The following is a 52,217-nucleotide window of genomic DNA, read 5'->3' as shown; positions in this document are numbered from 1 at the left end:
CCGTCGACTTCCCCCCGAAGGGTTCCGTCGATTTCCTGCGCTCGACTTGCATGTATTAGGCACGCCGCCAGCGTTCGTCCTGAGCCAGGATCAAACTCTCCAAAGAATTTGATATAGCTCTTGAAAATGACGAAGCTTGCGCTTCAATCAAAACTTGTAAAACTTTTTTTGCCTCATCGTTCAGTTTTCAAAGTTCGTCAGTTAAGATGGTGGGCCTAAGTGGACTCGAACCACCGACCTCACGCTTATCAGGCGTGCGCTCTAACCGGCTGAGCTATAGGCCCATAATAAAAATGGTGCACCCTGAGAGATTCGAACTCCCGGCCTTTAGATTCGTAGTCTAACGCTCTATCCAGCTGAGCTAAGGGTGCATGGTGCGGTCGAGAGGACTTGAACCTCCACGGTGTTAACCACCACTAGGCCCTCAACCTAGCGCGTCTACCGATTCCGCCACGACCGCAGCGTAATTAAATGTTACGAGGAATAAAAATGGTGAGCCATGCAGGGCTCGAACCTGCGACCCTCTGATTAAAAGTCAGATGCTCTACCAACTGAGCTAATGGCTCAAATATAAGCTGGGCTGGAAGGGATCGAACCTTCGCATGTTGGAATCAAAATCCAATGCCTTACCACTTGGCTACAGCCCAACGTAAATGGCGGTCTTGACGGGATTTGAACCCGCGATCTCCTGCGTGACAGGCAGGCATGTTAACCCCTACACCACAAGACCAGTATACGCGCTTAAATTTGAAATGGTGGAGGATGACGGGATCGAACCGCCGACCCCCTGCTTGTAAGGCAGGTGCTCTCCCAGCTGAGCTAATCCTCCGAAATGGTGACCCGTACGGGAATCGAACCCGTGTTACCGCCGTGAAAGGGCGGTGTCTTAACCGCTTGACCAACGGGCCATTTGTTTGATTGATGTTTTCTAAAAAGTAAGTGGCGGAGACGGAGGGATTCGAACCCTCGCACCGGTTTCCCAGCCTACTCCCTTAGCAGGGGAGCCCCTTATAGCCGCTTGGGTACGTCTCCAAAATAAAATGGCTCCGCAAGTAGGATTTGAACCTACGACCTACCGGTTAACAGCCGGTTGCTCTACCACTGAGCTATTGCGGAACGTTGCTTGAATTTTTCAAAGTAACGATTTAAATTGTAACCGCAAACCCGAAACGTGTCAATCACTTTTTTAGAAAAGCTTTAATTTTTCATGCCGCGCTCTTGGCGACCTCTATAAGATATCACGGTCAAAAACGACCGTCAACACTTTTTAATAAAAAAGTTGAGCAAAATGAAACCACTTTGCTCAACTCCGACTTTCTTCTTACTAAATATCGATTTATTGTTTTTTAGGCTCTAGCATCGTCAGGCTGATCCGACCCCGGTTGGCATCGACTTGCTCGATCCAGACGGTGACGATGTCCCCGACCGCGACGACGTCGAGCGGATGTTTGACGTAACGGTTCGACAACTTCGAGATGTGGACGAGCCCGTCCTGTTTGACCCCGATGTCGACGAATGCCCCGAAGTCGATGACGTTGCGGACCGTCCCTTGGAACTCCATCCCGACCTGCAAGTCTTCTAAGTTCATGACATCCGTCCGTAAAAGCGGCTTTTGAATATCCTCACGTGGATCACGGCCCGGTTTGGCGAGCGACTTCAAGATGTCTTCGACCGTCGGCAATCCCGCCTCAAGCGTTTCGCTGAGCACTCGGGCATCTACCGACTTCAACCGATCTCGCAACTCGGCCGTGCCGACCGCTGTTTTCGAGACACCGAGTTCCTTCAATATAGATAACGTCAACTTGTAACTCTCTGGGTGGATCTCTGTTTGGTCGAGCACGTCGCTCCCGTTCGTGATGCGAAGGAAGCCAGCTGCCTGCTCATACGCCTTCGCCCCAAGACGCGGCACTTTCTTGATTTCTTTGCGGGTATTGAAGCGCCCGAACTCATCACGATACGCGACGATGTTTTTTGCCGTCGTCTTATTGAGGCCCGATACGTACGTGAGCAACGACTCGGAAGCTCGGTTCACATCGACACCGACCATGTTGACGACGCTCTCGACGACGAACTCGAGTGAGCCTTTCAATTTGTTTTGACTGACATCATGCTGGTACTGTCCGACCCCGACCGATTGCGGGTCGACTTTCACAAGCTCGGCCATCGCATCTTGGATCCGACGGGCGATCGATACAGCCGAACGTTCTTCGACTTTCAACTCCGGGAACTCAGATCGCGCAATCTCGGAAGCCGAGTACACGCTGGCACCGGCTTCATTGACGATCGCGTACGCGATCTCACGCTCGGCCGTCTTCAGCCAGTTCGAGACAAATTGCTCGGTCTCACGCGAAGCGGTCCCGTTGCCAATGACGATGACGGAGATCGGATAGCGTTTCACGAGAGATGAGAGCACTTTTTCTGAACCGGCCACGTCATGCTTCGGCGCCGTCGGATAGAACACGCCGACTTCTTCGACTTTCCCGGTCTCGTTGACGACGGCCCACTTACAGCCGGTCCGGTAGGCCGGGTCGATGCCGAGCACGACAACTTCACGGAGCGGTGGCTGCATATAGAGCTGCTTCAAGTTCTTAGAGAAGACGTCGATCGCTTGTTCTTCAGCCATCTCGGTCAACGAACTACGGATTTCACGTTCGATGGCCGGGAAGACCGATTTCTTGAACGCGTCCTTTATAGCGAGCGTCACGACATCCCGTTTCTCGGTCGGAAGACGATCGAACTTACTGAGTGCTCGTTTCAAGAACAACGTCTCGTCAAAGACGAGCTTCACTTGGAGCACGTCGGTCCGCTCACCCCGGTTCAACGCGAGGATGCGGTGCGGCACGATACCGACCACTTTCTCCTCGTAGTCGTAATACTGGGCGAACACTTCTTTCTCATCTTCTGCCGCCTTTTTCTTTTGGGACCGGAGGAGCGCCTCGTTCCGCACTTTCGTCCGCAGCGTCTGGCGGAGCGCTGCCTCTTCCCCCCACTCTTCCCCGATGATCGCTTGTACGAACGGAAGCGCCTCTTCTAGCGCCAGTTCACCCGTGAGTCCCTCCGCTTGTTGCACCGAATAAGCAGATGCTTCCCGGAACCAGTCGGCGAGCGGCTGTAACCCCTTCTCTCGTCCTTGCTCGGCTTTCGTTCGGCGCTTCGGACGATACGGCAAGTAGATGTCCTCGACTTGTTGGAGACTCGTCGCGACCTCGATGGCCCGTGTCAGTTCCGGCGTCGCCTTCTCGAGTTCTTCGAGTTTTGCGAGGACGTCTGTTTTCCGTTTTTGGAGACTCTCTTCATATTGGAGCGAGTCGAGGATCGCTTTGATTTCGACTTCGTCCAAATTCCCCGTCATCTCTTTTCGATAGCGGGCCATGAACGGGATCGTCGCTCCATCCGACGCAAGTTGTTGTACCGTCTCGATTTGACTCGTATTCAGCTTTAATTCGTTCGCAATCTTCGTAATCACTCGAATCACTTCCTTTTCTCTTCTCTATTGAAGTGTAGCAAACTCTGTAGAAGACGACAAAAAAACGATGACCGTTTAGTCATCGTTTGAGAATACTTCGTTGAGTGGGACTTTGATGGCCTCACGCAATTTCTCGAGCGCGCGTCGTTGTAGACGTGACACGTGCATCTGGGAAATACCGAGGAGTTCGCCCGTCTCTTTTTGACTCATGTTTTTATAGTAAGCACATTCCAAAATCGCTTGTTCCCGCTCGTTCAAGACGCTGAACGCCTTTTCGAGAATGAGGCGTTGGTCGACTGACTCATACCCACGCTCTTGGCTGCCGACGAGGTCGAGCAGTGTGACCGTGCTACCTTCATTGTCCGCTTCAATTGAACTGTCGACCGAGAGCGCTTGATAGCTCTTGCCCATCTCGAGCGTTTCGAGAATTTCTTCATCGGAAACGCCAAGGTAGTCGGCGATCTCATCGATGCGCGGTGACCGTTGCAGTTCTGTCGTCAGCTCTTCGACCGTCTTCTTGATTTTCGGTCCAAGCTCCTTGATCCGACGCGGCACGTGAACGCTCCACGTCTTGTCACGGATGAAACGCTTGATTTCACCGATGATCGTTGGAACAGCGAATGATTCGAAGCTGCGTCCGAACTCCGGGTCGAAACGGCGAAGTGCGGCGAGCAACCCGATCATCCCGACCTGCACGAGGTCATCATGGATGGCCCGGCCACGCGAGAATTTTCGAGCGAGCGCTTCAACAAGGTCTGAGTATCGGTTGATGAGGAGCATCTGGACTTCTTCGTTTTGATCGTCCTGTTGATAGCGCTCAATCCACTCTAATACTTCATCATCACTGTGATGGCGTTGTTGAGATTTTGCTGGCACTCTGATCCACCTCGTCCCTGTTAAGGAGTTTCGTCATCGTCACTTTGACACCGTTGTCCTTGTTGATCGAGACGTTATCCATTAACGCTTCAATGAGGAAAAGACCGAGTCCCCCTTCGTGAAGCGATTCGATTTCCGCCGTCTCCTCGACCGGAGCCGCTTGGCGTTTCACGTCGTCCGCGAACGTCTTGCCCGAGTCTTCGATCGTCATCTCGAGGCGGTCGTCGTGGACGCCGCACGTGAGCTTCACTTCACCCTCTTGGTCTTCATAAGCGTGCTGAACAGCGTTGCCACACGCTTCCGAGACCGCGATTTTAATATCCTCGATCTCGTCGTACGTATATCCCATACGGTTAGCGATTCCTGAGACGACTAAACGGACCACGCCGACATATTCCGGTTTGGCCGGGAACGTCATCACCGTCTGTTCGATGTTACTCATTTCGTGCCACCTCTTACGTTTGTATTGATCGACAGTAACTTGTCTAAGCCTGTCAATTCAAAGAGACGGTTGACGCGATCGGTAACGCCGACGAGCGACAACTCTTTCTCGTTACGTTTGGCAATTTTAAGTGCGCCGACGAAGACGCCGAGACCTGTTGAGTCCATATAGTCGACTTCGTCCAAATGAACGATGACATCTTGTTCCGTAATCGCCGGGTGCAAGACCTCTTTCAATTTTGGTGCCGTATATGTGTCTACCTCTCCAGAAACGTAAAGGTGTAATTGTTCTCCAATGACTTGCTCGCGAATCGCTAAATCCATTGTATATTCCCTCCTAATGTTACGCATAGAAAAATTGAGTACGATTAATCATATTTCCCTTGTTTCAGGATTTGAAACCACTTTTATCGATCTTTTTGAAAAAAAACCGATACCCATGTACCGGTTTAGTTATATGTAAGCTAGAGCGGGATTAATCCCATACTGATCTCTAGCGCTCGGTCAACTTTGTGCATCGTCTCATCATCGAGATGAGTGACTTTATCCGTCAGACGACGCTTATCAATCGTTCGAATCTGTTCAAGCAAAATCACGGAGTCTCGTTCGAGGCCGTGTTTGACTTGATATACTTCCACATGAGTCGGCAGTTTTGCTTTCTGGATCTGAGCCGTAATCGCAGCGACAATGACGGTCGGGCTAAAGCGATTGCCGATATCGTTTTGAATGACGAGAACCGGACGAACTCCACCTTGCTCTGAACCGACTACGGGCGACAGATTCGCATAAAACACGTCACCACGCTTTACGATCACTCCGCTCACACCCCGCTTACTTGACGTAAGAGAGCATGTTCGGCTTCCGTCTCAATCATCAGCATCTCTTCTGCCATATTCAAATTAAACGCGGCCATCTCTTGATAGCCTTTCGCCAATTCTTCACGCAGTGCTTGTTGTCGATCAGCAATTTCCTTAGACAAGTACGTCACTACATCGTTCAATGACAGTGATTCACGATCTTTCATCGAAATCGGACTCACATGCTGCGAGAACCGATCTGGAACGGACACTAGAGCACCCGCAGTTCGCTGTTTCAACATCTTGCACCTCCAGAATCGTTTCGGTGATTGGCGGAATTTTTCCCGCGTTCTTTATCAATATAACACGCAAGAATGGGAAAATATAGAGGATTCGCGAAAGAATTCAGATAATTTCACACGTTTATGATTTACACGTAGCGCCGTGGCAATCGACTCGTCAATTGACAAACGACCTCGTAATTGATGGTCCCGAGGTGTGTCGCGAGTTCATCGATGGCGACCGGCCCGCCGATCAACGTGACGACGGTGCCGACCGGGAACTCGTGCGGGAGGCGGATCATGAAGCGGTCCATGCACACCCGGCCGACGATCGGACAGCGAACGCCTGCGACGTCGACTTCGAAGCCGCTCGCCTTGCGGATCCAGCCGTCGGCATAACCGACCGGTACCGTCCCGATCCATTCATCGGCCGTCGTCGTGTATGTCGCACCGTAGCTGACCGTCTGCCCGGCTTCAAGCGTCTTCACTTGCATGAGTCGGCTCTTCAATGTGAACGCCGGTTTCAAGAACGCATACGACGACGCCATCTCGCTCGATGGGTATAACCCGTACAGCGCGATGCCGACACGGACAAGGTTATAGGGAACATCTTCTCCGGCCATCCGGATCGCCCCGGCCGAGTTCGATGTATGAATGTAGCGGAAGCGCGGGATGAGTCCGTCGATCAACTGACTGAACCGCTTTTGTTGCTCGTAATAGAGCGGACTGTCCGGTTCGTCAGCCGTCGCGAAGTGTGTATAAACCCCTTCGACGTCAAAGTGGTCGTCGGCTGCGTCGAGAAGTGCGTCAAGTTCGGCCCGTGTCCGCAAGCCGAGACGTCCCATCCCTGTGTCGACTTTGACGTGGACGGTGAGCGGACGCTCGGTCACATAAGCTTTCGCCTCACGTAACCAGTCGGCCGAGAACACAGAGAGCGTCACATCATGCTCAGCCGCGACTCCAGCGTATTGCGGGAACTGCGCTTCCATGACAAGGATCGGGGCGGTGATACCGGCGTCTCGAAGCTCGATTGCTTCTTCAAGTAAGGCCACGCCGAGCATCGTCGCTCCGTTCGCGAGCGCGATGTTCGCGACCTCGACGGCCCCGTGCCCGTAGGCGTTCGCTTTCACGACCGCCATGAGCGCTTGTGGGATACGTTTTTTGATTTCGATGATGTTGTGGGCGATCGCCGCCCGGTCGATTTCAATCCAACTTGGACGAAACATGGTGATCCCCCTCTTCAATGATGACTTGTGCGACGGCGTACCGTTCGCTATGGCTGATACTGACATGAATCCGGCCTGGGTGAGGTGCCGTCATATGCGGGCGTCCCGTCTCGTCCGGCAATACTTCGATCTGCTGCCACGACAAACCGCGGGCGATGCCTGTCCCGGCCGCTTTGGCGTAGGCTTCTTTCGCCGCGAACCGACCGGCGACGAACTCGATCCGACGTTCGTCTGAATACTTGAGGGCGAGCCCGCACTCTGCCTCCGTCAGCAACCGGTTCATAAAGCGAGGTTGTTCGATCGAGCGAGCGATTCGTTCTAGCTCGACGATATCGATTCCGATTCCCGCAATCATAGGACACTCGCTCCTTTCCTTTTTCACTCGTTTCCTTATACAATTAAGAAAAGAGGTGATGCTATGTTTAGTCGTACTGAGAATGTTCAAACGTTCGTACGGGCATATCCGCTCGTAACGCTGTTCATTGTAATCCAACTGCTCGTGTTTGTCATCGGTTCTTTGGTGCCCGATCTCCGCATCGTAGCGCTAGGAGGCTCGTTCCATCTCGCGCTCGCCCAAGGCGAATGGTACCGTCTCGTGACAGCAAACTTCATTCATTTAGATCTTGGTCATTTGCTGTTCAACTCGTTCGCGTTGATCATTTTCGGCCCCGCCATGGAACGCATGGTCGGTCATGTGAAGTTCGCCGTGTTTTACATTGTAGCTGGGGCACTCGCCAACTTGTTGACGTTCTTCACGGTGAGCGAACTGTTCTATTTGCAAGCTGGTGCTTCGGGTGCGATTTTAGCGATTCTCGGCTTCTACGTGTTCATCGGCCGTTTCCGTCGTACGCTCATCAACAGTCAAGATGCGCGACTCGTCTTCATCTTCGTTGCGATCAGCGCCGTCTTCACGCTCATCGGGGCGAACGTGTCGCTGTGGGGACATGTCTACGGCTTCTTGGGCGGGTTCTTGCTCGCGATCCCGCTGTCTCGTTTCACGGTGCCTTACTCGCGTCCGCTCCGTTACGGGAAGTACAAGCCGCGGAAGTACGCTCCGCCTGTCGTCCACTCGAGCGATAGCAAATGGATTTTCTACGTCATTATCGGGCTCGCCGTTTTCGGCTTGTTCGCGCAGTTCTTATGAAAAAATGGCCAAGCGCTCAGCGCTTGGCCATTTGAATTAAATCTGATTTTTATGACGTGCGTCTTGGAGCGCGTCGACCAAGTCTTTGACGTCTTCGACGAGGTTTTGAATCGTGTCTTGGTTTTCTTCGTACAACGCCTTCAAGTCCATGACGCGGTCTTTCAAGCTGCTTTTCGATGAGGCTTGGAGCCCGACCGAATGTGATTGCGTCGATGTGTCCGTCGACTTGAGTCGTGACTTCATCCCTTTGAGCTGTCTGATCTGCTGATCGCGTGTCTCTTTGTGGAGTAGCGATGCGCTGGCACCGATAATGGCACCTGCCGCCAAACCCATCCAGAAGTAGTTCTTGTTCATAAAAAAATCCTCCCCTAACGTGACGTTATGTTTATTATAGGTTATCCGGTTCACTGACGACATAGTGTTTTATGATCGGACCGGCCCCTTTTTGTTCGACGGCTTCTTTCAACCGTTCTTGAAACAGTAAGTAGTCGGTCGAATCACGGAACCGATTTCCTTCTTCAGTGAATTGAATGATGACAATCCCGTGGTTGTCGTCCGGGTCAACGCCGAGCCGATACGCGGCAAATCCGTTGTGCCCAGACCCGAGACGGGACTTTTCTTTCAGCAATCGGTGGAACAAGAGCGATCGGGCGTTCGAGTCGACCGGGATGTTCGCATAGATGATATTCCCTGTCGCCGCGAATTGTCCTGCCGCTTCTTCGATCTGGAACGTCTTCCCACTCTGGAACGGGGACTTGTCCCCTTCGGCAAGCAAGATTGTCTCGTTGCCGCTCGCGACGATGACGCCCGGTTCCTTGCGCAACCGATCGGCGACACTGCCTGAGGCGAACGTCATAAACAGTTTAGACAAGTTCCTCACAGCCTTTCGCGAGCATGATGTCCTTCTCTGTGATGCCTCCTTCGTCGTGTGTCGACACGGTGAGCGTGACGTTGCGATACTCGATCAATATGTTCGGATGATGGTTGAGCGTCTCGGCCATATCGGCGACGAGATGAACGAATTGGATCGCCTCCGGAAACGTCTCAAGGCGATACGTTTTTTGTAGCTCCCCTTTGACGACTTCCCAGCCCGGTAATCGTGACAACTGTTCAGACAGTTCGGTCGATGACAAAATCATCAGCTGATTCCCCTTTCGATTGCAGTTCCTCTTACACTTACTACCCGACCAAGCGCGAAAATAATCTTTTTCGCATGCCGCAAAATGATTTAGAATAAGAAAGATAGCCAAATCATTCTTCACAAGAGAGAGGAGACTTCCCATGCGGGCATTGATCGTCATTGATTATACGTTTGATTTTATCGCAGACACGGGTCGTTTGACTTGCGGGAAACCCGGGCAAGACATAGAAGAACGAATCGTCCAGTTGATTGAGGAATTTTCAACAGAGGACTACGTCGTCGTCGCGAACGACGTCCATGACGCCGGCGACACGTATCACCCTGAAACGACGTTGTTCCCACCCCACAACATTCGGGGCACGGAAGGTCGCGAGTTGTACGGCGCCGTCAAAACCGCCGCCGAACGCGCCGATCATTGGATCGACAAGACGCGTTACAGCGCCTTCGCAGGCACAGACCTTGACCTTCGCCTACGTGAGCGCGGCATCCATGAAGTCCATCTCGTCGGTGTATGCACCGACATCTGTGTGCTCCATACGGCCGTCGATGCGTACAACCTTGGATACAAGATCGTCGTCCATGCGGATGCGGTTCAAAGCTTTAACCCGGTCGGACACGACTGGGCGCTCGAACATTTTGTCACGACCCTCGGAGCTACTGTGACCGGGAAGTGACGCCAAACAGAAAGGAAACTACAATGTTACATCGCAACTTAGCGCTTCATACCGACCTTTATCTCCCACGCTGGATGTATATTTATTGGAAACAAGGCCGTCATAACGAAAAAGTCGTCTTCGACCTTTACTACCGCTCGAACCCGTTCAGCGGCGGTTACGTCGTCTTCGCCGGCTTGCAAAATATCGTGCACTATTTAGAGAACGTCTCGTTCACGGAAGCCGATATCGCTTATTTGAAAGAACAGCTCGGGTTCGAGGACGAGTTCGGTGACGTCCTCCGCAACTTCAAGTTCACCGGTTCTCTCTATAGTGTGCGCGAAGGTGAAATCATCTTCCCGCACGAACAAGTCGTCCGGATCGAGTCGACGATCTTCGAGGCGAAGCTGTTCCAAACGGCGCTCCTCAACATCGCTAACCATGAGTCACTCATTGCCTCGAAGTACGCCCGAATCCGTCAAGCCGCGCCGAATGAGACGTTGCTTGAAGGCGGGGCCCGCCGTGCCCAAGGCGTCGACGCCGCCTACTATGGGACGCGCGCCGCTTACATCGCCGGCTTTGACGTGACGAGCCTCGTTTCGGCAGGACGTGATTTCAATGTCCCGACCGGAGGGACGATGGAGCACGCCGACATCCAGTTCCATGATGACGAACTCGAGGCGTTCCGTTCGTTCGCCGAGATGTATCCGGACAACACGAGCCTGTTGATCGACACATACGACACGCTCAAATCGGGGCTCCCGAACGCCATCACGGTCGCAAAAGAGCTCGAGGCGAAAGGATACCGCTTGAAATCGGTCCGTCTCGATTCGGGCGACCTTGCCTACTTGTCAAAACGGGCTCGAAAAGCATTGAACGCGGCCGGTCTCGACTACGTTAAAATTGTCGTCTCAGGTGACCTCGACGAGTACGTCATCCAAGACTTGCGGATGCAAGGCGCTGAAGCCGACACGTTCCTCGTCGGGACGCGCGGGATCACGGCTTACGAACAGCCGGCCCTCGGGATGGTGTACAAGCTCGTCGCCCGTGAAGGGGCCGACGGCGAGTTGAAACCGGTCATCAAAGTGTCGTCCTCGAAAGTGAAGACGACCACCCCGCACAAGAAAGAACTTTACCGGATCATCGATAACGAGACGGGCAAGTTCAAAGGGGATTACATCGCGCTCGCCGACGAACCAGTCGAGACGTATACGGAGATCGACTTGATCGACGTGCGTGACCCGGCGTTCCGGATCAAGACGCGCAACTTCACCGTCAAACGTTTGCTCGAACCGATCTTCCTAGATGGGAAGCGCGTGTACGACTTACCGAGTGCGACAGACATCCGCCAGTATCACCATGAGCAGATGAACGGCCTATGGGAAGAGTACAAGCGACTCCGGTTGCCGGAAGTGTATGCGGTCACGTTCAGCAAGCCACTGTGGGATTTGAAGCTCGAAATGATCCGTCAAACACGGATTCCAAAATAAAGAAAAGGTTACGGGGCGTCCCCGTAACCTTTTCTTTATGCGGTCGTCATTTCGTGCGCATGGAGTTTATCTTCTTTTCTCCGAAAGTAAAGTGCGATCGAAAGGGAAATCAAAATCAAGATGAAATAGATTGTCCGCTGCCAAAACGTCGCCTCCGTGTCCCCTTGGAACAAGGCGATGATATAGTCACTCCCACTCACGAAGAACAGTCCCGCGAGTAAAAGAAAGATGCGATACCCGGCTCGACTCCGTTCTTGCTTTACTTTGAAGAAAAGGACACCGTAATAACCGATTGCTAGGATCGTGATATATCCGATTATGCCAACAATCCAACTCATGGTGATGCCTCCTTATCCTCTGATATTCAAGTCGCTTCCCCGTTATCGTAACACAATCTTCGAATCAGACTATGTTAAGATGAGTTAAAGAAAACGTGGAAGGGATCGATACGATGAAAACGTTCCGTCTGGTCCAAGTCCGCCTCGTCCAAGACGAGTACGGCAACGAGTTAAACCTCCCGATCGAGCTGCTCGACGGGTTGATCATCTCGAAAGAACACGATAATGAATGGCTCCTTGAAATGCTCGTCCCGACCGAATTTGCCGTCATGCTCCACCACTATTTGAATAAACGGATCCTTCTTTTAGCAGAGGCGGTCATCACCTCGGCCAATAACCGTCCCGCGGCCATCGCGATGACGTTCACGAGCGAGCGTTCGCTGTCGAACCATCACACGTTCGTCGCTGAAGGGTTGATGCTCCTGCCAAAACAAGATCCGACGAAACAAGTTCTCGACTCCTTGATCTCAGAAGGGGTGGCCGACGCCAATCTCAAACCATCGTTCTTCGAAAAACAAGTCGAGCAGCAACAGTCGTTCAGCCGCTCCGCCTTCACCCAGCTCGTCAAGACAGGATCGTTCGAATAAGCGAACGGTCTTGTTTTTCTTTCCCCGTTTTTGGAAACGGCTCAACCAAAAAAGGCGAAGAAGTTTCTCCGCCTTTAGATATACATGAAAAACAAGATGACCATCATCGTCATCCCGATGACTTTGAGCACGGTGCTACCAAGGAATGCGAGCACCGTCCCGACGCCGATACTCCACGCCTCGCGCGTCGTTTTCCCGAGCGTGAGCTCCGCTAAAAACGCAAAGATGAACGGGAAGATGAGTACACCGACGAGCGGGAAGATGAACGGTCCGGCGATCAAACCGATGGTCGCACCCCACTTCGCCCGTTCCGAGCCGCCGCGCTTGTCGACTGTCGCCCGTGTGACGATATAGTCGACCGCAAACAAGAAAATCAAGAACAGGATTTGCCAGAGCCAAAACGTCCATGTGAGCGGTTCAAATGAGAATCCGAATCCGTAAATCACATAACCGATGAATAAGAACAGCACGCTCGGGATGACCGGATAGATCAAACCCGCGAACGCGACAACAAATGATGCGATGATGAAAATCCAGAGCAATGTCGTCATGAGCTTCTCCTCACTTCGTGACAATCTCGTTCGTAATATGATCGGCAACGTTCACGGCCTTTACGACGAACTGATCTTCACGATGTTCGATATAGTTCGAGCAGGCGTTCCGCATGGCGTGGCGGAACGTGTACGTGTCATCAATCGCCGATAGGGCAGCTTTGATCGCATGCGAATGGCAGACGACGATGATTCGCTTCCCTTTATGCGCCTCGACGAGATGTTCCATCCCTTCAAGCACCCGGGCCCGCATCTCGTCTTCCGACTCAAGACCCGGAACCTGTTCCTGATCGTCCGCTTGAACGGCCTCGTAAATGCCCGGCACCGGTTTGCCTGACGCATAGCCGAACTCACGCTCGATGAACCGCTCGTCTTGAATAATCTCGCCCGGACCGATGCCGCACGCCTCCGCGATGTAATGGGCCGTGTCAACCGCTCGCGTGAGCGGACTCGAGACGATCACGTCCCAGTTCTCTTGACTTAAAAAAGCCGCGCTCTCTTCGGCTTGGCGATGCCCAAGCGCATTGAGGGGGATATCTTCCCGTCCTTGAATGATTTCTTGAAAATTCCAATCTGTCTGACCATGTCGGACTAAACAAAGTTCCGTCACACTCTTCACTCCTTCGTAATCGTTAAATCTTTTCCAATCGTAACATCTTTCTAAAAAATCGCAACGTCACGTCAAGGCATCGTCGATGAAACGATCGATGCGGGCCATGAGCTGTGTTTCTTTAATCGGATTATCAGATTGGAGAAAACTTGCAAGCGAGTGGGTACCGTTTGGGAACGAGATGAGCTGGACGTTCGCCCCGACCTCACTGGCGTGCTCGACGAAATGGAGCGCTTGCCCGAATGGGACGATCGGGTCTTTTTTACCGTGCAAGATGAGGATCGGCGGCGCGTCGTCATACAGATGTGTGACCGGTGAACATTTCACCATCAATTCACGCCACGCCTCGCGACTGCCCTCGTAAAACTTCAAGTGCGCGAGCCATGTCTGGATGAACTTGAACAAGAGGAAATTCGTCGGCGGATACAGCGCGATGACACCTTTCATCGACGGCACGTCGTCACCGAGTTCACCTGTAAACTGTTTATCCCGGTCGAGCGCCGTCGCGAGGACGAGCGCCGCACCCGCCGAGTCGCCCCAGCCGATCAATTGATCGATGTCGAGATTGAGAAGCCCGCCATGTTGTTTCAAATAACAGAGCGCGTCAGACACGTCGATGATGTTGTCCGGGAAGTAGACCCCGTCCTCGAACAGTCGATAGTCGATGCTGACGATGGCGAACCCTTTCCCCAAGAAATGATCAAGAAGGGGATGGAACAACGTCACCATGCCTCGGCCTCCGCGGACGAACGCGCCACCGTGCGCGTAGACGGCGACCGGGAACGGTCCATCGCCCGGCGGGTAGTATATATCGAATTGGAGCGGTTGGTCGTTGACGACCTTGTACGTGTGGGTTCGTCGTTTGCGTATAGACGGGCGAACCGTCATCTCTGGTTCTTGCCATCTAACGAGCGAACCGTACTGATTCCAAACGCTCGCCCCGGCTGCGGTCGCCGCCGCTAACGCAGCGCCCCCGACAAACCAGGCGGTCTCCTTTCTCATACAAATCCACTCCTCGCTCTTTTTTTAATCATATTCCCTTTTTCTTTAAAAACCATCCATCGGAAGTCGGACTTGACGTGCGCTCGACTGCCCCCTATAATATTAGACGCAGTCACAGAACGTAACCGTTACGGTTTAATAATTGATTTAGAGAATTGAGAGGCGGAATAATACATGAACAAGAAATTAATGAGCGTCGCCGCGGCCGGGACACTTTTACTCGGTGGTTGCGCCAACAACGAAGAGAGCAATGCTACAAATGCTACAGACGAATCGAGCGATCAGTTGACGGTATACGCGTCGACATTCGCCTTAAAATCGATTGCCGAAGAAATCGGGGGCGACCGTGTCCGTGTTGAAATGGTGATCCCACCCGGTGCCGACCCCCACACATACGAGCCGACTTCAAAACAGATGACACAGATCGCGGAAGCTGATCTATTCCTCACGATCGGTCATGACCTTGAGCCGTACGTCGAGTCGATGGAACAGAGTCTCGCGAGCGAGGACGTCACGTTCGTGAAGACCGCGGAAGACATCGCTCTGCTCTCGGCTGACGATACCGTCCACGTTCACGGTGAGGATGAGCACGGCCACGAGGAAGATGGGCATACGGAAGAAGAAGCAGGCCACAGCGAGGACGACGGTCACGATCACGGCCAATACGACCCGCACGTCTGGCTCGATCCGATGAACGCCGTCTCGATGGCAGAAGCGGTTGAGGCGTCGTTCGTCGAGCAAGCGCCTGACTATAAAGACGAATTCGCAGATCGATTGAGCGCATTCAAAGAAGAAGCCGACACGCTCGATGCCGAGCTGCAAGCGGCTGTCGACGCCGGTTCGAAGTCAGAGCTCCTCGTGACGCACGCGGCTTATGGCTACTTGGCGGAACGATACGGTTTCGACCAGCTTCCGATCACTGGTCTCACGCCATCTGAAGAACCGTCACAGCAAGCGCTCAAGCGGGTCATCGAAGAGGCAGAGCTCCATGACTTGAAGTACATCGCGTTCGAGGACACGGTGACACCGAAAGTGGCCGAAGTCGTCAAAAATGAAATCGGTGCCGAAGCAGTGACGATTTACAACCTTGAATCGGTCACGAAAGAACAGATGGACCAAAGCTATTTCGACTTGATGCGCGAGAACGTCAAAGCGCTTGAAATCGCATTGAAATAAGACAGAACAAAAGCTCGGCGCCGCGGCGTCGAGCTTTTTATAATTCCGGTTCTCGGTCGATTTGCCTCAACCTTGCCCAAATGATACTAGTTACGAAAATCGGAACAGCCGTCATCGTCGCTTGCAACAAAGTGTCTGAGATTACGTTTGTCGGATGTAAATCCTCAACGAAAAACACACAAACTCCAATCAACAAAGTTCCGACTGCAAGCAGTTTAAGAAGGGATGCTCGTGGACGCCGAGTCTTCATGAATAGAGCACTATTAATTGCAGCGAAACATAAATTGATATAAAACAAAGCGTAGAAAGCGATCGAAGCCAGACTATTATACGAAGCCCCAGTCAAAAGTACATATCCCCAAAACAGTAAGAATAGCAGCACCGTAACTAGATTGAGACGTCCGATTCGTTCGAGACCCGCTCGATAGGCAAACACCGGACTAAGTATGCAAAAAACAAGTGCCGCACTTGCGAAAAAACCATTCACCAACATACACCGCCTATTTTTTTCAATATTATACCATTCGAACGGTATCATTCATAATAAATCAACACAAGCTCATCCCGCTCGCTCGCCTCGTCACAGAAGCGCTTCAACAGCGTCCATTTGAGCCAAATGTCATCGAGACTGTCACGATTCACTAGCGCCATCTCTCCGACATCTTCTTTTTTGAAGGCGTTCATCGCGTCTTTGACGATATGAAGCAGCTGCGGCGTCAAAATCCCGACGACGACCGCCTGCTTCTCATTGACGACCAACTCTTCCCCGATGACGGCCATCTCCAAGTTATACGTGTCATTCCCGTCGATATATACCTCGATTTGACCGAGTATTTGTTGAAACCGTTCAATATTTGGAAGCGTCAACGTCTCGTACGTGTCACGGTGTTGCTCATGCACGTGAAGCAACCAGTCTAGAATCATCTCCGGGTCTTGACCGAACGAGACCCATACTTCCGGGGAAATGCGTATATAATGTGTCGTCTCCATGAGTGAACGCCCCCCTTTTCTTCACTTTACCCTTCTTTCAGACGCAAAAAAACCGCCTACGTGTATTCGTAGACGGTTTGTTGCTTATGAACGGAATGTACCCGTTTTGACTTCTTCTTCCTCGTTATCCCAAGCCTCTAAATATTCACGACCAGGCAGGTCTTCGATCGAGTCGGCATAAAATACCGGATCGTCTCCTTGACGGCGTTGCTCCAAATAATCGTCGAGCACGAGCCGCGCGACTTTCGCAAGACGGAAAATCGCATACAAGTTGACGAGCGCCATGAGTCCCATGAACACGTCGGCGATCGACCAGACGAGACCGGCCGAACGGATCGCTCCGAAGAGGACCATCCCGACGACACCGATGCGGTAGAGCGTGACATAAATCTTTTTATTCGAGATGAACTGAATGTTCGTCTCACCGTAGTAGTAGTTTCCTAGGATCGAGCTGAACGCGAACAAGAAGATCGCAATCGTCAGGAACGAAGTCGCCATCGGACCAATCTCAGCCGTGAGTGCCGCTTGTGTCAATTCGACACCTGCGAACGCTTCCGAACCAGCCACGCCTGACAACAAGATGATCATCGCTGTCGACGTACAGATGAGAAGTGTATCGACGAAGACGCTGAACGATTGGATCAAGCCTTGTTTGACAGGGTGTGATACTTCAGCAGTCGCCGCCGCGTTCGGAGCCGACCCCATACCTGCTTCGTTCGAGAACAGACCGCGGCGAATCCCTTGAAGGACCATCGCCCCGATTGCCCCGCCGAACAGTTGCTCGAGCCCGAGCACACCTTCAGAGAAGATGAGACCGAACACGCTCGGCAATAGCGAAGCGTTTGAAATCATGATCCATAAAGCTAGCAAGATGTAACCGCCGGCCATAATTGGAACGATGATACTGGAAAGTACGGCGATCGATTGAATTCCACCGAAGATGACGATTGCTGTGACGACTGCCAATACGATACCGACCGTCGTCGTACTAATTCCAAATTGGTTGCTCACAGACAACGAAATCGTGTTCGACTGTACCGAGTTAAAAGCAAAACCGAACGAGAACGTGATGAGGATGGCGAACAAGATGCCGAGCCACCGTTGCCCGAGGGCGCGCTCCATATAGTAGGCCGGCCCCCCGCGCCACGTACGTCCGTCACGGACTTTATACACTTGAGCGAGCGTGCTCTCGACGAACGCCGAGGCGGAACCGACTAAAGCGATGATCCACATCCAGAAGACAGCTCCCGGACCACCGAGCGCGATCGCTGTCGCGACACCGGCGATGTTTCCTGTTCCAACACGCGCTGCCGTCCCGATGGCGAACGCTTGGAACGAAGACACTTGTCCTTTTTCACGCTTCATGCCGTCTTTGAACAAGAGGCGGAACATTTCAGGAAGCATACGGAACTGAACGAACCCCATGCGAATCGTGAAGTAAAGGCCTAACGCGACAAGAACGACGATGAGCACCGACGACCAGAGCAGGTCGTTCGCTTGTCCAACAAACTTTTCGATCATATTCTCCATCTTCAATCCTCCAAAATGTATGTTTAGTTATAAGTAAAAGTTATGTCAACTTTCTTAACATGATTAGAATTATAGAAAAAGTATGTGGAGAATGCAATCTTTTTCAGCAATTTTCAAGTTTCACACCCAAACAATAGAAAAAGCGACCGGCACATGGCCAGTCGCTCTGATTACTTGATTCACTTAGATGAACAGGTTCAAGTTGCCGCCTTCAGCTGCCCCGAGGTATGCTGCCACACCGCCGAGATTGATGCCGTCGATCAACTCTTCTTCTTTGATTCCCATGACATCCATCGACATCGTACAAGCGACCATCTTGACGCCTGCTTCTTGTGCCGATTTAATCATTTGGTCAAGTGAAGGCACGTTCTTGTCGCTCATCACTTTTTTCATCATTTTCTGGCCAACCCCACCGAAGTTCATGTTCGAGAGCGGAAGTTCTCCAGCATGCGAAGGCATCATCATGCCGAACATCTTCTCGAGACCTTGCTTCTTCACGTCAGGTGCGTCTGGTTTACGAATGACGTTCAATCCCCAGAATGTGAAGAACATTGTCACTTCTTTGCCCATTGCCGCTGCGCCTTGAGCGATGATGAACGAGGCGAGGGCACGGTCGAGGTCTCCGCTGAAGACGACCATTGAAGCGCCGTCGCCGGCTGGTGCTCCTGCTTGAGCGGCCACAGGGCCGTTGCCTTTTTGAAGGATCGCTTCGACGCGACCGTTCACGAACTGTTTCGAGACGAGTTTATTGCCCGTCTTTTTCGCCCATGCTTCGATGTCTGCGAAGAAACCAGGATCGCTTGCGAGGACGCGGAGCGTCTCGCCTTCGCCGAGCTCTGCTACTTTTTTATTTACTTCTAAGATTGGGCCCGGGCATTGCAGACCACATGTATCAAGGAAAATCGGTTCTCCGACTGGTTCATTCGTCATTGCGGGTGGTGCCTCCTTCGTTGCTGTCGCAGCAGTTTCATCTGCCGTTTTAACTGTCTCGAGCGCGTCAAAATCACGTCGTACTTGTGACCACGTCTTGTAGCCACCGCTCAAGTTTTTCACTTTGAAGCCATTTTGGCGCAAGATGCGTGAAGCCAGGTAGCCACGAAGGCCGACTTGACACGTCACGTAGATCGTCTCGTCTTTACTATAGCTGTCCAAGTTGTCACGGAGCGAGTTGAGCGGGATGTTGATCGATCCAGGAATTTTCCCGAGCTCATGCTCAGACTCGTCACGGACGTCAAGCAGTGTCGCACCGTTCTCGACCAATGCGTCAATCTCGTCCCAATGCACGACTTCGTTGTCACCGAGGATGACGTTCGAGGCGACGTAACCGATCATGTTGACCGGATCTTTCGCCGAGCTGAACGGCGGTGCGTAGCTAAGTTCGAGGTCTGGCAGGTCGAGGACCGTCAAACCACCTTTGATTGCTGTCGCGATGACGTCGATCCGTTTATCGACACCGTTCATCCCGACACCTTGAGCACCGTAGATTTCACCCGTTGTCGGATGGAACAACAGTTTGAGTGAAACCGGAGTCGATCCTGGGTAGTAGCCTGCGTGTGAACCTGGGTGCACGTGGACGGCTTCAAACTCTTTGCCGGCTGCTTTCAAACGTTTCTCGTTCCATCCTGTCGAAGCGACAGTCATGTCGAACACTTTTGCGATCCCGGTACCCATCGTCCCGTTGTACTTCACGTCGCGGCCGTTAATGATGTCGGCAACGAGGCGTCCTTGACGGTTGGCTGGCCATGCGAGCGGAACGACCGTTGGCTCTTTGAAGATATAGTCGAGCACTTCGACCGCGTCCCCGATCGCATAGATGTTCGGATCCGACGTGAGCATCTTCTCGTTGACACGGATAGCGCCACGTGTTCCTGTCTCAAGACCGGCTTCTCGGGCGATTGTCGATTCAGGAATGACCCCGATCGACATGACAACCATGTCCGTTTCAATGACACGGCCGCTCGTCAAATGAATCTTCTTCCCATGATCAGAGAACGACGACACGCCGTCTGACAATTGGAGGTCCACGCCATGGAGACGCATATGTTCATGGATTGGTGCGACCATCTCACGGTCGAGCGGTGTCATGACTTGATCCGCCATTTCGACGAGCGTCACGTCAACGCCGCGTTCACGTAAGTTTTCAGCCATCTCGATTCCGATGAAGCCGCCTCCGATGACCGTCGCGTGTTTCGGTGCCTTGTCATCGACGTAGCTACGGATTTTATCTGTATCTGGAATATTTCGGAGCGTGAAGATATCTTCCGCTTCTTCGATCCCAGGAATGTTCGGACGAATCGGTTTCGCTCCAGGCGACAAGACGAGGACGTCGTATGACTCATCGTACGTTTCACCCGTTTGGACGTGTTTCACCGTCACTGTCTTCTCGGCGCGGTTGATTTTTGTCACTTCTGTCAAATTGCGGATATCGAGTTGGAACCGTTGATGCATGCCCTCGACTGTTTGGACGAGCAGTTTTTGACGGTCTTGAATCACGTCACCGATGTAGTATGGGAGACCACAGTTGGCAAATGAGATATATTCGCCACGGTCGAACATGACGATTTGATTTTCTTCATTTAAACGACGGAGACGTGCGGCTGCCGAAGCACCACCTGCTACCCCACCGACAATTACGATTTTTTTACTCATTGCTCGTTTCCTCCTTTGACGACTTCACCAGGCCAGCTCATCAAGCCGTCTTCTATATTGACCACTTTATAACCTTTTGCTTCCATTTGCCAAGTAGCTTGCGTGCTGCGAGCGCCCGAACGACAGAGCACGATGTACTCTTGGTCTGTGTCGAGCGTATCAATCCACTCCGTTATTTCAGAGAGCGGGTAATTCGCCGCCCCCGCGATGTGTGCTTCTTGAAACTCGTCGCGTTCGCGCACGTCGACGATGTTTACAGGGACTTCAAAGTCCATTTGACGTTTTAAAGCCGATGCTTTCATCTTTGTTTACCCATCCTTTTTATCTATAGTCATTTCACGTATTCATGATCAGTTTGGTAGCGGGCGTCCGATAAACTTTGTGATTCATTGAACAATTCGCTTCCACGTCATTAATATACCCCCTATGGTATGTGATTGCAAGGGAAAAGTTTGACGAATCGGCAAACAGTCGATTTTTTCCGGCTTAAACGTTGTTGCTCGACACATACTCCCCCACGTATTAAGATGAGACTACACAATACTAGTTGGGTTACTGAACGATTTGAATATAGAGGTGAAACTTATGGAACAGTATCAATACGACACGAAAGTGTTGAACCGGATGAAACGGGTCGAAGGCCAGATCCGGGCCATCATCCGCATGATGGAAGAAGGCAAGGAGTGTCGCGACGTCGTGACACAACTGAGCGCGGCTCGATCGGCACTTGACCGCGCCTCGACGATCATCGTCGCCAAGAACTTGGAGCAGTGCATTATCACGGCGCAACAAGATGGCGAAGATACGTCAGAAACGGTCGAAGAAGCCATCAAAATGTTGATGAAACGCTAGTTCTCCTTGCTTTCCCCTCTCAAATGGGAGAAAGTTAGAGTAACGACTTTTAAGGGGGATTTCTTTGTGAACTTTGAAGAAAAAGTAGAATCATTCAAAGCGCTCGTCGCAGAACGCAACATGACGTTCAAAGAGAGCGAGACTGAAACGCACGTCACGTTTTTAACGCGTGAAACGACTAAATCTGGGGCCCAGCCCGTTATGATTATCGCCTTCAACAAAAAGACGACTGACGCCGAGCTATACGCCGCGACAGTGACGCACGTGCCGGACTACGTCGAAGACCTACCGATCCTCAACGCATTGAACGAGTTCAACCAAGAGTTCAAGTACTTCCGTTGCGTGCTCGACAGCGACCGTGACGTCACGCTCGCTTCAACGCTCGACCTCGATCTCGGCTTCTCACCGGAAATCATCTTGCAACATTCGTTCATGATGTTCCAAGCAGCCGACGAAGTGAACGAGTACATGCAAAAACTGTACACGCAAGTTCAATAATTGTAGACCGCCAGACAGAAAAGACGATCATCCCGTACGCATCGGGACGATCGTCTTTTCTTGTGTACTCATACGTTATCTCTCGTAGCTAGGGCACGGGGAGAAGTTGCAATATACCACTGGTAACAAAGAATGATGATTAATAGAAGATCAACCAAATCCCCACCGTAATACATCCACATGGCTCCTGCCTCTGCCTCTCCTGTTGGCACCCCATTTGGTGGGCTCACATAAATTATTTTTGCCAATATCTTATGTCCGGCCAATGCTGCAATCAATACAAGTGATCGGTATATGTAGCTGTATCGGTGTGACGTGACGTCCACATAAATCAAAGAAATGGTAAACAAATACCCTGCTAAAAATACATGCAGATGAATTAACACATATAAAAGAATTGATTGATGCATCAGTGAATACAAATCCGTCATGTAGAGCAGATATAGTCCTCCAATGTTGAGAACGGAAGCCGTGACCGGATTCGTGAAGAATTGGAGCGGCCGACTTTTTAATACGCGTGTCACTCTTCTCGCGACGTGTACATCAAGCGTCCGTAACAGTAAAGTCATCGGGGCGGACAAGGCGAGACACAACGGCGCCAACATACCTAGAAACAGATGACTAATCATATGCCCGACAAAATTGGTGTGGGCAAAAGTCGCTAACGGTCCAACCAAAGTAAGGCCTACACAAACAATACCTATCATCCATAACCCGTAGCGATATAGCGGCCACGGTTTATAAGCGCGACTCGTAAAAATTCCGGCGAACGAATAAGCAAGGAGAGCCATAAACAACAAAATCACGACCGCCGCCTCATAACCGCCACTTATGGTCTGGACATGGGAATGCATCCTCATTTATCCTCCTTCTTTCACAAGTAGCTTCCGTTTCTGCGTTTGGTTAAAGAGCACTAAACCACCTATGAGGATGACAAGGGCCGTAACATTCCAAACGAGGTCATATGGAAGAATCTCAACGCCATAACGAATCTGATGAATTTTCAGTAGCTTGTGATGAATAATCCCATCGTAGAGTTGAAAAAAACCAACGCCGATCAGGACGCCACTGATCCATCGCTTCATCCAAAATGACTTTCTTCTCCGTAGGTCTGCCAGGAGGAACAAGGAAGCTACGGTCGCAAACCAACTGAACGCATGAAACAACCCGTCTGAGAATAAGCCGACGGCAGACGTCGATTTATCGTAGAAATGATGCCACGCCAACAATTGATGAAATACCGTCTCATCCACAAATGCAATCAGGCCCAATCCGAACAGAAATCCCGAACCAAGGTTTCGGAACGCGTATGCATACGGATTACCTTCCATGTTTCGGCACCTCCAAATTAATAACAAAGTTTTCGGACATATTTCGATTCCCTTTTGTTTACTAATTAAACGCCGTCCTAATTTAAGAACAGAAACGATATCACTTTTATGAAACGTTTAGCCCGATTTTTCCGTACGAATAGAAAAAGGAGGAAATGCTAATGATGACGCGTTATATTCGTTACCTAGATTCGCTCGAAGCCATCAAAACGGCGACCAAGTGGGCACTCACTGACGACTTCCGGCGTTTGATGGCCGTCAACTACGCCATCCATGACACCCCGTTCGACCCAAATCGGTTTGAACAGGCGCAGGCGGCCGTCAAACAGAAGACCGGTTTGTTCTCCAAATTTCGCGGTAGCAACAACCTCGTCTGGTTATCGTTTCTCGACGCCAAGTATGAAGACGTCGGCCCCGCGATTGACGAAGCACTTAGTCTCGACACGCTGCTCGACCGAAAACATTTCCGTTTCAGTGCGCTGCGGCCATTCCTCGCGAGCCAGTTGATTAACGTCGACGAGCCGGAACGCAGGCTCGATGAGGCAAGCGCCCTCTATCAAGCATTTAAACGCCAGCATCCGTGGCTCACGAGTGAAGAGGATCTGCTGTCGGCACTCGTCCTCGTGCAAGCGTTCGACGACCACACTGAACTGAACGAGCGCATCGAATCGTATTACGAGGCGTTAAAAGTCCACTTACCACGCTCGAACGAACTGCAACTCGTATCGCATTTGCTCATGTTCAGCAAGTTGGACCGAGATGACGCCGTCGCTCGCTTCTTAGACTGGCGCACCCGCCTTGAAAACCAACAGCTTGCCGTCAAGAGTGAGCAGCTGCCATCGCTCGCCTTGCTCTCAATCGTCTCGGCACCAAACGACCAAGACGAACAAGCGATCCTCGACATCACGAACGCTGAAAAAGAGCAGCAGCGCTGGTTCAACACGCACGGACTAAACGTCGCCATCCAACTCGTCGCCGCGGAACATATAACCGAAGATGCGAGCGACCTGCTACTGAACGGGACGTTCGCTCATTTGCTGGCGATGCAACAAGCGGCCTCGGCGGCAGCAAGCGTCGCCATCATCGCGAGCACCTCGTCAAGCGACTAAAAAAAGAAGGGTTGCCCCTTCTACGTGTAAAGATATACGCTCAAACAGATTAAAACGAACACCGAGTTCATAATCTCAAAGATCCCGATTTTCATAATTGGGATCTTTTTGCCGTAGAAAACGATCGCCCGGACGAGGCTCGGCGCGTATGCGAGCGCCAAGACCGGATAGCCGAACGCGATGAACAATACGACGAGCATGAGGTGATACCCCCACGAGATGTTCCGGTACAACGCGCTCTTCTTCTCCCGAATCATCGTCTTGACGTAAAAGATACTGCCGAGGAAATACAAGTACGGCAAGATGAACAGCCAGACGATCGTCGCGCCCAACGTCTGCGCACCCAAGTAATAGCTCGCCATCCCACCGATACAAAATGACGTGACGGCACTGACGTCGTTCCAGACGTTGCGCTCGTCTTTGATTTTGGCGAAATAGGCGTTGACGAGACCGAAAGGGATCATCGCGAGGACGAACCAGACGAGACGCCACTCGGTGATGAACACAGGAATGGCAGCGACTGTCGCAATCACAAGATACGTCACGACCGTCCGCAACAGCTCAGCCGACTTCTTCCGTAGCTTCACGTATTGGAACAAGAAAAACGTGCCCATGTAGACGAACAACCAGGCGATAGCGAACGGGACATGAACGAGCGTCCATCCTCCGACGATGCCGCCGAGTAAGAACGGTAAAATAAGCATCGACCAGGCGCCGTGCTGTTTTGGAATCATCCATTTCATGTGACTCACTCCTTCTATAATCAGTTTAGAAGAACGGCGTGGGGAAAACTGTGACAAATTTTACAAAACAAAAAACGATCTCAGGCGAGATCGTTTTTTGGTGTTAGTTTGGTCACACTTGGTATGGCTACTTCGACAGCGTCTTCCGTCAACATCTTCGTGACGACACGACCAGCGATCGAGACCGCGATGAGCGTGTAGAGCGCGTTCGAGAGCGGCAAGTAGATGAGCGAGATCGCAAGAACAACCACATCGAAGGCGATGAGAATCGTTCCGACCGATACGCCGGACCACTTTGACAGACCGAGTGCGAATAAATCGTCACCTCCGGTCGCTCCACCTGACTTCAAGACGAGACCGAGACCGTAGCCGGTCACAATCCCGCTCGCAATCGCAGCGAACAGTGTCGCCGGCCAGACCTGGATGTCAAACGTCAACAGGTCGAGTCGATCCCACATCGCATAGCTGAGCGAAAGTGACGCCGCGGCAAGCACGGCTTGTCCGACGAAGCGCCAGCCTTTCCACCAAAGAGCGATTAAAAAGAAGGGGATGTCGAGTACGATCATCGAGAACGCCGGATCGATATCAAATAAATAGCGGCCGAGTAATGCTAACCCGACAAAGCCCCCTTCTGCCAAACCAAACTGTTCATTCAAATAATAATAACCGAACGCCATGATCAGCGTTCCGAGCACTATGGTAGCAACTCGTTTCATTCCGATTGTCCTCCCCGTTTTCAACGGAGAGGAGGATCCTCAGTCGTAGCCGCGGTTCCATCTGTTCCATCTGTTCCATCTCCGATCTTCCGTTTGTTGATTTTTTACATCGATGTTCGTCTGTAAAAACTCAACGCTAGAAGTCCGGCAATTGAAACAGAGGCCATGTCCTCTCGGTGTCCATAAAGACCTTCCTTTCACAAATTGCGCGTAATCATGAGACTATTTTAACATACTCTCGCGACTATTTCATTAAATGTACATTTAGTGTAGATTACGTTTCGGTAAATCCTTCTTCCCGAACCACCACCAGTTCCAGTCGCCGAACAGTTTCATCAAGGACGGGACGAGCAACATCCGGATGATCGTCGCATCGATGAAGATTGCGAGCGCGATACCGACCCCGAGCTGTTTGATCGGGCTGACACCGGTGAAAGCGAACGCGCCCGTGACGACGATCATGATAACCGCGGCCGACGTGATAATCTTGCTCGTCTTCGCAAGCCCCATCTCGGTCGCATAGTCGTTATCCCCGGTCTCGCGGTAATACTCCTCGATCCGTGAGACGAGGAACACCTCGTAGTCCATCGACAAACCGAATACGAGCGAGAAGATGAACACCGGCGTCAAAATACTGATCGTCTCGGCGTCGTAGACGTAGCCCGACTCAAAGATGATGACCAACAACCCAAACGTCGCCCCGAGTCCGAGCACGTTCATGATGATCGCCTTGATTGGAATCAAGATCGAGCGGAACGCCCACATGAGGATGACCATCGTCGCTAAAATCACGGTCACGACCGCATAGGGGATGCTGTCGTAAATCTCTTCATAGATTTCTTCGTTGAAGGCGGCCGGCCCGCCGACGTCGAAACCTTGGTCGCGCCAATCGCGGACGAACGCCTGCGCCGCTTTATCGCTCGGCGGCACGTCGAAGCTGACGTTGACGAGCGCGAGGTCGGTATTCCCTTCGAGCGTGACGAGACGTTCAAACGCCTCGAGCTGTTCCGGGGCGACTTGAACGAGCTGTTGGAATTCCGCAGCTGTCAGATTTGATGCGGTCAAGAACGTCGTGACGTTGTCGACGATCGGGTCTTCATTCAACTCGTCTGTGAGGGTTGTCAACTCGTCAAGAATCATCGAGTCGGTCAAATCGTTCGTCTCAAACAACAGCACCGCATCGGTCGACGTCTCGCCGAACACATCGTCCCACCGCTCGAGGGCGGCCCGTGATTCGTACGACGTCGGGAGCGCATCGGCGTCCGGGATGTTCAGTTCTAAGTCGCGGACGAACCAAAGGCTCGGCAACAAAAGGAGCAACGCGACGAGCGTCATCACGACCGGACGCTTCATGACGAACCGGGCCAACTTTTGCCAGCGCACTTCAGAGCGCGTCTCGTTCGTTCTGATGAGACGTCCTTTATTGATGGCATCGCCGACGATATAGAGCGCCGACGGCAAGAGCGTGAGCGCCGACAAGACGGCACCCGCGACTGCAATCAAGGCACCGAGCGCGATCGCTTGAAACACATCGACTTGAATGAACAACAGTCCGGCGAGCCCGACGAAGACGCACAGTCCTGAGAACAGGATCGAGCGACCAGCCGTCGCGACCGTCCGGACGATGGCCGCTTCTCGTGACAGTCCTTTGGCGAGCTCTTCACGGTAACGGTTGACGAGCAGGAGCGAGAAGTCGATTCCGAGCGCAATCGCAATCATCGCGACGGCGTTCAATACGAAAATCGATAGCTCCATCGTCTGCGTGAAGAAGAAGAGCGATCCCGCCGCGACGATGAACGTGATCAGTCCAACGAATAAGGGCATGAAAGCGGCAAGCGGTGTCCCGAAGACGAGCAGGAGGACGACGAGCGCGACCGGGATCCCGATCAATTCGGCCCGGATCAAGTCATTTTTCGATGCCTCGTTCAAATCTTGGGCAAAGACCGGCTCCCCGGTCAAACGGACTTCCGTGTCCGTATCTCGAATCAATTCAGCGCGAACGTCGGCGATTGCCGACTCGGCCGCTTCCTGGTCCTCGAACTCGAGCACGAAGTACGCGGCGTCACCCGAGCGCGCGTCCGGGTTCTCTGCTGGCGTGATGACGCCGTCGACGCCCGTCACAGATTCGAGTCGTGTTTTTTGTTCGGCCATGACCGTCTCTAAGTCACCGCCTTCAAGCAAGACGATCATCGAAGCGCCGGCCCGGTCGAACCGATCGTTCAACGTGTCCTCCACTTGCGCGAAGCGGCCATCTTGAACCGCAAACCCGTTTCCTCGCAATTCCCCAGGCAACTGCAATCCGAAGTAAATCGAGACCGCTAATAACACAGTCCACACGGCGACCACCCAAAAGCGCCACCGCACCAAATTTTTACCTAACCGTTCCATCCAAGTCCACCCCTCTCCATCTAAGAAGACTGTTCCCGTTTCGCACGAGTTTCATCAAGTCTTCGCAAAAAAATCCTGAACCGTGAGTCCGGTCCAGGAACGTCAACGCTCGAACACTTGTAGCCAACTATGGCAAAATCGTTGAGGCGTCGATAATACGACGAGGCGGTCTCCCGACTCATCAAGCAACATCACTTTCAATAATTCACTTTCGGCACATACTTCAGAAGCAAACAGTTGACGGTCACGCTTGAACAGTTGGAACGACGTCGTCGACGTGATTGCTGTCGTCGCACCGATCTGGTCGACGATGACCGTATCACGGTCGCCGCCGTAAGGAATCGTCCATCGTTCACCCGCTTCGACCTGCTCGACCATGAATTGCTGATTCAATTCATCGTAAAGCGTGACGAGGCCTGGGGCCGTGAACCGCTCAAAATCATAAATCGGATGATAGGCTAACTCGATGATGGCGCCAAACTCCGGCGTCTCCTCATAGCGGCTATAGCGGAACGTGTGGTCGGTCATGTTTAACGCCACGATGTCAGATTCCGCCGAGTAGAGAAATAAATCGTCTCCTCGCCAATGACATAAATTGCTGAACCAATCGTCATGAAACGTTTTTGGGATTGGGTGACACTCCATCATGCCTTGCTTTAAATCAATGACTCCATACGTTTGCATGTCTCGGAACAGCGCGACGGCTTTTTTTCCATGTGGTTCAATATATAGTGCGCACGGTGCCCATTTCCACTCGAGTTCCCATCTGATTTGGAACGTTTCGTCGAAAAAGACAAATCCAGTTTGCGCCAAATACAACATCCATCCTCCACCGACGCGCTCTAACCATTCAACCGTCTGATGAAACTGATAGTCTGCTACTTGTTTGTACATTTGATCACTTCCTAGTTTCAGCTTAGCAACGACCGAACGGTTTATCGATTTTGAATGTGTTCACACGACACATTCTCGCTCGGTCCGTTTTTGCTGTATACTGGCTGTAGCAAACCTGAATTTAGAAAGGAGAAACCACATGCGCCCACTACAACTGTCTCCCGAGACGGCGGTCGAGCTTGCCAAAAAGTTGAACGTACCGCTTGAAGAACTCATGCATATGCCAAAACATATCCTCGTTCGGAAGATGATGGAGCTTGAAGCATCCAAGACCGAACCGAATGAAGAAAAGGAGACGGAATGACGTCTCCTTTTTTTGTTACCCTTGTTTATTCTTCCGCTTTTTCGCGACGTACCAAAGTCCAAGGATGGCAAGCGCAGCTCCACCGGCGACGGCGTACTTGCTGTAATCCGGACGGCGTTCTGTCACGACGAGCGTCGACAGCGGCGCGACGGTGAGGTGCCGGTCTTCGACGAGGCGTGGCGCCGTCAAGTTGACGGTATGGTCCTCGACATGAACTTCGAACTTGCCTGCTGGCAGCTTCACGTCGACCGGTACTTCGAGTCCGTTATGGTAGACGAGATGACGCTCGACATAACCTTCGACGTGACGATGAAGTTCGTAGGCGATTATCCCTTCTTCTTCGTCAAAGAAACGTAAGTGCTTTCGAATCTGTTCGGTGTTCTCGAGACGGAACAACGGATACTGTTTGCGTAAGTTGATCAAGCCTTTCACATATTCGACGCTCGGCGTCTCTTGCTCGGCCCGGGTCCAGTCCAATCGGTTGATGACCTCGCCCGATTTGAAACTGTTCTCATCCCCGTCTTTCGTGCGGAAAAACTCTTGCCCGCTATGAAGGAACGGAATGCCTTGGCTGAGCAGGACGATCGTCGTCGCAAGACGATGACGGCGGCGGCGCGTCGTCTCATCGTCGTCAGGACTAGCGGCGGCAAGTTTGTCCCAAAGCGTCAAGTTGTCATGGCATTCGACGTAGTTGACGACTTGGTTCGGCTCATCGGCGAAACTTTGACTCGTGACCGCACCGGCGATCCCGCGCTTCACGTCAGCCGTCAGCTCGGCGTTGCCGCTGATCCAGCCCGGCAAGTCTTCGATGAATACGTCACCACGGATTCCGTCCCGGATCGCATCGTTGAACTGAGCGATACGTGGCATTTTACGGGCGTTGTGTTGGTTTGCCTTCTTACGAACTGCCAGTGGTGTATCGAGATCCCAGCCTTCTCCGGTGATGAGGATCGATGGATCAATCCGATCGAGTGCTTTGCGGACCTGGTTCATCGTCTTGACGTCATGCAGCCCCATCAAATCAAAGCGGAAGCCGTCGATCATGAACTCTTTGGCCCAATACGAGACACATTCGACGATCAGTTTGCGCATCATCAACCGCTCCGACGCTGTATCGTTGCCGCACGCCGAGCCGTCGGCAAGCGTCCCGTCCTCGTTCAATCGATAATAGTAGTCCGGCACAAACTGGCCGAGCGGTGTCGTCAAGGCGTCATACGTATGGTTGAACACGACGTCCATGATGACGCGGATGCCGCGGTCATGGAGCGCTTGGATCATCGCCTTCAACTCGAGGATCCGGGCGGCCGGGTCATCCGCTGTCGAGGCGTACGAACCTTCGACCGCGAAATAATGGACCGGGTCATAGCCCCAGTTATAGTTCGACTCGCTTTCCCGCGACTCGTTGACCGAACCGTAGTCAAAGAACGGCATGAGTTGAAGGTGGGTCACGCCGAGCGCTGTGATGTAGTCGAGCGCTGTCGGGTATCCGTTTTTCGTCTTCGTGCCGGCCTCGGTCATCCCGAGGAATTTACCTCGGTGCATGACACCGCTGTCCGGATGGCTCGTCAAATCTCTCACATGTGCTTCATAAATGACCGCTTCTTGCGAAGAGTGGAAGAGCGGACGTTCTTTGACCCAATGGTCCGGGTTGATTGAAGACGGGTCGAGCAGGCAGCCCCGCTTCCCGTTGACGCCGACGACTTTCGCATACGGATCGAGGGATTCGATGCGCTTACCATCAACGATTGCCTCGAACACATAAAACTGACCTTCGAATTGCGCCCGGTCAAGCTCGACCATCCATGTCCCTTTTTCAGCCCGTTCGAGCTCGATGCGGTCAAATTTACGCGCCCGCGCCGTACGATAAAGCTTCACTGTCATTTGCTCGGCTACCGGCGACCACACCCGCAGACGGATGAGTTCACTTTTAAACGTCACCCCAAGGTCTTTTCCATGATACGCAACGTGATCCAAGTCTACATTTGTCTGTCTATCGATTGTATGTTCCATCGTTTCACTCCTTCACTGCTTCAAATCTGCTATCATTATAACAAAACCCATACAAAGGATGGATGAAACATGGCAAAAGACAATTCTTTTGATATCGTGTCAGAAATGAATCTAGAAGAAGTGAAAAACGCGATCCAAATCGCCGAAAAAGAAATTTTGAACCGTTACGACTTTAAAGGGTCGAAGAGTGAGATGTCACTCGATAACGGTGACCTCGTCCTCATCTCAGATGACGATTACAAACTCGAACAGTTAAAAGACGTCATGATCTCGAAGTTGATCAAGCGCGGCGTGCCGACGAAAAACCTCGACCACCAAAAAATCGAACGCGCACTCGGCGGTACCGTCCGTCAACGTGTCAAGTTGAAGAGCGGAATCGATAAAGACGATGCCAAGAAAATCAACAACGCCATCAAAGAGTCGAAGTTGAAAGTGAAATCACAAATTCAAGACGACCAAATTCGTGTGACGGCCAAGTCACGGGATGACCTACAAGCGGTCATGCAACTCGTCCGTGAGCTCGAGTTATCGGTCGATGCCCAGTTCACGAACTACCGATGAAACTCGCCATCATCAGTGACCCGCACGGTTCGTTTGATGATTTGAAAGCCGTTCTCAAGGCGGTCAGGCGCGAGACCGAGCACATCCTCTGCCTCGGCGACTTGTACGAGTGCCATATCGGCAAAAAACGGCGCAACGAACGGTTTCATGACGTCTCCGACGTCATGACGTTTGACGAGCAGTATGAGGCGCTCTTGACGTTCCCGAGCCTGCGCGGCAATCAAGAAGAACGGATTGACGAAGTGCTCATCGTGTCGCACCCTGTCAAGACCCGCATCTCATTATTGCCTGAACAGACGACGCTCGATGAGGCGCTGTTCTTACATGGTCACCAAATCGATTGGAGCGCCGACTGGGAGCCGATCGTCGAGAAAGGCAAGTATCCGCTCGTCTTCATCGGGCATAGTCATATTCCCGGTATTTACCGGAAAGGACGCTCGATCCCATGGGAAATCGGGACACCGTTCAAGTTGAAGAAGAAGCGCTACGTCATCAACGTCGGCGCCGTCATCTTCGACCGGGAATGGTGTCTGTATGATACGAAGACGCGAACAGTCACGCGGATGAAGGCATAAAAACACTCCGAACGCATGCGAACTGCACCTTCGATTGTTAGACACATCTAACAATCGAAGGTGCAGTTCATTTTAAGGATGATTTATTTTACTTGTACATTTTCCCAACCCTCTTGAGTATGTGCTCGGATAATCTTACCTTCATTAGAAATAAAAGTTACATTCTTTCCATCAATTTCATATGTCGTTTTAGGATATGTTATTTTTAATTTGTCATACTCAGGGTGATCGTACATAAAATCGTAGCCAAACTCTATAAGTGGTGCTACGTCTTTTATTTCATCGTACAACCACTCATGATTTTCTTCATATTGATTTGCTAGTTCTCTCTGTTGACGTTCCAATTTGTATATTTCATCTTTGGTCATCGTCATAGATTCAGTTGACACTTGTTTTGTATGTTGAATTTTCATTTCACTATACTCATTGATCAGGGTCGGAACGATTGCAACTACAAGTACAATAAATATCAATAAACCTGTGTATGTCGCCTCCTTACTCTTTTTTTGAAGTGTTTTTTTCATATGGTTCTCTCCTTGTACGTGCACTTACGAACGAAGTATTTCGTTTCGGGGAAAAGCACTCGGCCAATCGTCAACCGAACCGAACATCGCAATACGAATAGACCCGAAAATGCGTTCCAACTACGTCTTAATATCTTCTCAAGCATTCTTCTATTCCTCTCCTCAATCGAGTTAACTTATCAGTGAATAAATCACGTTAAGAACTGAATCAAAGTAAACCGATACACTAACTTTCGACATTTGGAAAGGATTACCTTTAGAAGAAGTCGTTTATTAACGATGTCGTGCGCCAACTTAGAATGGCACAATATATGCCACTTTTGATGACATCATGAAAACGCTAGGCTTTATCTGGTCTATCATAGAAAGTGATAGCAATTTCACCTTATACTCTTTGAACCTTTATCTCTTCCATACTATTAAAAACAAGATCAAGATGCTTGAAGAAAATCCCATCTCAAAAATAATATGATAACATTTCACACGAAGGATAAAATGGTATTTTTCTACAGGAGGAAATTGATTTGAACATTGAGAAGGAACTTTACGACGCTACTGTAGCATTTATTAAACAACGATACCCTGTCGGTTGGGGCGGTGCTGCAGCTATGTATACGGATCAAGATGATGTGCTAATAAGCGTATCGCCAGAAGTGATTAACGCTTCAACCGAATTATGTATGGAGACTGGGGCAATCCTAGAAGCTCATAAGCTAAACTCTAAAGTGACTCATTCGATATGCGTCGTTCGTGATGATGAAAACGCTAACTTCAAAGTGCTCACACCATGCGGCGTCTGCCAAGAAAGACTTTATTACTGGGGTTCACAAGTAAAGGCGGCAATAACTTCAGACAAGAACGAATTAATCTACAAAAAATTAGAAGAAATCCAGCCTTTCCATTGGACAAAAGCATACCCTGAGATTGGAATGGAAATCGAAAAATGATTATGAAAAAGGGATGAATTCATCCCTTTTCACGTTTATATAGATGATTACAATAATGCAAGATGAATCAAGGCAAAATTAAAACTGAGCCCGGTGTAGTACCGGACCCAGTTCGTTCACGCAGCCTAAATGAAATAACCGTGTCTAACTTTCAGAGGTCACTTCAGCGTTCGGAATATTTTTATTTACATTTCTTCTGGAGCTTGGACACCGATCAAACGGAGTCCTTCCGTCAAGACGATCGTCACGGCTTTGACGAGCGCGAGACGCGATTGTTTGCCCGCATCTTCTTCAAGCACACGGACGTGGCCGTAATACTTGTTGAACGATTGCGCCAAGTCGAGGACGTAACGGCTGATGATCGACGGCTCACGGCGCTCATGGGCACGCGTGATGACGTGTGGGAACGCGTTGAGCATCGTCACGACGCCCCACGTGTGGTCATCGTCCGCACCTGCGAACGTCGAACCGTCGTAGTTGCCTTTACGGAGGAGCGAGTTCGCCCGTGCGTTCGTGTACTGCACGTAAGGTCCCGTCTCCCCTTCGAACTTGAGCATGCTGTCGAGGTCGAACTCGATGTTGTTGATGCGCTCATTCTTCAAATCGTGGAAGATGACGGCGCCGACGCCGACCATACGAGCCACGTTCTCTGCGTTTGGAAGCTCAGGGTTCTTCTGTTCGATGTTAGCTTGCGCTTTCTCGATCGCTTCTTTCAATACTTCTTCAAGCAGGACGATGCGGCCTTTACGTGTCGACATCTTCTTCCCTTCTTGCAAGATCAAGCCGAACGGTACGTGGTGCATGCCGTCGACGAAGTCGTAACCGAGCTTGCGTAGTACCGAGAACAACTGTTTGAAGTGGAGCGCCTGCTCGCCACCGACGACGTAGTTCGCTTGGACGAAGTTGTACGTCTCATGACGATAGACGGCCGCAGCCAAGTCACGTGTCGCGTAAAGCGTCGCGCCGTCTTTCTTTTTGATCAGGCAAGGTGGCAAGTTCTCGTCTTCAAGCGAGACGACCATCGCCCCTTCACTCTCGACGAGCAGGTTCTTCTCTTCGAGCATGGCGACGATCCGGTCCATCTTGTCGTTGTAGAACGCTTCACCGTGGAAGCTGTCGAACTCGACACCGAGGAGATCGTATACTTTTTGGAACTCTTTGAGCGACTCGTCACGGAACCATGTCCACAGTTCGGTCGCTTCAACGTTACCGTCCTCGAGCTTTTTGAACCAAGCACGGCCCTCGTCTTCAAGCTCAGGTTGGGTTTTCGCTTCTTCATGGAAGTGAACGTATAGCTTTAAGAGCTCAGCGATCGGATTTGCCCGGACCGCTTCCTCATCGCCCCACTTCTTATAAGCGACCATGAGTTTCCCGAATTGTGTACCCCAGTCGCCGAGGTGGTTGACACCGACGACGTTATAGCCGTTTTTGCGGGCGATCTGGTTGATGGCGTTACCGATGACCGTCGAGCGCAAGTGCCCCATCGAGAACGGTTTGGCGATGTTCGGTGATGAGAAGTCCGTGACAATCGTCTCGTTGCGTGTTGCATGCGTTGCGTAATCCGCTTGCTCGTCGAGAACCACGTTAATGATTTCCTGCGAGACGACGCCACGGCTCAAGAAGACGTTCACGTATGGACCGGCCGCTTCAACTTTTGTGAACAGTTCGTCGTTCAATTCACCGGCGATGTCAGTCGCAATCATGACCGGCGCTTTCCGGTACGCCTTGGCGAGTTGGAAGCATGGGAACGCGAGATCCCCGTGCGCCTCATGTTTTGGTTTTTCAATCAATGCCTCAATCTGGTCGAGCGTGAGTTCGTCACCGATGACACGTGACAGAGCCTCCGCATACTTGCGTTCATAACTCATGTAAATTTCCTCCTTCAAATCTAGTCATAAAAAAAACGCCCTTTGCACAGATGCAAAGAGACGGGTTGGCCCGCGGTACCACTCTTCTTGCCTGTTTTACACAGACCACTTTAACGGTGATAACGGGGGGCCCCCGGCTACGCCTACTCGCTTCGGATAGCATCTCAAAAGTGCGTTTCGCGATGTTTGTCAGCCTAGGCTCTCACCAATCCCTAGGTCGCTTTGTTGACTAAACGATCGTTACTCTCTTTTTCATCGACTTTCGTCTATGTGGTTGAAAAGCAACTTCATTATAGAGGATATTTGATGTAGACTCAATGCTAGAATTCAGCCATTATGATGAATAGGCAGGACTCGGGCGCAACCGTGCCGAATCTCCTACCATACATATGAGAAGACTTTTCCCACACAGGAGGGAACTATGAATCATTTTCGCAAGATGTCCGTCCTCGGTTGGAGCATTTGGAGTTTGATCGTTTTACTGACCATCACTTTGTTTACAACCGGTGTCCTTGATGTTCCGGCGATCGAGCCGCTTCCGTTCATCTTGATCGCGCTGCTCGTCATCATTTTCCAAATGGACTCGATTGAACGGAAAGGCGTCTATTTCACGTTTTCAGAAAGCATCGTCCTCATCATCTTTTTATTCTTTGATTTTGAGACGGCGCTCCTCGTCAACCAAATTGGACTCCTCGTCTTTCAGTTCGCCAACTTAAAACCGCGCGTCGCGCTCCGCCGCTTCCGGTTCACTTATCCTTGGAACGCGATCACGTCATTTTTAGAAATCGCCATCCCGGCAAGTGTTTACTTGGCACTCGGCGGTGAGACCGGTCTTGGCTTCTATTCGCAGGATTCGTTTGTCCCGCTCCTTGGTCTGATCAGCGCCATCATCTTGAACACGATTGTCCAAAAATATCAAGTCGGCTGGTGGTTCCGCGTTGATATTCCGGTCCGAGATTTTCTGAACATCGCTTTTTACACATATATCGTCAGTTTCGTCTTCATCTTTGCCGCGTCGTTTTTCCGTGAGACAAACTTGCTCGTCGTCAGCAGCATTGCGGCCGCCCTCACGTTCTTTATTAAGCGGTTGATGATTCAAAAAGGGCGCCAAGACGCGTTCAAGTCATTGATCGAACAGTACGATGAAGCGAAAGAGGCCGTCTCCCTATCTCAAAGCGAGGCCCAGGCGATTGAAGTGTTCTTGAGTCAATGTGAACGCCTCAACCAATATGATAAAGGGTTTGTCGAGTTCGTCCTGTTCGACCGAACGCTCTATTTCGATTTGTTGACGCGACAGCCGATCGACCGTCCGCTCGTCTTCGACTTGATGGATGCGCGCCATCCACACGCCAAGTCTGTCGATTATGAGATGCGCTTCGAATGGGACGCAGCGTTGTCAGATGCGTTTCATGACGATTACCACAGCTTCATCTCGGTCCAGTCAGAAGAGATTGACGGGATTCGGACACGTATCGTCATGATCGGTGAACACGTCTATGGCTATCCGCCCATCATTCAAAACGAGATGGTAAAACTGTTGAAATCGTTCAACCGAACGATCAGCCGATGCCACGAACGCGACCGCCTATACACGGAAAGCCGCACCGATAGCTTGACGCTGCTCGCCAACGCGCGCGCGTTCTACGAGTATGGGATTCAACAAATCTCGGACGGCTCGATGTACCCGATCTCGGTCGCGATGCTCGACATCGACTTCTTTAAAAAAATCAATGACACGCACGGTCACCAAGTCGGAGACAACGTGCTCCAAGAGTTCGGGCGGCGAATCCGGCAAGTGCTCCGGACCGATGACTTTGCGGCCCGTTACGGGGGCGAGGAGTTCATCTTGCTGCTCAATCATTGCGACGTCGACCAAGCCGTCGATATCGCCGAACGGATTCGGCAGAAGATTGAAGATAAGCCGTTCCGTGTCGATGGGGTCGATATTCCCGTGACCGCCTCGATCGGTGTCGATACGATTCAAGCGTTCGGCGACAAACGGCTTGACGATACGATCCGTAACGCTGACCGGGCTCTTTACGTCGGCGGCAAGTACGCCGGTCGTAACCGCGTCGCCCATTACAACTTTTTGACGACATGACTTCCCCCCGCGTCCACTGGCGCAGGGGGATTTCTGTTGACAACCCGATTTGAAACAGGTACGTTAGGAAACGTGTCTAACAACTACATCATGACGACTTTTTATCAAGAGAGACGGAGGGACTGGCCCTTAGATGTCTCGGCAGCGGGTAACCTGTGCCAAATCCAGCGAGCGTTCTGCTCGAAAGATGAAAAGGGTGTCTCTTACAGAGAGAGCCTTTTTCGGAAGGCTCTTTTTTTCTATTCTTTGAAATGAGGTGAATCGATTGGAACAACCAACAGCTAACAAATGGGCGCTCTTGCCCTTGCTCGTCTTCCTCGTCTTCTTCATCGGGGCGGGTATTTATTATGGCGACTTTTACAAGTTCCCGGTGCTGATCGCGGCGTTGATCGCTTTAATTGTCGCTGCGATGATGACGAAAGGAAGCGTCACTCAGACCGTTGAGCGCATCGCCCAAGGTGCCGGCAATCCAGGCATCTTGATCATGATATTCATCTTCCTGCTCGCCGGCGCGTTCTCGAGCGTCGCCGGTGCAATCGGTGCGATTGACGCGACGGTCAACGCGGCCTTGACGTTCCTGCCGCCGTCACTCTTACTGAGCGGACTGTTCGTCATCGCTGCTTTCATCTCGATGGCGATGGGCACATCGACCGGTACGATTGCCGCGCTCGCCCCGATCGCGCTCGGCATCCATCAAGAGAGCGGGGTCAATATCGCAATCGCGGCCGCGGCCGTTGTCGGCGGGGCCATGTTCGGAGACAACTTGTCGTTCATCTCGGATACGACAATCGCTGCCGTAAGGACACAACGGACGAACATGCGCGACAAGTTCCGGACCAACTTTTGGATCGTGCTCCCGGCCGCAATCATCACGACCGTCCTGTTAGCCGTTCTCTCAAGCGGAGAATCGACGATTGAAGTGGCCGCGTTCGAATGGTACAAATTGATTCCGTATCTCGCCGTCATCGTCCTCGCCTTGACCGGACTGAACGTCATCCTCGTTTTGCTCGGGGGCATCGCGCTCGCTGGCATCATCGGGCTGATTGACGGAAGCTTGGCCGTCACGTCTTACGTCACGGCGATGGCCGACGGCATGATGGGCATGGCCGAGATCTCGCTCTTGACGTTATTCATGGGCGGACTCGTCGGACTCATCTCGCATAACGGTGGACTCACATATTTACGAGACGCACTCACGTCACGGATTAAACGCCGGGCTGGTGCGGAATGGAGCATCGCCGGGCTCGTCAGTGCGACGAACGTCGCGACGGCGAATAATACAATCTCGATTCTCGTAGCAGGCCCGCTTGCCGCGAATATCGCCGATACGTATGACATCGAACGGAAAAAGTCAGCGAGCGTACTCGACATCTTCTCGTGCGGGGTACAAGGACTTCTGCCTTACGGGGCGCAGCTCCTCATCGCCGCCGAGTTGACGAACACGGCGTCCCCCGCCCTCGTCCCGTATATGTTCTATCCGTTCCTCCTGTTCATTTGCGGAGGCTTGGCGATCGTTTTCAACTTCCCACGTTTCAAAAAAACCAACTAAGCAAAAATCCTCGAAGGCGGTCGCCTTCGAGGATTTTTATGTTCTCGCTTCACGTTTACGTTTGAGCTCTTCGTTCCGTTTTTTGAAGGCGCGCCGTTTGAGAAGTTCTTCGAGCCCCCGGCTGATCGCCCACAACACGAGCAAGAGCAAGCCGAGCATCGACAAGCGGAACGGGCTTTGGATGAACTCTTGCCACTGATCACCGATGACTGAGAAGATGACGACGACGAGCAGTTTCCCGAATCCGGCCGCTAATACGAACGTCCGGAGCGGCATTTGAATCAAGGCGAGTAAGTACGTGATCAAACTGACCGGGATGAACGGCAACGAATATAAGAATCCGAGCGAGATTGGACTCATATGGTTGATGCGATCGAGCCAATAGACACCCTGTTTATGTTTTTCGAGCCAACGCGTCATCGGTTTGCGGAACACGTATCGGACGGCGGCGAACACGAGGAGTGTCCCTGCCAAGCTGCCGATCCACGATAAGAGCACACCGAGCCAGAAGCCATACGTGGCCGCGTTCGCCGAGATGATCAAGACGAGCGGGAGGAACGGGAAAATCGCTTCTAGGAACGGGGCCCCGAGTCCAGCCCAAGGACCTCCCGGCAATCCTTGGAGCCATTCGATGATGTTCAATATATATTGTTGGAGTGATGTGAGCATTTCAGTTTCCACCTTCGGCTTTCGTTACTACCTTTTACCCGAATTCGTTCAAGAGGACTCATCCCCCTGCTCTCCTCAAAAAAAAATAAAAAGTATTTGCGAAATTTCACTGTGATATCTATCATATAATAATGGACTTGTGGTTGCAGGCAAGTTCATTCGTCGAACGACACAACCCAACGTTCGTTTTCCTGCAAAAAACTGAACACAGGGGAGCAATAACATGGAAACAAAACCAATGCGGGTCTTACTGTACTATAAGTACGTCAACATCGAGGACCCAGAAACACTGACACAACAACACCTCAAGTATTGTAAGGATCTCGGGATCAAAGGACGTATCTTGATTTCTTCGGAAGGAATCAACGGGACGTGCTCGGGCACTTGGGAACAAACCGAACAGTACATGAACGACTTGAAAGCTAATCCATACTTCAGTGACATCGAGTTCAAAATCGATGAAGTCGAAGAGCATGCTTTCAAGAAAATCTTTGTCCGTCACAAACAAGAGCTCGTGACGTGGCGCTTTGATGGCGAGTTCGACGTGCCTAAACAACATGGTGCGTATCTCGAACCGGAAGAATGGAAAGAGATGATGAATCGCGATGATGTCGTCATCCTCGACGTTCGTAACAACTACGAGTACGATCTTGGTCACTTCAAAAATGCGATCAAAATCGACGTAGAGGCTTCTCGTTACATGCCAGATTGGCTTGAGGAGAACAAAGACCTCTACGAAGGGAAAACACTTCTCACGTACTGTACCGGAGGCGTCCGTTGCGAGAAATTTACCGCATATATGCGTGACCAAGGTCACGACAACATCTTCCACTTAAAAGGCGGCGTCGCCATGTACGGCAAGGACGAAGCAACACAAGGGGAAAACTGGGACGGCGAGCTTTACGTCTTTGACGAGCGCATCAACGTCCCGGTCAACACGGTCAATCCGTCAGTCGTTTCAACGTGCATGCACTGTGGAACGAAGACGGTCCGTTACGTTAATTGTGCCAACCCGGAGTGCAATGCCCAACACTTCTGCTGTGAAGAGTGTGAGCCGAAACAGATGCGTTCATGCTCGAAAGAGTGTCAGGAGCATCCACGCAACCGCTTTATCATCGAGAACATCGCGGAAAAACTTCAAGAGACTGAAGGCGTCGTCGGGTAACAAAAATCGACCGAATAGCGTCGCGGGCATTTGCCCGCGACGCTATTTTTGACAGAAACTTTACGTCTAGCGCGGCATGGAATCGGGTATAGTGTAGATACTATTGTCAGACAGGAAGTGACTGAATTGCTCTTTAACGAACCGTTACTCGCCGCAATACTGGCCTGGTTTATCGCCCAGGCGGCCAAACTTGTGACCGAACTCATTCGAACACGTGACTTTGAACTTGAAATTATGTTCGCCTCAGGCGGAATGCCAAGCTCCCATACCTCGACCGTCGTCGCGCTCGCGACCGCGATCGGCCGGGCTGAAGGCCTCGACTCAAGCATGTTCGCCCTCGCGCTCACGTTCGCGACGATCGTCATGTACGACGCGACCGGCGTCCGTCAAGCCGTTGGTTTCCAAGCCCGTCTATTGAACGACTATTTTAAAGGGATCAAGCACGACACGCCGATTTTGAACGAACTCGTCGGCCATACACCGTACCAAGTCATCGTCGGCGCATTGCTCGGCCTCGTCGTCGGACTATTTTTCCCAATGTAAACGATACACATGTACAGGCATGTCGGTCCCCTCTCAAAAACTGTCCATCTTTTTGTGAACTTTCACAACAGAGACGGTATAGTGATAGAGAGGAGGAATCGACATGCCTTTTTTACAGAAATCATATGAATCACTCGACACGCTTGCTGAAGCGATCGGGCAAGCGATTCGCGCACCGATCACGATCGAAAATCGCCACCATCAGCTACTCGCCTATAGCACGCATCCCGACTCGACCGACCCGGCTAGGATCGCGACCATCATCGGCCGTCGCGTCCCGGAAGCCGTCATCGAAGATTTGTGGGAAAGCGGTATCCTGCAAGAGCTGATCGACCGAGACGAGCCTGTCGTTATCCCGGCCCGGATGGCCATCGGTCTAGGCGAGCGCGCCGCCGTCGTCATCAAGCAGCAAGAAGACGTGCTCGGCTACATTTGGAGCCTGGCCCGGACGACCCCTTTCTCCGAGCAGGAGCTCACCGTCTTGAAGGAAGGGGCAAGTATCGCCAAGAAACTGCTCATGACGATCGCCATGCACGAACGTCGCATCGATGCCGAACTCGAGCGTTTCTTTTTAGAAGTGCTCGCTTCGCCATACCTCGCTTCCGCACATCGGGAGCGCTTGAACGAACTTGCCCCAATCGCCGTTGCGAGTCGCCTGACAATTATCGACTGCTTGCAGCCGATCACTCCGCAATTCGCTGAGCGGTTATTTTATGCGCTTGCGACACAAGAAGCGATCGAGGTCGTCCTCCACGCTATCGACGGCCAACAACTGCTCGTCTGGCATTATATGAAGTCCGAGCTGTCTGAAGAAGAGGCCGCCCTCCTCCAGTGGGCCGATCGCTTTGAGATCCAACTTCAAGACAAGTTCACTGACGCCGAACCTCGCCTCGGGATTAGCGGGCGTTTCTTCGAAAGCGATACGCTCTATGCCGCGACCGAGGAAGCAAGACGGGTCACATCGCTACGCCGGAAGTTCCCGTTCGAGCTCGCTAGTGCCCGGGCGTTCGAGCAAATTGGCATCTATCAACTCGTCCCCGATTTGTCCCGACGAATCGGCCTGCGCCTCGAGACGCACCCGACGATCGAACGGTTGCAGGCGTATGACCAAGTCCACCGCACCGAACTCGTGACGACGCTTGAATGGTATTTCTATTTTGACGGGAACGTCAAACGAGTCGCCGCCCACCTCCATATCCATCCAAACACGGTCTTGTATCGGATTCGACGGATTGAAGAACTGACGAGCATCACCCAAGTCTCGCTCCCGGAACGGGCCGCTATTTATTTAGCGATCAAGGCCGGACAATATCGTCAAGACGACTGACCCCCACTTTGTGAAAAATCACAAAGTGGGGGTTGTCGCTTTTAGAATCCATGCTAAAGACAGCGATTTCACTTGGGTCTATACTAGAGGTGTGAACAAATTGTGTCAGCAGATAGAAAGGGGAACTACACATGAAAATCGGGGTATTGAAAGAGATTAAAAATAACGAAAACCGCGTCGCGTTGACGCCGATGGGTGCATCAGTCTTGACGGAACTCGGACACGAGGTGCTCGTCGAGACGGGAGCCGGCATCGGGAGCGGCTTCACGAATATGGAGTACATCGACGCTGGGGCAAGCATCGTCGATTCAGCACAGGACGTTTGGGGAGACGTTGAACTCGCCTTGAAAGTAAAAGAGCCACAGCCGTCAGAGTATCAATATTTCCGTTCAGACCTTACGCTCTTCACGTATTTACATTTAGCGGCCGAACCTGAACTCACGAAAGCGCTCGTCGATTCAGGCATGACCGCCATCGCCTACGAGACGGTCGAAGTCGACCGCACGCTTCCGCTGCTCACACCGATGAGCGAAGTCGCAGGTCGGATGGCTGCTCAAATCGGGGCGCAAATTTTAGAAAAACCGCATGGCGGCAAAGGGATCCTCTTATCAGGTCTTCCTGGAGTGCCTCGTGCGAACGTCACCGTCATCGGGGGCGGTGTCGTCGGGATGAACGCGGCTCGCATCGCGATTGGTCTCGGAGCCAACGTGACAATCATGGACATCAGCCCGGCTCGTCTCCGCCAAATCGACGACCAGTTCGGGAACACGATCAACACGCTCATCTCGAACCGCTATAATATCGCGAAGCAAGTCGCCGAAAGCGACCTCGTCATCGGTGCCGTCCTCATCCCGGGCGCGAAAGCACCTAAACTCGTCACGAAAGAGATGGTGCAACAAATGTCACCGGGGTCCGTCATCGTTGATGTCGCCATCGACCAAGGCGGGATCTGTGAGACGATCGATCATATTACGACGCATGACGCACCGACGTACGAACGCTACGGTGTGCAGCACTATGCCGTCGCCAACATGCCAGGGGCGGTCCCGCGCACGTCGACGCTCGGTTTGACGAACGCGACGATGCCTTATATCGTCGAGTGCGCTCAAAAAGGAATCTTCCCGGCGCTTCGCGAAAATGCAGCGCTCCTCAAAGGGTTGAACGTCATCGACGGTACGGTCACATACGAAGCCGTCGCCCGCGACCTCGGCTATACGTTCGTGCCGGCTTCTGAAGCGGTCACGAAGCAGCTCCACGCGTAATCGGACACATCCGAAATATGCGGACAGAAAGACGCCCGAACGGAAAATCCCGTTCGGGCGTCTTTCGTATGTTTATGCGTTTTCAACGGCGATGTCCTCACCGATGATTTTCACTTCAGGTTCAAGTTCGATCTCAAACTTCTGTTTGACTGTCGTTTGGACGTGGCGAATGAGCGAGATGTACTCAGTCGCTGTTGCCTGATTGATATTGACGATGAAACCCGCGTGCTTGAGTGATACTTCCGCCCCGCCGATGCGCTTGCCTTGCAGTCCGCAATCTTGAATCAGTTTGCCGGCAAAGTAACCAGGCGGGCGCTTGAACACACTGCCGCATGACGGATATTCAAGTGGCTGTTTCGATTCACGCTTATGCGTCAAATCGTCCATCACGTCTTTGATCGCTTCATAACCGAGCGGATCGAGTTCGAACGTCGCCTCTAAGACGATCAATCCTTCTTTCGAAACTCGGCTCGTTCGATAATCGAGGTCAAGCTCATCTTTCGAGAGCGTGAGTAGTTCGCCGTCTGGCGTCAAAACGACCGCACTCGCAATCACATCTTTCGTCTCGCCGCCGTAGGCACCCGCGTTCATATAGACAGCGCCTCCGACCGTTCCTGGAATACCGCATGCGAACTCCAGTCCAGACAGCTCTTCAGTGAGCGCCTGGCGCGACACGTCGATGATGGCCGCTCCTGCTTGGGCGATGATTCGATTGCCGTCACGGCGAATCGTGTTCAACTCGTTCAAGTTCAAGACGATGCCACGCAGGCCGCCGTCTCGAACAATCAAGTTGGAACCGAAACCGAGAATCATGAATGGTACGTTTTCGCGATGGGCGAGCTCAAGGACGGCTTGAACTTCTTCATACGTGTGTGGGGCCACGAAATAATCCGCTTTCCCGCCCAGTTTTGTATATGTGTGTGCTGACAGCGGCTCGTCTTGCTTGAAGCGCTCGGCCGGGATGATTGTGAGTAGTTGGTCTAAAAAGCTCATGCGTTGCCTCAATCCTTTACGGTCTATTTTATTAGTGCCGCAAGCGAAAAAGTTCGCCTCGGACACGTTGCTGAATGGTTTCAGTACGAAACACAGTATACAAATGTTTACCGAGAGTGACAAGCAACGTTTTCTTTACAATCTAGCGAATAGTTTACAACAATAATGATGTCGCGACGGCGACGACAATCGGGATTGTGAAATTATCCCAATCTCGATACGAAATCGCTTCTGTTAGCGTCGCTATGATGGAAATGATAAACCCATAAGTTACCACTTGCCACATCGGAATATCTTTCCACAAAAACAATAAAAAGAGTACCGCATACGAACTTAAGAACATGGCCATGCTGCCTTGGAACGATCGCTTTTGCCCATACAGGTCATAGATCACCGTCCCGTATTTGCGTCCAATGAGGGCTGCTAAGCCGTCTCCCCATGCCAATACGAGCGAGCCCGCTAAAAAGGCGAGCGGTTCCGTCTCGAAAAAGAAGAACAAGATGACGAGGAGTGCGATCGGGTAATAGACGGTCCCGAGCGACTTCCGCTCGGTCTGATGGACCGGAGACGGGCTCTTATATAGAAGCCACGCGTTTGCGAACGTAAAGAAAACGAGCGGTATGGCGGCGATGTACCATGTGTCCATCAACCAGACGGCGAGCAATGACCAATGCCCGACCGCAATATGTACGCTCTTTCGAATTGTCTCATCCGTCCAGCCGAGGCGCTTGCCAATCTGTTCGAGACCGACGAGAAACACCAGGACAATGACGATGGACAGAATAGAACTGACCCATTCATTCATCCTTGGACCACCTTTATGTGCGATTTTTATACGTATTCATTATACCTTAATCAGGCCAGAACCTAGCTTCCTTTTCAAACATTTGGTAGAATGAGGTCAAATGACTGTATAGCCCGCGAACGAAGTCGGCTATAGAAAGGATGCCTGTATGCGCGACGCAATTTCGATTCAAACGTTGGCTGATTGCCTTCACTATATGCGGGTTGGTGACGTCGATCGGGCCATCTCACTTTTTCCTGAAGAGGTGCGTGAGCATTTCCCAAAAGAGCTTCGTAAAATCCATTTGTTTCATATTGAAAAGAACGGATTGTCGATTAATCAAATCGTGGCCCTGGCCAACACACTGACCGGAGAACACTTGTCCGCGACGACGATTCAAAACTGGACGAAACGCGAAGTTCGCAAAATCATCGGTGTCCCTCGGGTCGGTAAAAAATATTCGCTACAACAGGCTGCGATCATTTATTTGCTCGACGACTTGAAGCATCTGTTTTCGCTCGAAGAGACGAGCTCGCTACTCGCACTCATCTTCAACAATCCCGACCGCGACGAAGACGATCTCATCTCCCCGATCGACTTCTACCGCTTGTACGCGGAGTATGCCAAGTCGACGAGCCCGATCGAGATGTTAGATACTCGTGCGAAGCGTTCGATCGAGAAGATGGGACACACCCATCCGAACATCATGCACGTTCTGAAGCTATGCTTGTATGCGCACCGCGTGACGACACTCGAGATCGAGGCCAAACACTATTTAAGCCGCTTCATTTGAGCCAATCAAATGAAGCTTTTTTTGTGGAACGCAAAAAAACACCAGTCCCAGTGACTGATGTTCGTCATATTGGTTAGACTGACATGGCGACCGGCATCCGTGATTTGACCGTCAACGTCTTCAAAACTGACAACAACTCGAACATCGAGAGCTGATCCGCCTCTTTCGTCAAACAGAAAGAATCGTCATCTTGTTTGCGAAGTTCCGCCACAAGTTTTCCAGCTTTATCGCGAACACTGAACTTGTAGCGTTCGACGTCGTATTGAATCGTGTAGAGACCGCGTTCATAGACGTTGTATTCACACTTTTTCCCGAATAACGAGAACTTGTCTTTTAATTGACCAATCGCTTGCCCGTCATGGTTCATGACGACCCACTTTTGACAGTTCGGGATGTACTTCCCGTGAGCGATTTGTCGACCGGACAAGTTGTGCACTTGGACATTGCCCTCCGCGTTGCGGTGAACAGATCCGATCGCATCATTTGTTTCGTCATAAATGGTCGCCTCGCCTTGCGTAAAGACACAACCTTTTACATAAATTAATTTGCGCACCGCTTTTTCCTCCTACTACGTTCCAACCTCGATTTTTGTGTTTGTTCGGTTGGTCATTCTGTGAAACCCCAATTTAATTTCTAGTAGTCGTGTTTCTCTGTTCAACTACTACATATTTCATATGACGAAGATGATTATTGCACCGTTTGAGGAAAAAGACAACCCCTTTTTCTTCGACACAATCCGCCAGTCTGTCAAAGCTGTGAACAGGCGCCATTCTAGCGCTTGAATCCTGCCTGTTTGAGCAGCTGTTCGAGCTCTGTTCTTGCAATCAGACGAACTTGATTTGGTTCGGCGAGTTCGTAGGCACTATCCGTATAGGACGAGTTCGTGACGACCCATCCTTCGTTCGCCCCGTAGTATGGAACGGACGCGGCTACTTGCTGGACCGCTTCGAGTCCGACAACTTTTTCATAGCGTTTTGCTTGGACCGCGATCGACCAGCCGTCCGACGTTTCAAGGAGCAAATCCGCCCCGAAATCACGTGACGCCGGCGTGACCGTCACGGTGTACCCGAGCGCTGTGAATACTTCTTCTAAAAACAGCTCAAACTCACGGCCGTCCATTCGATCAATCCGATCGATCGTCGACAGGCGCATCCGCCAGATGAGCCAAGCAATCCCGAGAGCGAGCACCGTGACGACGCTCCACATCGGTGCTTCAAACCACCATAATCCGATGGCGATCAATAGGCTAAGCGCCATTCCTTTCACGTCAATCGTCCTCCCTACCGTTTCTTTTATTTACTTTACCGAATCAATGCAGGAAAACAAAGGGTCTTCTGTCGAATGTATTCCAAATGTACCCGTTTGATATAAAGAAGGAGGGATCAAACGTTAATGGAGAAAAGGATGTATCTCCAAAACGAACTGCTGCACGCTTTACCTTACGGCGTCGCGCTGATTACGAAGGACGGTACGATCGTTCAGGCGAATCGTCCGTTCATGGAGCAGTTTCCTGAAGACTTACAGACGAAAACGAATATTTTCCACATGGTCAACCAGTCACCTCTCACCATGGAATTGTCGCGCCGGATGGAGCAAGGACTTCCTTGGATATACGAGATGCCGACGATTCGCGTCCATGCGATCCCATATGAACATATATATATTCTCTCCATCGAGCCGCTCCCGCTCGACACGCGGGTCACGGTCCAACATAACGCATTTGAGGCGATGATGCATACCGAGCTCGACATGGCGATGATCATGACAGATGCCAATCTGCTCATCAATCGCTTCAATAAAGGAGCGACCGAGCTGTTCGGCTATCAACCTCACGAAGTGCTCTATGAAATGACACCGTTCGCCTTGTTCGAGTCGCGAGAACTGAGTGAGAAGCGGACGCATTATCAGGACGAGACGGAGCGCTTGTTGTCGTTCGAACAGATGCTGCGCGTCGCACTCGATCGTGGAGACCGAGAATGGAAGTTTCAGCGCAAAGACCGCACCCATTTTGTCGGTAAACTGTTCATGCAGCCGGTCTATGAACACAATCAAATCATCGGCTTCTTTTTCTTCGTCTTTGATGTCAGCCCTGAAATCGCGCTCAAAGGCGAACTGCTCCATAAAGAGCAGCGTTACCGCATGTTTGCTGAGTCCGTGATTGAAGCTGTCCTGTTTCATGAAGGTGGAACGATTCTTGACGCGAACAAGGCAGCCGAAACGATCTTCCGTATCCCGGCCGAGGACATGGTCGGACGCCAAACGATCGAATTTATCGCGGAAGGCTACCGGGCCGATGTCCTCAGACGAGTCCGTAATCACATTCAAACCCCGTACGAAGTCATCGGACGGCGCGAGGACGGTACCTTTTTAGAGATGGAAGTCTATCCGAAAGAAGTGACGTTCCAAGGCCAGACGCTCCGCGTCGCCGTCATGCGCGATATTAGTGACCGTAAAAAAGTCGAGCGCATGCTTGAACGAGAGAAAAATGCGATTGCTCGTCAGCGCGACATCATCCAATCGATTCTGCAAGCATCGAACGAGGCGTTCGTCTTGACCGAATCGAACGGTAGTGTCCTGTTCATGAACGTACATGCCCGGCGCTTACTCGACCTGCCTGGCATCGCTCCGAACAAGATGCAGGAACGCATCCCGCTCCTAACGACATTCCGGGGCCGTGATCGCACTGAAATGTTAAAAAAAATCGACCTCTTGCTCGACGGGTCGGCTCGTGAAGTGTCGCTCCGTTTTTCGATTCCGCAACCGAACGATCGCGACGAACAGTATTATGAGATGTACGGAACAGGAATGGACACAAAGCGGCAGATTGGGATGGATAGTGGCTTTTTATTCGTCTTCCGCAACCGGACCGAAGAAGAGCGGATGGACCAAATCAAAAACGAGTTGGTCAGCACCGTCTCACACGAGTTGAGAACACCATTATCTTCTCTATCGGGATACATCGAATTGATGCTGACACGTGACTTGTCGAAGGACAAGCGCGAGCGCTATTTAAAGACGATGGCGAAAGAAGCGAAGCGGTTGACGGACTTGTTGAACGACTTCCTTGATATTCAGCGCATGGAAGATGGCAATCAAGAGTATAAGCAAGACCGCTTCGTCCTGAACGAGCTCGTGCGTGAAGTCGTCGAACGCTTCCGCGAGACGACTGACCACTCGATTCATTTCGATGATGCCGACGAGTTGCTCGTTCTCATCGCCGACAAAGACCGGATCGAGCAAGTCATCATCAACTTGCTTTCAAACGCCATCAAGTACTCACCTCACAGTCATGAGATTGAAGTTCGCGTCCGGAAAGAGCACAAGCAAGCCCACGTGTCCGTCCAAGATTTTGGAATCGGGATTCCCGAGCACGCGTTCGAAGAACTGTTCAAAAAATTCTACCGTGTCGACAATTCAGATACGCGTCAAATCGGAGGCACCGGCCTCGGGTTGTCAATCTGTAAGGAGATCATCGAGTCGCACGGTGGCAGCATCGAAGTCGAGTCGAGCGTAGGCGTTGGCTCGACGTTCACGTTCACGTTAGATGTAGCGGAGGAGACGTCATGAATCAATATGCCTTTACCGGTTTCCCAGGATTTTTAGCAGGAAAGCTGATTACCCATCTCGCAACATTGCCGGATCAGATTGGAACGATCTATGCGCTCCATTTACCGGCACAACGACCAGAAGCTCTCGCTTTGAAACAAGAACTGTTGGCCACGACTTCGCTTCAAGACGAGCAGTTAGTGCTTGTTGAAGCCGATATCACACTCCCGGAAGTCATTCTCGACCCAATCATGCGGTCGGTCATCGAACGGGAAGTGAATTATATCTTCCACTTAGCGGCCGCTTATGACTTGAGCATCCCGTATGACGTCGGCTACCGAGTCAACTTGCTCGGGACGAAGCATATGACGGCGTTCGCCAAACGGGCAAAACAGTTAAAACGATACGTCTACTTTAGTACCGCCTACGTCTCCGGACGCCGCCAAGGGACCGTCTATGAGAACGAGCTATGGCATCGGGTCCAGTTTAAAAACCATTACGAGGCTACGAAGTATGAAGCGGAAGCCATCGTCTCCCGTGAACTCGGTTCGATACCCGCGACGATCATCCGTCCCGGTATCGTCATCGGCCATAGCAAAACCGGAGAGACGAAAAAATTCGATGGCGTCTACTTCGTGTTGAAGTTGATGGACCAGTTGCGTCAAGCGGCGCCGCTCCCGTATATCGGACGGCAAAACATCGAAGTGAACCTCGTGCCGTATGACTACGTGGTCGAAGCGACTGCTTATCTCGCCCACGCCCCAGTCGGTCTAAAGCGCACGTTCCATTTGACCGATCCGTTCCCGCATGGGGCTCGGGAAGTGTACCGCATGATTCATGAAGCGATGTTTGGTCGCTCGCCTCGCGGAACGATTCCCCATTTCGCCGCAGAAACCGGATTTTCCGCTTTGCAGCTATCGGAACGATATGGGGTTCCAAAAGAACTGCTCGCCTATTTTAAGCATCAAGTCCATTTCGACACGACGCAGACGCTCCGGGCGTTAAACGGGACCGGCATCGTTTGCCCGGACTTACAAGACTACTTGCCTGACATCGTCGCCTATTACAACACACACAAAAAGCCCTGACCTGAACTGAACCAAAAAAGTTAGACACTAAATAATTTGTCAGGCGACTTCGAGAACCTGGGTCCGGTATTCCACCGGGCTCAGGTTTTTTAGTCGTTTCTTGATGCGACGATGATTGTAGTACTCGAT

The 52,217-nt window shown here is 51.6% G+C and carries 55 protein-coding genes, 10 tRNA genes, 1 rRNA gene, 1 riboswitch and 1 other annotated feature; of the genes, 21 read left to right on the top strand and 45 right to left on the bottom strand.

Features of this window, described 5'->3' with window-relative positions; translation table 11 throughout:
- The 19 genes from EVJ24_RS13965 to acpS all read right to left on the bottom strand — a co-directional run.
- A 16S ribosomal RNA gene (locus EVJ24_RS13965) occupies positions 1-106 on the bottom strand; the annotation flags it as partial.
- A 101-nt stretch (positions 107-207) separates the two neighbouring features.
- A tRNA-Ile gene (locus EVJ24_RS13960) sits at positions 208-284 on the bottom strand.
- Positions 285-294: 10 nt separating this feature from the next.
- A tRNA-Arg gene (locus EVJ24_RS13955) sits at positions 295-371 on the bottom strand.
- Position 372: 1 nt separating this feature from the next.
- A tRNA-Leu gene (locus EVJ24_RS13950) sits at positions 373-460 on the bottom strand.
- Positions 461-490: 30 nt separating this feature from the next.
- Positions 491-566 (bottom strand) — tRNA-Lys (locus tag EVJ24_RS13945).
- 9 nt (positions 567-575) lie between these two features.
- Positions 576-647 (bottom strand) — tRNA-Gln (locus EVJ24_RS13940).
- Between the two features lie 7 nt (positions 648-654).
- Positions 655-730 (bottom strand) — tRNA-Asp (locus EVJ24_RS13935).
- A gap of 23 nt (positions 731-753) precedes the next feature.
- Positions 754-829 (bottom strand) — tRNA-Val (locus tag EVJ24_RS13930).
- A 4-nt stretch (positions 830-833) separates the two neighbouring features.
- Positions 834-908 (bottom strand) — tRNA-Glu (locus EVJ24_RS13925).
- 32 nt (positions 909-940) lie between these two features.
- Positions 941-1,032: transfer RNA gene (locus EVJ24_RS13920), tRNA-Ser, on the bottom strand.
- A gap of 9 nt (positions 1,033-1,041) precedes the next feature.
- Positions 1,042-1,116: transfer RNA gene (locus EVJ24_RS13915), tRNA-Asn, on the bottom strand.
- A gap of 220 nt (positions 1,117-1,336) precedes the next feature.
- A complete protein-coding gene (locus EVJ24_RS13910; protein WP_131441668.1) occupies positions 1,337-3,466 on the bottom strand; it encodes a Tex family protein in 2,130 nt (709 codons plus the stop codon).
- Positions 3,467-3,541: 75 nt separating this feature from the next.
- On the bottom strand, positions 3,542-4,342 hold the full coding sequence (gene sigB, locus EVJ24_RS13905) for an RNA polymerase sigma factor SigB (RefSeq protein ID WP_016510526.1): 801 nt from the start codon (positions 4,340-4,342) through the stop codon (positions 3,542-3,544).
- The gene (gene rsbW / locus EVJ24_RS13900; protein ID WP_070329224.1) at positions 4,308-4,784 is read right to left on the bottom strand and encodes an anti-sigma B factor RsbW; all 477 of its coding nucleotides are present in this window, start codon (positions 4,782-4,784) and stop codon (positions 4,308-4,310) included. The genes sigB and rsbW overlap by 35 nt, the downstream gene beginning before the upstream one ends.
- Positions 4,781-5,107 (bottom strand): STAS domain-containing protein, encoded by a 327-nt coding sequence (locus EVJ24_RS13895; protein WP_016510528.1) that lies wholly within the window; start codon positions 5,105-5,107, stop codon positions 4,781-4,783. The genes rsbW and EVJ24_RS13895 overlap by 4 nt, the downstream gene beginning before the upstream one ends.
- A 140-nt stretch (positions 5,108-5,247) precedes the next feature.
- Positions 5,248-5,598, bottom strand: coding sequence for a type II toxin-antitoxin system PemK/MazF family toxin (locus EVJ24_RS13890; protein WP_016510516.1), 351 nt, complete (start codon positions 5,596-5,598; stop codon positions 5,248-5,250).
- 5 nt (positions 5,599-5,603) lie between these two features.
- Complete coding sequence (locus EVJ24_RS13885) at positions 5,604-5,882, bottom strand: hypothetical protein (RefSeq protein ID WP_070329223.1); 279 nt, start codon at positions 5,880-5,882, stop codon at positions 5,604-5,606.
- Positions 5,883-6,010: 128 nt separating this feature from the next.
- Positions 6,011-7,087, bottom strand: a complete 1,077-nt coding sequence (gene alr, locus EVJ24_RS13880) for an alanine racemase (protein WP_131441667.1) — start codon at positions 7,085-7,087, stop codon at positions 6,011-6,013.
- On the bottom strand, positions 7,065-7,442 hold the full coding sequence (gene acpS, locus EVJ24_RS13875; protein WP_131441666.1) for a holo-ACP synthase: 378 nt from the start codon (positions 7,440-7,442) through the stop codon (positions 7,065-7,067). The genes alr and acpS overlap by 23 nt, the downstream gene beginning before the upstream one ends.
- A 63-nt stretch (positions 7,443-7,505) precedes the next feature.
- Between acpS and EVJ24_RS13870 the strand changes: the two genes are divergently transcribed.
- Positions 7,506-8,231, top strand: coding sequence for a rhomboid family intramembrane serine protease (locus EVJ24_RS13870; protein WP_131441665.1), 726 nt, complete (start codon positions 7,506-7,508; stop codon positions 8,229-8,231).
- A gap of 36 nt (positions 8,232-8,267) precedes the next feature.
- On the opposite strand, the gene EVJ24_RS13865 is transcribed toward EVJ24_RS13870, so the two are convergent.
- The 3 genes from EVJ24_RS13865 to EVJ24_RS13855 are packed head-to-tail and all read right to left on the bottom strand — an operon-like array spanning position 8,268 to position 9,370.
- Positions 8,268-8,585 (bottom strand): hypothetical protein, encoded by a 318-nt coding sequence (locus EVJ24_RS13865; protein WP_070329219.1) that lies wholly within the window; start codon positions 8,583-8,585, stop codon positions 8,268-8,270.
- A gap of 34 nt (positions 8,586-8,619) precedes the next feature.
- Complete coding sequence (locus EVJ24_RS13860; RefSeq protein WP_236637671.1) at positions 8,620-9,102, bottom strand: hypothetical protein; 483 nt, start codon at positions 9,100-9,102, stop codon at positions 8,620-8,622.
- Complete coding sequence (locus EVJ24_RS13855; RefSeq protein WP_131441664.1) at positions 9,095-9,370, bottom strand: 4a-hydroxytetrahydrobiopterin dehydratase; 276 nt, start codon at positions 9,368-9,370, stop codon at positions 9,095-9,097. Before EVJ24_RS13855 ends, EVJ24_RS13860 begins: the two co-directional genes overlap by 8 nt.
- Before the next feature lie 142 nt (positions 9,371-9,512).
- Here EVJ24_RS13855 and EVJ24_RS13850 point away from each other — a divergent pair, with 142 nt between their 5' ends.
- A complete protein-coding gene (locus EVJ24_RS13850) occupies positions 9,513-10,046 on the top strand; it encodes a cysteine hydrolase family protein (protein WP_071398908.1) in 534 nt (177 codons plus the stop codon).
- Positions 10,047-10,069: 23 nt separating this feature from the next.
- On the top strand, positions 10,070-11,515 hold the full coding sequence (locus tag EVJ24_RS13845) for a nicotinate phosphoribosyltransferase (protein WP_070329215.1): 1,446 nt from the start codon (positions 10,070-10,072) through the stop codon (positions 11,513-11,515).
- 35 nt (positions 11,516-11,550) lie between these two features.
- Here the strand turns inward: EVJ24_RS13845 and EVJ24_RS13840 are convergent, their stop codons facing one another.
- Positions 11,551-11,853: a hypothetical protein gene (locus EVJ24_RS13840; RefSeq protein WP_071398906.1), complete on the bottom strand. Its 303-nt coding sequence runs from the start codon at positions 11,851-11,853 to the stop codon at positions 11,551-11,553.
- A 95-nt stretch (positions 11,854-11,948) separates the two neighbouring features.
- On the opposite strand from EVJ24_RS13840, the gene EVJ24_RS13835 reads away from it, so the two are divergent.
- A complete protein-coding gene (locus tag EVJ24_RS13835; RefSeq protein WP_236633760.1) occupies positions 11,949-12,440 on the top strand; it encodes a YwpF-like family protein in 492 nt (163 codons plus the stop codon).
- Positions 12,441-12,514: 74 nt separating this feature from the next.
- On the opposite strand, the gene EVJ24_RS13830 is transcribed toward EVJ24_RS13835, so the two are convergent.
- From EVJ24_RS13830 to EVJ24_RS13820, 3 genes are all read right to left on the bottom strand, one after another.
- Positions 12,515-12,991, bottom strand: coding sequence for a DUF456 domain-containing protein (locus EVJ24_RS13830; protein WP_070329213.1), 477 nt, complete (start codon positions 12,989-12,991; stop codon positions 12,515-12,517).
- Positions 12,992-13,001: 10 nt separating this feature from the next.
- Positions 13,002-13,601 (bottom strand): histidine phosphatase family protein, encoded by a 600-nt coding sequence (locus EVJ24_RS13825; protein WP_071398905.1) that lies wholly within the window; start codon positions 13,599-13,601, stop codon positions 13,002-13,004.
- Between the two features lie 66 nt (positions 13,602-13,667).
- Positions 13,668-14,603, bottom strand: a complete 936-nt coding sequence (locus EVJ24_RS13820; protein ID WP_071398904.1) for an alpha/beta hydrolase — start codon at positions 14,601-14,603, stop codon at positions 13,668-13,670.
- 174 nt (positions 14,604-14,777) lie between these two features.
- On the opposite strand from EVJ24_RS13820, the gene EVJ24_RS13815 reads away from it, so the two are divergent.
- Positions 14,778-15,779 (top strand): metal ABC transporter solute-binding protein, Zn/Mn family, encoded by a 1,002-nt coding sequence (locus tag EVJ24_RS13815; protein WP_071398903.1) that lies wholly within the window; start codon positions 14,778-14,780, stop codon positions 15,777-15,779.
- 534 nt (positions 15,780-16,313) lie between these two features.
- Here the strand turns inward: EVJ24_RS13815 and EVJ24_RS13810 are convergent.
- The 4 genes from EVJ24_RS13810 to EVJ24_RS13795 form a co-directional block, all read right to left on the bottom strand.
- The gene (locus EVJ24_RS13810) at positions 16,314-16,769 is read right to left on the bottom strand and encodes a hypothetical protein (protein ID WP_070329208.1); all 456 of its coding nucleotides are present in this window, start codon (positions 16,767-16,769) and stop codon (positions 16,314-16,316) included.
- An 84-nt stretch (positions 16,770-16,853) separates the two neighbouring features.
- Complete coding sequence (locus tag EVJ24_RS13805; RefSeq protein WP_131441663.1) at positions 16,854-18,299, bottom strand: alanine/glycine:cation symporter family protein; 1,446 nt, start codon at positions 18,297-18,299, stop codon at positions 16,854-16,856.
- A gap of 183 nt (positions 18,300-18,482) precedes the next feature.
- Positions 18,483-20,948: a CoA-disulfide reductase gene (locus EVJ24_RS13800; protein ID WP_131441662.1), complete on the bottom strand. Its 2,466-nt coding sequence runs from the start codon at positions 20,946-20,948 to the stop codon at positions 18,483-18,485.
- On the bottom strand, positions 20,945-21,250 hold the full coding sequence (locus EVJ24_RS13795; protein ID WP_016509667.1) for a rhodanese-like domain-containing protein: 306 nt from the start codon (positions 21,248-21,250) through the stop codon (positions 20,945-20,947). The genes EVJ24_RS13800 and EVJ24_RS13795 overlap by 4 nt, the downstream gene beginning before the upstream one ends.
- A 283-nt stretch (positions 21,251-21,533) precedes the next feature.
- Here EVJ24_RS13795 and EVJ24_RS13790 point away from each other — a divergent pair, with 283 nt between their 5' ends.
- Entirely contained in the window at positions 21,534-21,800 is a 267-nt protein-coding gene (locus EVJ24_RS13790) for a metal-sensitive transcriptional regulator (protein ID WP_016509666.1), read from the top strand.
- Positions 21,801-21,866: 66 nt separating this feature from the next.
- Positions 21,867-22,298: a YbjN domain-containing protein gene (locus tag EVJ24_RS13785; protein ID WP_016509669.1), complete on the top strand. Its 432-nt coding sequence runs from the start codon at positions 21,867-21,869 to the stop codon at positions 22,296-22,298.
- Between the two features lie 68 nt (positions 22,299-22,366).
- Here EVJ24_RS13785 and EVJ24_RS13780 read toward each other — a convergent pair whose 3' ends face one another.
- Complete coding sequence (locus tag EVJ24_RS13780) at positions 22,367-23,152, bottom strand: cytochrome c oxidase assembly protein (RefSeq protein WP_131441661.1); 786 nt, start codon at positions 23,150-23,152, stop codon at positions 22,367-22,369.
- Between the two features lie 6 nt (positions 23,153-23,158).
- Entirely contained in the window at positions 23,159-23,629 is a 471-nt protein-coding gene (locus EVJ24_RS13775; protein WP_131441660.1) for a DUF2243 domain-containing protein, read from the bottom strand.
- A 161-nt stretch (positions 23,630-23,790) separates the two neighbouring features.
- On the opposite strand from EVJ24_RS13775, the gene EVJ24_RS13770 reads away from it, so the two are divergent.
- On the top strand, positions 23,791-24,738 hold the full coding sequence (locus tag EVJ24_RS13770) for a DUF4003 family protein (protein ID WP_236637670.1): 948 nt from the start codon (positions 23,791-23,793) through the stop codon (positions 24,736-24,738).
- Between the two features lie 20 nt (positions 24,739-24,758).
- Here EVJ24_RS13770 and EVJ24_RS13765 read toward each other — a convergent pair whose 3' ends face one another.
- From EVJ24_RS13765 to EVJ24_RS13750, 4 genes are all read right to left on the bottom strand, one after another.
- Positions 24,759-25,481: a YwiC-like family protein gene (locus EVJ24_RS13765; RefSeq protein ID WP_131441659.1), complete on the bottom strand. Its 723-nt coding sequence runs from the start codon at positions 25,479-25,481 to the stop codon at positions 24,759-24,761.
- A gap of 80 nt (positions 25,482-25,561) precedes the next feature.
- Positions 25,562-26,197, bottom strand: coding sequence for a YitT family protein (locus EVJ24_RS13760; protein WP_131441658.1), 636 nt, complete (start codon positions 26,195-26,197; stop codon positions 25,562-25,564).
- 264 nt (positions 26,198-26,461) lie between these two features.
- The gene (locus EVJ24_RS13755) at positions 26,462-28,585 is read right to left on the bottom strand and encodes an MMPL family transporter (protein WP_071398893.1); all 2,124 of its coding nucleotides are present in this window, start codon (positions 28,583-28,585) and stop codon (positions 26,462-26,464) included.
- A gap of 102 nt (positions 28,586-28,687) precedes the next feature.
- The gene (locus EVJ24_RS13750) at positions 28,688-29,479 is read right to left on the bottom strand and encodes a hypothetical protein (RefSeq protein ID WP_131441657.1); all 792 of its coding nucleotides are present in this window, start codon (positions 29,477-29,479) and stop codon (positions 28,688-28,690) included.
- 139 nt (positions 29,480-29,618) lie between these two features.
- Between EVJ24_RS13750 and EVJ24_RS13745 the strand changes: the two genes are divergently transcribed.
- Positions 29,619-29,783: a YycC family protein gene (locus EVJ24_RS13745; RefSeq protein ID WP_016509685.1), complete on the top strand. Its 165-nt coding sequence runs from the start codon at positions 29,619-29,621 to the stop codon at positions 29,781-29,783.
- A gap of 15 nt (positions 29,784-29,798) precedes the next feature.
- Here the strand turns inward: EVJ24_RS13745 and pulA are convergent, their stop codons facing one another.
- Positions 29,799-31,793, bottom strand: a complete 1,995-nt coding sequence (gene pulA, locus EVJ24_RS13740; protein ID WP_071398891.1) for a type I pullulanase — start codon at positions 31,791-31,793, stop codon at positions 29,799-29,801.
- A 69-nt stretch (positions 31,794-31,862) separates the two neighbouring features.
- Here pulA and EVJ24_RS13735 point away from each other — a divergent pair, with 69 nt between their 5' ends.
- Together EVJ24_RS13735 and EVJ24_RS13730 are read left to right on the top strand one after the other, a co-directional pair.
- Positions 31,863-32,354 carry a YajQ family cyclic di-GMP-binding protein gene (locus tag EVJ24_RS13735; protein ID WP_131441656.1) on the top strand — a complete coding sequence of 164 codons (492 nt, stop codon included), beginning with the start codon at positions 31,863-31,865 and terminating at the stop codon, positions 32,352-32,354.
- A complete protein-coding gene (locus tag EVJ24_RS13730) occupies positions 32,351-32,929 on the top strand; it encodes a metallophosphoesterase family protein (protein ID WP_131441655.1) in 579 nt (192 codons plus the stop codon). The genes EVJ24_RS13735 and EVJ24_RS13730 overlap by 4 nt, the downstream gene beginning before the upstream one ends.
- 83 nt (positions 32,930-33,012) lie before the next feature.
- On the opposite strand, the gene EVJ24_RS13725 is transcribed toward EVJ24_RS13730, so the two are convergent.
- Entirely contained in the window at positions 33,013-33,453 is a 441-nt protein-coding gene (locus tag EVJ24_RS13725; protein WP_131441654.1) for a hypothetical protein, read from the bottom strand.
- Positions 33,454-33,977: 524 nt separating this feature from the next.
- Here EVJ24_RS13725 and EVJ24_RS13720 point away from each other — a divergent pair.
- The gene (locus EVJ24_RS13720) at positions 33,978-34,400 is read left to right on the top strand and encodes a cytidine deaminase (protein ID WP_131441653.1); all 423 of its coding nucleotides are present in this window, start codon (positions 33,978-33,980) and stop codon (positions 34,398-34,400) included.
- A gap of 185 nt (positions 34,401-34,585) precedes the next feature.
- Here the strand turns inward: EVJ24_RS13720 and argS are convergent, their stop codons facing one another.
- Positions 34,586-36,268 carry an arginine--tRNA ligase gene (gene argS / locus EVJ24_RS13715; RefSeq protein WP_131441652.1) on the bottom strand — a complete coding sequence of 561 codons (1,683 nt, stop codon included), beginning with the start codon at positions 36,266-36,268 and terminating at the stop codon, positions 34,586-34,588.
- Positions 36,269-36,321: 53 nt separating this feature from the next.
- Positions 36,322-36,533 (bottom strand) — a binding site (T-box leader).
- A gap of 156 nt (positions 36,534-36,689) precedes the next feature.
- On the opposite strand from argS, the gene EVJ24_RS13710 reads away from it, so the two are divergent.
- Positions 36,690-38,369 carry a GGDEF domain-containing protein gene (locus tag EVJ24_RS13710; protein WP_236637669.1) on the top strand — a complete coding sequence of 560 codons (1,680 nt, stop codon included), beginning with the start codon at positions 36,690-36,692 and terminating at the stop codon, positions 38,367-38,369.
- A 98-nt stretch (positions 38,370-38,467) separates the two neighbouring features.
- A riboswitch (SAM riboswitch) is annotated at positions 38,468-38,563 on the top strand.
- A gap of 71 nt (positions 38,564-38,634) precedes the next feature.
- A complete protein-coding gene (locus tag EVJ24_RS13705; protein ID WP_131441651.1) occupies positions 38,635-39,918 on the top strand; it encodes a Na+/H+ antiporter NhaC family protein in 1,284 nt (427 codons plus the stop codon).
- Between the two features lie 36 nt (positions 39,919-39,954).
- Here the strand turns inward: EVJ24_RS13705 and EVJ24_RS13700 are convergent, their stop codons facing one another.
- Positions 39,955-40,587 (bottom strand): TVP38/TMEM64 family protein, encoded by a 633-nt coding sequence (locus EVJ24_RS13700; RefSeq protein WP_131441650.1) that lies wholly within the window; start codon positions 40,585-40,587, stop codon positions 39,955-39,957.
- Positions 40,588-40,810: 223 nt separating this feature from the next.
- Here EVJ24_RS13700 and trhO point away from each other — a divergent pair, with 223 nt between their 5' ends.
- The 4 genes from trhO to ald all read left to right on the top strand — a co-directional run bounded on the left by trhO (position 40,811) and on the right by ald (position 44,884).
- A complete protein-coding gene (gene trhO, locus EVJ24_RS13695; RefSeq protein WP_131441649.1) occupies positions 40,811-41,752 on the top strand; it encodes an oxygen-dependent tRNA uridine(34) hydroxylase TrhO in 942 nt (313 codons plus the stop codon).
- A 117-nt stretch (positions 41,753-41,869) separates the two neighbouring features.
- Entirely contained in the window at positions 41,870-42,295 is a 426-nt protein-coding gene (locus tag EVJ24_RS13690) for a divergent PAP2 family protein (RefSeq protein ID WP_070329193.1), read from the top strand.
- A gap of 103 nt (positions 42,296-42,398) precedes the next feature.
- Positions 42,399-43,622 (top strand): PucR family transcriptional regulator, encoded by a 1,224-nt coding sequence (locus EVJ24_RS13685; RefSeq protein WP_131441648.1) that lies wholly within the window; start codon positions 42,399-42,401, stop codon positions 43,620-43,622.
- A gap of 131 nt (positions 43,623-43,753) precedes the next feature.
- Positions 43,754-44,884 carry an alanine dehydrogenase gene (ald, locus tag EVJ24_RS13680; RefSeq protein WP_071398884.1) on the top strand — a complete coding sequence of 377 codons (1,131 nt, stop codon included), beginning with the start codon at positions 43,754-43,756 and terminating at the stop codon, positions 44,882-44,884.
- Positions 44,885-44,956: 72 nt separating this feature from the next.
- On the opposite strand, the gene murB is transcribed toward ald, so the two are convergent.
- A complete protein-coding gene (murB, locus tag EVJ24_RS13675) occupies positions 44,957-45,877 on the bottom strand; it encodes a UDP-N-acetylmuramate dehydrogenase (RefSeq protein ID WP_131441647.1) in 921 nt (306 codons plus the stop codon).
- 154 nt (positions 45,878-46,031) lie between these two features.
- A complete protein-coding gene (locus tag EVJ24_RS13670) occupies positions 46,032-46,682 on the bottom strand; it encodes a diacylglycerol/polyprenol kinase family protein (protein WP_070329189.1) in 651 nt (216 codons plus the stop codon).
- 148 nt (positions 46,683-46,830) lie between these two features.
- On the opposite strand from EVJ24_RS13670, the gene EVJ24_RS13665 reads away from it, so the two are divergent.
- Positions 46,831-47,454 carry a DUF1836 domain-containing protein gene (locus tag EVJ24_RS13665; RefSeq protein WP_071398882.1) on the top strand — a complete coding sequence of 208 codons (624 nt, stop codon included), beginning with the start codon at positions 46,831-46,833 and terminating at the stop codon, positions 47,452-47,454.
- Between the two features lie 73 nt (positions 47,455-47,527).
- Here EVJ24_RS13665 and EVJ24_RS13660 read toward each other — a convergent pair whose 3' ends face one another.
- Together EVJ24_RS13660 and EVJ24_RS13655 are read right to left on the bottom strand one after the other, a co-directional pair.
- Positions 47,528-48,007 (bottom strand): hypothetical protein, encoded by a 480-nt coding sequence (locus EVJ24_RS13660; protein WP_131441646.1) that lies wholly within the window; start codon positions 48,005-48,007, stop codon positions 47,528-47,530.
- A 218-nt stretch (positions 48,008-48,225) separates the two neighbouring features.
- On the bottom strand, positions 48,226-48,711 hold the full coding sequence (locus EVJ24_RS13655; RefSeq protein WP_233589717.1) for a restriction endonuclease: 486 nt from the start codon (positions 48,709-48,711) through the stop codon (positions 48,226-48,228).
- Between the two features lie 135 nt (positions 48,712-48,846).
- On the opposite strand from EVJ24_RS13655, the gene EVJ24_RS13650 reads away from it, so the two are divergent.
- Positions 48,847-51,021: a PAS domain-containing sensor histidine kinase gene (locus EVJ24_RS13650; RefSeq protein WP_131441645.1), complete on the top strand. Its 2,175-nt coding sequence runs from the start codon at positions 48,847-48,849 to the stop codon at positions 51,019-51,021.
- Positions 51,018-52,088 carry an SDR family oxidoreductase gene (locus EVJ24_RS13645; RefSeq protein WP_131441644.1) on the top strand — a complete coding sequence of 357 codons (1,071 nt, stop codon included), beginning with the start codon at positions 51,018-51,020 and terminating at the stop codon, positions 52,086-52,088. Before EVJ24_RS13650 ends, EVJ24_RS13645 begins: the two co-directional genes overlap by 4 nt.
- Positions 52,089-52,127: 39 nt before the next feature.
- On the opposite strand, the gene EVJ24_RS13640 is transcribed toward EVJ24_RS13645, so the two are convergent.
- Positions 52,128-52,217, bottom strand: a 90-nt coding sequence (locus tag EVJ24_RS13640; protein WP_131441643.1) for an IS3 family transposase, incomplete at its 5' end; no start/stop codon positions are given.

It is taken from the genome of Exiguobacterium sp. SH1S21, from assembly GCF_004337175.1.
GTDB classification, from domain to species: Bacteria; Bacillota; Bacilli; order Exiguobacteriales; family Exiguobacteriaceae; genus Exiguobacterium; species Exiguobacterium aurantiacum_A.
This window is presented reverse-complemented; position numbering and strand designations above follow the sequence as displayed.

Coding starts and splice junctions, on each gene's coding strand:
- trhO (WP_131441649.1), top strand. CDS start 40,811: ATGGAAACAAAACCAATGCGGGTCTTACTGTACTATAAGTACGTCAAC.
- EVJ24_RS13775 (WP_131441660.1), bottom strand. CDS start 23,629: ATGGAAGGTAATCCGTATGCATACGCGTTCCGAAACCTTGGTTCGGGA.
- EVJ24_RS13745 (WP_016509685.1), top strand. CDS start 29,619: ATGCGCCCACTACAACTGTCTCCCGAGACGGCGGTCGAGCTTGCCAAA.
- rsbW (WP_070329224.1), bottom strand. CDS start 4,784: ATGAGTAACATCGAACAGACGGTGATGACGTTCCCGGCCAAACCGGAA.
- EVJ24_RS13700 (WP_131441650.1), bottom strand. CDS start 40,587: ATGCTCACATCACTCCAACAATATATATTGAACATCATCGAATGGCTC.
- EVJ24_RS13850 (WP_071398908.1), top strand. CDS start 9,513: ATGCGGGCATTGATCGTCATTGATTATACGTTTGATTTTATCGCAGAC.
- EVJ24_RS13755 (WP_071398893.1), bottom strand. CDS start 28,585: ATGGAACGGTTAGGTAAAAATTTGGTGCGGTGGCGCTTTTGGGTGGTC.
- EVJ24_RS13810 (WP_070329208.1), bottom strand. CDS start 16,769: ATGGAGACGACACATTATATACGCATTTCCCCGGAAGTATGGGTCTCG.
- EVJ24_RS13730 (WP_131441655.1), top strand. CDS start 32,351: ATGAAACTCGCCATCATCAGTGACCCGCACGGTTCGTTTGATGATTTG.
- alr (WP_131441667.1), bottom strand. CDS start 7,087: ATGTTTCGTCCAAGTTGGATTGAAATCGACCGGGCGGCGATCGCCCAC.
- EVJ24_RS13815 (WP_071398903.1), top strand. CDS start 14,778: ATGAACAAGAAATTAATGAGCGTCGCCGCGGCCGGGACACTTTTACTC.
- EVJ24_RS13780 (WP_131441661.1), bottom strand. CDS start 23,152: ATGCATTCCCATGTCCAGACCATAAGTGGCGGTTATGAGGCGGCGGTC.
- EVJ24_RS13820 (WP_071398904.1), bottom strand. CDS start 14,603: ATGAGAAAGGAGACCGCCTGGTTTGTCGGGGGCGCTGCGTTAGCGGCG.
- EVJ24_RS13645 (WP_131441644.1), top strand. CDS start 51,018: ATGAATCAATATGCCTTTACCGGTTTCCCAGGATTTTTAGCAGGAAAG.
- EVJ24_RS13735 (WP_131441656.1), top strand. CDS start 31,863: ATGGCAAAAGACAATTCTTTTGATATCGTGTCAGAAATGAATCTAGAA.
- EVJ24_RS13800 (WP_131441662.1), bottom strand. CDS start 20,948: ATGAGTAAAAAAATCGTAATTGTCGGTGGGGTAGCAGGTGGTGCTTCG.
- EVJ24_RS13790 (WP_016509666.1), top strand. CDS start 21,534: ATGGAACAGTATCAATACGACACGAAAGTGTTGAACCGGATGAAACGG.
- EVJ24_RS13870 (WP_131441665.1), top strand. CDS start 7,506: ATGTTTAGTCGTACTGAGAATGTTCAAACGTTCGTACGGGCATATCCG.
- EVJ24_RS13885 (WP_070329223.1), bottom strand. CDS start 5,882: ATGTTGAAACAGCGAACTGCGGGTGCTCTAGTGTCCGTTCCAGATCGG.
- EVJ24_RS13655 (WP_233589717.1), bottom strand. CDS start 48,711: ATGGCGCTTAGCCTATTGATCGCCATCGGATTATGGTGGTTTGAAGCA.
- murB (WP_131441647.1), bottom strand. CDS start 45,877: ATGAGCTTTTTAGACCAACTACTCACAATCATCCCGGCCGAGCGCTTC.
- EVJ24_RS13750 (WP_131441657.1), bottom strand. CDS start 29,479: ATGTACAAACAAGTAGCAGACTATCAGTTTCATCAGACGGTTGAATGG.
- EVJ24_RS13830 (WP_070329213.1), bottom strand. CDS start 12,991: ATGACGACATTGCTCTGGATTTTCATCATCGCATCATTTGTTGTCGCG.
- pulA (WP_071398891.1), bottom strand. CDS start 31,793: ATGGAACATACAATCGATAGACAGACAAATGTAGACTTGGATCACGTT.
- EVJ24_RS13760 (WP_131441658.1), bottom strand. CDS start 26,197: ATGAAACGAGTTGCTACCATAGTGCTCGGAACGCTGATCATGGCGTTC.
- ald (WP_071398884.1), top strand. CDS start 43,754: ATGAAAATCGGGGTATTGAAAGAGATTAAAAATAACGAAAACCGCGTC.
- EVJ24_RS13845 (WP_070329215.1), top strand. CDS start 10,070: ATGTTACATCGCAACTTAGCGCTTCATACCGACCTTTATCTCCCACGC.
- EVJ24_RS13725 (WP_131441654.1), bottom strand. CDS start 33,453: ATGAAAAAAACACTTCAAAAAAAGAGTAAGGAGGCGACATACACAGGT.
- EVJ24_RS13685 (WP_131441648.1), top strand. CDS start 42,399: ATGCCTTTTTTACAGAAATCATATGAATCACTCGACACGCTTGCTGAA.
- EVJ24_RS13865 (WP_070329219.1), bottom strand. CDS start 8,585: ATGAACAAGAACTACTTCTGGATGGGTTTGGCGGCAGGTGCCATTATC.
- acpS (WP_131441666.1), bottom strand. CDS start 7,442: ATGATTGCGGGAATCGGAATCGATATCGTCGAGCTAGAACGAATCGCT.
- EVJ24_RS13710 (WP_236637669.1), top strand. CDS start 36,690: ATGAATCATTTTCGCAAGATGTCCGTCCTCGGTTGGAGCATTTGGAGT.
- EVJ24_RS13670 (WP_070329189.1), bottom strand. CDS start 46,682: ATGAATGAATGGGTCAGTTCTATTCTGTCCATCGTCATTGTCCTGGTG.
- argS (WP_131441652.1), bottom strand. CDS start 36,268: ATGAGTTATGAACGCAAGTATGCGGAGGCTCTGTCACGTGTCATCGGT.
- EVJ24_RS13840 (WP_071398906.1), bottom strand. CDS start 11,853: ATGAGTTGGATTGTTGGCATAATCGGATATATCACGATCCTAGCAATC.
- EVJ24_RS13795 (WP_016509667.1), bottom strand. CDS start 21,250: ATGAAAGCATCGGCTTTAAAACGTCAAATGGACTTTGAAGTCCCTGTA.
- EVJ24_RS13855 (WP_131441664.1), bottom strand. CDS start 9,370: ATGATTTTGTCATCGACCGAACTGTCTGAACAGTTGTCACGATTACCG.
- EVJ24_RS13765 (WP_131441659.1), bottom strand. CDS start 25,481: ATGAAATGGATGATTCCAAAACAGCACGGCGCCTGGTCGATGCTTATT.
- EVJ24_RS13895 (WP_016510528.1), bottom strand. CDS start 5,107: ATGGATTTAGCGATTCGCGAGCAAGTCATTGGAGAACAATTACACCTT.
- EVJ24_RS13770 (WP_236637670.1), top strand. CDS start 23,791: ATGATGACGCGTTATATTCGTTACCTAGATTCGCTCGAAGCCATCAAA.
- EVJ24_RS13650 (WP_131441645.1), top strand. CDS start 48,847: ATGGAGAAAAGGATGTATCTCCAAAACGAACTGCTGCACGCTTTACCT.
- EVJ24_RS13805 (WP_131441663.1), bottom strand. CDS start 18,299: ATGGAGAATATGATCGAAAAGTTTGTTGGACAAGCGAACGACCTGCTC.
- EVJ24_RS13665 (WP_071398882.1), top strand. CDS start 46,831: ATGCGCGACGCAATTTCGATTCAAACGTTGGCTGATTGCCTTCACTAT.